The 50490-nt window shown below is 38.7% G+C and carries 42 protein-coding genes and 1 riboswitch; all 42 genes read left to right on the top strand.

All coding sequences use genetic code 11. The features are described from left to right. Positions 1 to 2272 (top strand): BTAD domain-containing putative transcriptional regulator (locus tag ACFQ3N_RS01615; RefSeq protein ID WP_390358930.1); only part of this gene is annotated, 2272 nt, incomplete at its 5' end. Between the two features lie 395 nt (positions 2273 to 2667). Then, a complete protein-coding gene (locus tag ACFQ3N_RS01610; RefSeq protein WP_390358928.1) occupies positions 2668 to 3936 on the top strand; it encodes a substrate-binding domain-containing protein in 1269 nt (422 codons plus the stop codon). 80 nt (positions 3937 to 4016) lie between these two features. Continuing rightward, entirely contained in the window at positions 4017 to 4784 is a 768-nt protein-coding gene (locus ACFQ3N_RS01605) for an ABC transporter ATP-binding protein (RefSeq protein WP_390358927.1), read from the top strand. Next, on the top strand, positions 4768 to 5475 hold the full coding sequence (locus ACFQ3N_RS01600; protein ID WP_390358925.1) for an ABC transporter ATP-binding protein: 708 nt from the start codon (positions 4768 to 4770) through the stop codon (positions 5473 to 5475). The genes ACFQ3N_RS01605 and ACFQ3N_RS01600 overlap by 17 nt, the downstream gene beginning before the upstream one ends. 14 nt (positions 5476 to 5489) lie before the next feature. Then, the gene (locus ACFQ3N_RS01595; protein ID WP_390358923.1) at positions 5490 to 6350 is read left to right on the top strand and encodes a branched-chain amino acid ABC transporter permease; all 861 of its coding nucleotides are present in this window, start codon (positions 5490 to 5492) and stop codon (positions 6348 to 6350) included. Between the two features lie 5 nt (positions 6351 to 6355). Continuing rightward, on the top strand, positions 6356 to 7345 hold the full coding sequence (locus ACFQ3N_RS01590; protein WP_390358921.1) for a branched-chain amino acid ABC transporter permease: 990 nt from the start codon (positions 6356 to 6358) through the stop codon (positions 7343 to 7345). A gap of 15 nt (positions 7346 to 7360) precedes the next feature. Then, positions 7361 to 8386: a 3-oxoacyl-ACP synthase gene (locus ACFQ3N_RS01585; RefSeq protein WP_390358919.1), complete on the top strand. Its 1026-nt coding sequence runs from the start codon at positions 7361 to 7363 to the stop codon at positions 8384 to 8386. A gap of 2 nt (positions 8387 to 8388) precedes the next feature. Beyond that, entirely contained in the window at positions 8389 to 9285 is an 897-nt protein-coding gene (gene phaZ, locus ACFQ3N_RS01580) for an intracellular short-chain-length polyhydroxyalkanoate depolymerase (protein ID WP_390358917.1), read from the top strand. A 22-nt stretch (positions 9286 to 9307) separates the two neighbouring features. Beyond that, positions 9308 to 10051, top strand: a complete 744-nt coding sequence (fabG, locus tag ACFQ3N_RS01575) for a 3-oxoacyl-ACP reductase FabG (protein ID WP_390358915.1) — start codon at positions 9308 to 9310, stop codon at positions 10049 to 10051. 376 nt (positions 10052 to 10427) lie between these two features. Further along, positions 10428 to 11933 carry an acyl-CoA synthetase gene (locus ACFQ3N_RS01570; RefSeq protein ID WP_390358913.1) on the top strand — a complete coding sequence of 502 codons (1506 nt, stop codon included), beginning with the start codon at positions 10428 to 10430 and terminating at the stop codon, positions 11931 to 11933. A gap of 896 nt (positions 11934 to 12829) precedes the next feature. Continuing rightward, positions 12830 to 12932: riboswitch (purine riboswitch) on the top strand. Between the two features lie 212 nt (positions 12933 to 13144). After that, positions 13145 to 13636, top strand: a complete 492-nt coding sequence (gene purE, locus ACFQ3N_RS01565) for a 5-(carboxyamino)imidazole ribonucleotide mutase (protein WP_390358911.1) — start codon at positions 13145 to 13147, stop codon at positions 13634 to 13636. Continuing rightward, positions 13623 to 14765: a 5-(carboxyamino)imidazole ribonucleotide synthase gene (gene purK, locus ACFQ3N_RS01560; protein ID WP_390358909.1), complete on the top strand. Its 1143-nt coding sequence runs from the start codon at positions 13623 to 13625 to the stop codon at positions 14763 to 14765. Before purE ends, purK begins: the two co-directional genes overlap by 14 nt. Further along, on the top strand, positions 14762 to 16057 hold the full coding sequence (gene purB, locus ACFQ3N_RS01555) for an adenylosuccinate lyase (RefSeq protein WP_390358907.1): 1296 nt from the start codon (positions 14762 to 14764) through the stop codon (positions 16055 to 16057). The genes purK and purB overlap by 4 nt, the downstream gene beginning before the upstream one ends. A 10-nt stretch (positions 16058 to 16067) precedes the next feature. Next, positions 16068 to 16781 (top strand): phosphoribosylaminoimidazolesuccinocarboxamide synthase, encoded by a 714-nt coding sequence (gene purC, locus ACFQ3N_RS01550; protein WP_390358906.1) that lies wholly within the window; start codon positions 16068 to 16070, stop codon positions 16779 to 16781. Beyond that, a complete protein-coding gene (purS, locus tag ACFQ3N_RS01545) occupies positions 16778 to 17029 on the top strand; it encodes a phosphoribosylformylglycinamidine synthase subunit PurS (protein WP_390358904.1) in 252 nt (83 codons plus the stop codon). Before purC ends, purS begins: the two co-directional genes overlap by 4 nt. After that, positions 17026 to 17709 carry a phosphoribosylformylglycinamidine synthase subunit PurQ gene (gene purQ, locus ACFQ3N_RS01540; RefSeq protein WP_390358902.1) on the top strand — a complete coding sequence of 228 codons (684 nt, stop codon included), beginning with the start codon at positions 17026 to 17028 and terminating at the stop codon, positions 17707 to 17709. Before purS ends, purQ begins: the two co-directional genes overlap by 4 nt. Beyond that, positions 17693 to 19921, top strand: coding sequence for a phosphoribosylformylglycinamidine synthase subunit PurL (gene purL / locus ACFQ3N_RS01535; RefSeq protein ID WP_390358900.1), 2229 nt, complete (start codon positions 17693 to 17695; stop codon positions 19919 to 19921). The genes purQ and purL overlap by 17 nt, the downstream gene beginning before the upstream one ends. Continuing rightward, on the top strand, positions 19897 to 21306 hold the full coding sequence (purF, locus tag ACFQ3N_RS01530; protein WP_390358898.1) for an amidophosphoribosyltransferase: 1410 nt from the start codon (positions 19897 to 19899) through the stop codon (positions 21304 to 21306). Before purL ends, purF begins: the two co-directional genes overlap by 25 nt. 19 nt (positions 21307 to 21325) lie before the next feature. Further along, the gene (gene purM, locus ACFQ3N_RS01525) at positions 21326 to 22345 is read left to right on the top strand and encodes a phosphoribosylformylglycinamidine cyclo-ligase (RefSeq protein ID WP_390358897.1); all 1020 of its coding nucleotides are present in this window, start codon (positions 21326 to 21328) and stop codon (positions 22343 to 22345) included. Continuing rightward, positions 22342 to 22908 (top strand): phosphoribosylglycinamide formyltransferase, encoded by a 567-nt coding sequence (purN, locus tag ACFQ3N_RS01520; RefSeq protein WP_390358895.1) that lies wholly within the window; start codon positions 22342 to 22344, stop codon positions 22906 to 22908. The genes purM and purN overlap by 4 nt, the downstream gene beginning before the upstream one ends. 14 nt (positions 22909 to 22922) lie before the next feature. After that, on the top strand, positions 22923 to 24455 hold the full coding sequence (purH, locus tag ACFQ3N_RS01515; RefSeq protein WP_390358893.1) for a bifunctional phosphoribosylaminoimidazolecarboxamide formyltransferase/IMP cyclohydrolase: 1533 nt from the start codon (positions 22923 to 22925) through the stop codon (positions 24453 to 24455). Between the two features lie 33 nt (positions 24456 to 24488). Continuing rightward, complete coding sequence (purD, locus tag ACFQ3N_RS01510; protein ID WP_390358891.1) at positions 24489 to 25733, top strand: phosphoribosylamine--glycine ligase; 1245 nt, start codon at positions 24489 to 24491, stop codon at positions 25731 to 25733. Between the two features lie 326 nt (positions 25734 to 26059). After that, a complete protein-coding gene (locus ACFQ3N_RS01505; RefSeq protein ID WP_390358889.1) occupies positions 26060 to 27802 on the top strand; it encodes an adenine deaminase C-terminal domain-containing protein in 1743 nt (580 codons plus the stop codon). A 42-nt stretch (positions 27803 to 27844) separates the two neighbouring features. After that, positions 27845 to 28918: a DUF3048 domain-containing protein gene (locus ACFQ3N_RS01500; protein WP_390358887.1), complete on the top strand. Its 1074-nt coding sequence runs from the start codon at positions 27845 to 27847 to the stop codon at positions 28916 to 28918. Positions 28919 to 28936: 18 nt separating this feature from the next. Next, the gene (locus tag ACFQ3N_RS01495; RefSeq protein WP_390358885.1) at positions 28937 to 29245 is read left to right on the top strand and encodes a YerC/YecD family TrpR-related protein; all 309 of its coding nucleotides are present in this window, start codon (positions 28937 to 28939) and stop codon (positions 29243 to 29245) included. A 521-nt stretch (positions 29246 to 29766) separates the two neighbouring features. Then, positions 29767 to 30447 (top strand): heptaprenylglyceryl phosphate synthase, encoded by a 681-nt coding sequence (locus tag ACFQ3N_RS01490; protein ID WP_390358936.1) that lies wholly within the window; start codon positions 29767 to 29769, stop codon positions 30445 to 30447. Between the two features lie 33 nt (positions 30448 to 30480). Next, positions 30481 to 32685, top strand: coding sequence for a DNA helicase PcrA (gene pcrA, locus ACFQ3N_RS01485; RefSeq protein WP_390358934.1), 2205 nt, complete (start codon positions 30481 to 30483; stop codon positions 32683 to 32685). Between the two features lie 15 nt (positions 32686 to 32700). Next, complete coding sequence (gene ligA / locus ACFQ3N_RS01480) at positions 32701 to 34704, top strand: NAD-dependent DNA ligase LigA (protein ID WP_390358883.1); 2004 nt, start codon at positions 32701 to 32703, stop codon at positions 34702 to 34704. 13 nt (positions 34705 to 34717) lie between these two features. Next, entirely contained in the window at positions 34718 to 35827 is a 1110-nt protein-coding gene (locus ACFQ3N_RS01475) for a CamS family sex pheromone protein (RefSeq protein ID WP_390358881.1), read from the top strand. A gap of 131 nt (positions 35828 to 35958) precedes the next feature. Beyond that, the gene (gene pruA, locus ACFQ3N_RS01470; protein WP_390358879.1) at positions 35959 to 37506 is read left to right on the top strand and encodes an L-glutamate gamma-semialdehyde dehydrogenase; all 1548 of its coding nucleotides are present in this window, start codon (positions 35959 to 35961) and stop codon (positions 37504 to 37506) included. Between the two features lie 196 nt (positions 37507 to 37702). Beyond that, on the top strand, positions 37703 to 38968 hold the full coding sequence (locus tag ACFQ3N_RS01465; protein ID WP_390358877.1) for a helix-turn-helix domain-containing protein: 1266 nt from the start codon (positions 37703 to 37705) through the stop codon (positions 38966 to 38968). Positions 38969 to 38981: 13 nt separating this feature from the next. Beyond that, complete coding sequence (locus ACFQ3N_RS01460) at positions 38982 to 39125, top strand: hypothetical protein (protein WP_390358875.1); 144 nt, start codon at positions 38982 to 38984, stop codon at positions 39123 to 39125. Between the two features lie 214 nt (positions 39126 to 39339). Continuing rightward, complete coding sequence (gene gatC, locus ACFQ3N_RS01455) at positions 39340 to 39630, top strand: Asp-tRNA(Asn)/Glu-tRNA(Gln) amidotransferase subunit GatC (RefSeq protein ID WP_390358873.1); 291 nt, start codon at positions 39340 to 39342, stop codon at positions 39628 to 39630. 12 nt (positions 39631 to 39642) lie between these two features. After that, entirely contained in the window at positions 39643 to 41112 is a 1470-nt protein-coding gene (gatA, locus tag ACFQ3N_RS01450) for an Asp-tRNA(Asn)/Glu-tRNA(Gln) amidotransferase subunit GatA (RefSeq protein ID WP_390358871.1), read from the top strand. Further along, positions 41112 to 42542 (top strand): Asp-tRNA(Asn)/Glu-tRNA(Gln) amidotransferase subunit GatB, encoded by a 1431-nt coding sequence (gene gatB, locus ACFQ3N_RS01445; RefSeq protein WP_390358869.1) that lies wholly within the window; start codon positions 41112 to 41114, stop codon positions 42540 to 42542. Before gatA ends, gatB begins: the two co-directional genes overlap by 1 nt. 140 nt (positions 42543 to 42682) lie before the next feature. Beyond that, the gene (locus ACFQ3N_RS01440) at positions 42683 to 43588 is read left to right on the top strand and encodes a diacylglycerol kinase (protein WP_390358868.1); all 906 of its coding nucleotides are present in this window, start codon (positions 42683 to 42685) and stop codon (positions 43586 to 43588) included. A gap of 34 nt (positions 43589 to 43622) precedes the next feature. Further along, positions 43623 to 43838 carry an NAD(P)-binding domain-containing protein gene (locus ACFQ3N_RS01435; protein WP_390358932.1) on the top strand — a complete coding sequence of 72 codons (216 nt, stop codon included), beginning with the start codon at positions 43623 to 43625 and terminating at the stop codon, positions 43836 to 43838. Between the two features lie 322 nt (positions 43839 to 44160). Then, entirely contained in the window at positions 44161 to 44967 is an 807-nt protein-coding gene (locus ACFQ3N_RS01430) for a DUF3100 domain-containing protein (RefSeq protein ID WP_390358866.1), read from the top strand. A gap of 15 nt (positions 44968 to 44982) precedes the next feature. Continuing rightward, positions 44983 to 45438: a hypothetical protein gene (locus ACFQ3N_RS01425; RefSeq protein ID WP_390358864.1), complete on the top strand. Its 456-nt coding sequence runs from the start codon at positions 44983 to 44985 to the stop codon at positions 45436 to 45438. 192 nt (positions 45439 to 45630) lie between these two features. Further along, positions 45631 to 47010 carry a 23S rRNA (uracil(1939)-C(5))-methyltransferase RlmD gene (gene rlmD, locus ACFQ3N_RS01420; protein WP_390358862.1) on the top strand — a complete coding sequence of 460 codons (1380 nt, stop codon included), beginning with the start codon at positions 45631 to 45633 and terminating at the stop codon, positions 47008 to 47010. Between the two features lie 221 nt (positions 47011 to 47231). Then, positions 47232 to 48716, top strand: coding sequence for a protein adenylyltransferase SelO (locus ACFQ3N_RS01415; protein ID WP_390358860.1), 1485 nt, complete (start codon positions 47232 to 47234; stop codon positions 48714 to 48716). Between the two features lie 228 nt (positions 48717 to 48944). Continuing rightward, on the top strand, positions 48945 to 50333 hold the full coding sequence (locus ACFQ3N_RS01410; protein WP_390358859.1) for a hypothetical protein: 1389 nt from the start codon (positions 48945 to 48947) through the stop codon (positions 50331 to 50333). The last annotated feature ends 157 nt before the right edge of the window (positions 50334 to 50490 follow it).

Below are 50490 nucleotides of genomic sequence, written 5' to 3'. Positions count from 1 at the left end.
TAGAGTGCCTTTTCTTTTTTGGCTAGGAATTAATATCAAATTCCCCCGAGAACTATTTTACACATACTTGCATATGCGAGTGGCAACTTATTATGAAAAGAAAAAGGATATAGAAACAACCCTTTACCATTATCAGAAAGTAAAGGAATACAAGTCAATAGCGCACTTACTGCAAAAAAATGGTTTAGAAATGCTTCGATCTGGACGACTTCAAACTTTATATGACTTATTAGCTGATTTGCCAAATGACTTTAAACTGGTCTATCCTGTTCTATATTTTTACCAAGGGGAAATTGAGCGGTATCGATCTTTATATGAACAAGCAGAACAAAACTATGAAAACATAATAAAATTAATACCAAAAGATGATCAGGATCATTATTACCTTGCAGGATTAGCGTTTGAAGGGAAAGCACGTATTTATCTTGACACAATCCAACCGGATAAAGCCGAGCGATATGTAAATCAAGCTATTCATATGCGGGAAAAGGCAAAAGCCCCAAAAGAAGAGATGGCACAATTATATATGCTAATGGCAGAGAATTTATTGAACGCCGGACAAGCAGTAAAAGCAGAAAATTGGTTTGATCGCGCAAATTTATTAAATTTACCCTTAGAAGAAAGCAATTTACAAGCGAGAATCTGCCTTCGTACTGGTAAATTAAGAAAAGCAAAAGAAATATTAGTACAACGAAAGAAAAACACGTTAGCAACGAATACAAAACATTTGCCGCAGTCACATAGAGAAACGGATATACTATTATCCATTATTGAAGCATTTATGGGTAATGCGGAGGAAAGTAAAAAACTAGCATCTGAGGGTATTCAATTAGGTTTAACTGTTCAAGCTCCATTTGTAGAGGCGTGTGGGTGGATGCGCATGGGTCATGCTGTCCAATTACTGGATAATTATAATACAGAGCTGGCTGTTCAATGTTATGAAACAGCACTTGAGATTATGGAGAGAATTAATATTTCCAGAGGGAAGGCTGAACCTTACATGGGTCTTTCCATTCTATATGGCAAAAAACTTGAATATGAACGAGCAATAGAAAATGCCAATCAAGGGTTAAAAGAAACTGAAAAAGTAAATGACCGCTGGTTAAGTGCTCTCATAAAACTGAGCCTATGCATAACCGAGGTATATAACCATCAGTATGATCAAGCTACGGAAACTATTAATCAAGTACGTTCTGATATGATTTCCTGTGGGGATCGGTATGGAATTATGGTAACAGGATTTTGGGGAGCGTATATTTCACTAGAAAAAGAAGACATGGAAACATTTAAACATGAAATGGGAATTTTCCTTCAAGAGGTTGAAACAGAAGAATATGACTTTTTCTTAAAAAGTATAACAACTTTTGGGCCAACAGATTTGAAAAACATTGCGCCAATGTTGTTAAAGGCAAAACAACTGGGGATATCACCGCAATTAGTGAGCCGGTTAATGTATGAACTAGGGTATGATGAAGGTCTAAGTAGCCACCCAGGTTATACATTAGTTATTTCCACACTTGGACAATTAAAAGTGTGGCTTGGAACAAAAAAGATTGAACCTCATGATTGGCAACGTGAAAAGGCGAAAGAGCTTTTTGAGTTATTTATAACGAATAGAAATAAGATGTTATTAAAAGAAGAAATCTTTCAATATCTCTGGCCAGACGAGGAAAAGAAAACAGCAAACAAAAAGTTTAAAGTTACACTTAATGCATTGTTAAAAGCTATAGAACCACAAAGGAAGGCAAGAGAAGAATCCTTCTTTATTGCACGTAATGGCGGTGCGTATGGGTTAAATCCAAATACTGGGTATAAGATAGATATTCTTCATTTTGAGGAACAGATCAATAGAGGTTTGGAAGAAAAAGACCCTAAACGAGCAAAGGAATTAATTGGTAAGGGTTTAAAGTTGTATCAAGGCGAGTATTTAGCAGACCTTCGCTATGTTAATTGGTGTTCTTCTGAGAGAGAACGCCTTCAGTTACTATACTTACGTGGTGCAGAAAAAATGGCGCAAATAGCTGTTAGACTGTTTGATTTTAATTTATGTATCGATTGGTGTGAACGTATTTTAGCTATAGACAACACATGGGAAGAAGCTTATCGACTGACAATGTATAGTTACTATCAACATAACAATCGTCCTCAAGCTATTAGATGGTACGAAAGGTGCTGTGAGGTACTAGAGGATGAACTTGGTGTAGAACCAATGGAACCGACTAAAGAAATGTATCATTTGATTATTGAGTCGGAGAATTTAAATACGTATTGAAAAACTATCTCAGGTTTCCCAACTGTAACTAGAGATAGTTTTTTAACCTTTATGGCTATTGTTAGCTATGAATCTCGTTAACAAATAGACTGTTTTCGTAAGGTTTGTTGCTTTTGAGAGAATAGATATAAACTGCGACGCAACTTGAAAACACGATCAGTACTCTGCTACCGCTGCGGAAAATACTACGCTTTCCGCGGGCTCGCGCTGAGCCTCCTCGATCGCAAAGACCGCTCCTTGTGGGGGCTTTACTCGGCAATGTGACCTACCCGCGATGCGTGGGCGCAGTCCATACGGTGCTTACCAGATGCTTGCGCTTTTGTTTTTGTAACTTCCTTGTAACTACTTCCATTTATGATTAGTCACAAGTAAAAATTTAAAGGGGGAATCATGTAATGAAAGTAATGCGAAAATTTAGTTTGCTAATCATATTGTTAAGTACTCTACTTATTGTAACTGCGTGTGGGGATGAAGAAGAAACCTCTGGAGCACCAGAGGATACAGAAGAAACAACAGATGAGACAACTGAGGAAACAGAAGGAACAGAGGAACCAATGGAAACAGTAAAAATTGGTGTGCTGGCTTCTTTAACTGGAGCATTGGAAGCGTATGGTAAACAAACACAAAAAGGTTTTGAATTAGGACTTGATTACGCAACTGATGGAACAATGGAAATTGAAGGCAAGAAAATTGAAGTAATTTTTGAAGATACGGAAACAGATGCAACTGTAGCACGTCAAAAGGCAATTGGCTTGCTTGAGGATGATGAAGTTGATTTTCTCGTAGGTTCATCCAGTTCAGGAGATACACTAGCAGTAACACCTCTGGCTGAGGAATACGAGAGGATTATGGTTGTCGAGCCAGCAGTAGCGGATAGTATTACCGGCTCAGAATATAATGATTATATTTTCAGAACAGGCAGAAGCTCATCACAGGATGCAGTAGCAGCTGCAGCAGCAATTGCTGGAGAAGGTGTGGAAATTGCAACACTAGCCCCAGACTATTCGTTTGGTCATGATGGTGTTTCTGCATTTGTAACTGCTGCAGAGGATTTAGGTGCTGATATCGTTCATGAAGAATATGCTGACCAAGCTGCAACAGATTTCACAGCAAATATACAAAAAATAATAGAAGCAGATCCAGATTATCTATTCGTTGTCTGGGCAGGAGCCAATTCACCATGGAATCAGATTGCAGATATGAAATTACAAGAACAAGGAATTAAGATAACAACTGGTGCACCTGACATTGCTGCCCTTGCCACAATGAATGATTTGGTAGGCATGGAAGGATTCACTGTTTATTACCATACACTACCCGATAATGAAATAAATGATTGGCTTGTTGAAGAACATACGAGTCGCTATGATGGTGACGTTCCAGATTTATTTACACCAGGTGGAATGAGTGCAGCTCTATCTATTGTAGAAGCACTTAAACAAACTGGTGGGGATACGAATGCTGATACATTAATTGAAACAATGGAAGGAATGAGCTTTGAAACACCTAAAGGTACGATGACATTCCGCCCAGAGGATCATCAGGCGCTACAATCATTGTATTCCATCACATTGGAAGAAAGTGATGAACATGATTATCCAATTCCGGTATTAAACCGTGTGTTAACGCCTGAAGAAACGGCTCCGCCAATCATGAATCAATAAAAAATGGTTAATAATAGAACACTCCCTTGCCATAAGTGTGGTAGGGGTTTGTTCTACCTAAGTCAGGAAGGGGGAGAAACATGACAGCAATTTTAGAAACAAAAGACTTAACAATTGCCTTTGGAGGACATATAGCTGTTGATTCTGTTTCCGTGCAAATACCAGAAAAAATGTTCACCTCGATTATTGGCCCGAATGGTGCAGGTAAAACTACTTTCTTCAACCTACTAAGTGGGCAATTAACTCCAACAAAAGGTTCGATATATTTTAAAGGAAACGATATTACTAAGGTCTCTACAACGGAACGAACTAGATTGGGGATTGGCAGATCATTTCAGATCACTAATGTTTTTCCGAATCTGACAGTATTAGAGAATGTCCGTCTTGCCGTGCAATCAGAAGCGAAAGTTCGTTACCAAATGATTGCGCACTTTCTTCACTATAAACAATTTCAAAACAAGGCATATGAGTTATTGGAAAAAGTTTTCCTAGAAGAAAAGAAAAATCATCTAGCGGTTAACCTGTCTCATGGAGAAAAAAGAAAGCTCGAAATAGCAATGCTGCTTGCATTGGATACGGAAGTATTACTGTTAGATGAACCCACAGCTGGCATGTCACTAGAAGAAGTCCCTGCAATCATAGAGGTTATAAAAAATATTAAAGAGCAAAAAGAACGGACAATCGTACTGATCGAGCATAAAATGAATATGATCATGGACATGTCAGATGAAGTACTTGTTTTATTTAATGGTGAATTATTGGCAAGAGGGACACCCAATGAAATCATCGAAAATGAAGCCGTTCAATCTGCCTATTTAGGAGGCGAATATGATGAGCAGCTTACTTAAATTAAATCAGGTAGAAGCATTTATACAAAAATTTCATATTTTACATGATATTTCTTTTGAAGTCCCTAAGGGTGGAGCTACCGTGCTACTTGGAAGAAATGGTGCAGGTAAAACGACTACATTACGTACGATTATGGGTCTGAATCAAGTGACAAAAGGATCCGTAACGTATAAGGACACTAATATAGGAAATTTACATACACATCATATAGCCAATAAAGGAATAGGATATGTGCCTGAAGGTCAAGGGATTTTCGGTGGCCTAACAGTTGGTGAAAATATGAGAGTTGCTATGAAGAAAGAAGATGAAACAACGACAAAACGAATGGAATGGATACTTGAACTATTCCCGGATTTGAAAAAGTTCTGGAATAAACCTGGCGGACAACTAAGTGGTGGACAAAAGCAAATGCTTGCAATTGCTAGAGCATATGTAAATGAAAATGATCTGTTGTTGATCGATGAACCAAGTAAAGGACTGGCGCCAATTATTGTCGATAAGGTAACGGAGTCCATCCAACAAATGAAAGAACAAACAACGATATTGTTAGTTGAACAAAACTTTGTAATGGCAAGTAAAATAGCTGATCAGTTCCATATTATTGATAATGGTCAAACAGTACACAGTGGTCAAATGGAAGACCTGAAAAATGATAAAGTAATCATGAAAAAATACCTTGGTATTTCGTAGGAGGGGTATCTTGTATGGACTTAATTTTTAGTTTATTTATCAATGGCCTTGCGACAGGTATGCTCATATTCCTCCTTGCTGCAGGATTGACACTTATATTTGGATTAATGCATGTATTGAATTTTGCCCATGGTGGTTTATTCATATGGGGAGCATTTGCTGGTGTATGGAGTTATCATTTAAGCAATAGTTTTGTACTGGGTATTGGAGTTGCTATTGTTACCGGGGTATTACTTGGTCTTATCACAGAGAAGTTAATTATAAGACCTGTATATGGAAATACAATACAGCAAATCTTGATTACGTTAGGATTTATGCTAGTTTTACAGGAAATGATAAAAGTAGTATTTGGACCCGATCAAAAAGCGGTATCACCACCTGAATATTTACAGAGTAGTTTTATGCTTGGTGATGTTATTTTAATAAAATACAGACTATTTATTATAGCCGTTGGGATTCTTATTTTTCTGATTGCAACTTTCATTTTAAAACGTACTCGAATTGGATTAATTGTTCGTGCGGGTGTAATGGATCAGGAAATGGTTCAATCCTTAGGTATTAATATAAAGCTTGTATTTATGAGTGTATTTATGGTTGGTTCAGCATTAGCAGCACTTAGTGGTATGCTGCACGCCCCGTATTCTGGTGTAATCTATGCGGAGATGGGCTTGGAGTTTTCCATACTGGCTTTTATAGTGGTTGTTATTGGTGGAATGGGCAGCTTTACTGGATCCTTACTTGCAGCAATATTAGTAGGTTTAGCACAAGCATTTATGGCATATTATGTACCTTCACTATCCCTGGCTGTAAATATGCTATTGATGGTAGTCGTTCTCATTTTCAGACCACAAGGCTTGTTTAAGGTAAAGGAGTGAGAAGAATGAATTTACGTAACGTTGATAAAATTACTTGGATATATGTAGCCATTTCTTTACTGTTATTTATTGTTCCATTTATAGTAACGGGACGGAGTATGCAATTTATTATTATACAGATTTTTATTTTTGGTATTTTTGCCATGAGTTATGATATATTACTAGGTTTTACGGGAATAATTTCATTTGGTCATGTCATGTTTTTTGGGATTGGTTCATATTCCACTGCTATTGTAATGGATCGTTTAGAACCCTCGATAGGTTCTTTGTTAGTAGCTATCGTAATAGCAGTTACTCTAGCAGCTATTGTCAGTTTCATTGTGGGCGTATTAACTCTGCGATTAAAAAGTCATTTTTATGCGATGCTAACCTTGGCATTAGCTGGGCTATTTCTAGTGGCTGCAGAGAAATGGAGATCTGTTTCAGGAGGGAATGATGGATTTACATTTGGTGTACCAGAATTTCTCCGTGATTCACAAAACTTATACTTTGTAGGCTTGACTGCTATGGTTCTTATTTTCTTTGGGCTAAGACGTCTAACGAGTTCGCCCTTTGGGAAGGTATTGATGGCAATTCGTGAAAATGAAAATCGAATTGAATCATTAGGTTATAAAGTATTGCATTATAAAGTGATCGCCAGCATCGTATCAGGAGTGGTAGCTAGTTTATCTGGTGTTTTATATATGCTTTCCCTTCGTTTTGTGGATACCAGTGTTTTCGCTACAGATATTACGATCGATGTATTACTTATGACGATAATCGGAGGAGTTGGAACTTTAATTGGTCCGATTGTTGGTGCAGGTTTAGTTGAATTTGCTCATCATTGGCTATCAGGGTTATCAGATGTACATTGGATATTTGAGCGTTGGATCATTCTTTATGGAACCGTCTATATATTAGTGGTTATATTCTTTCCCCTAGGTATTGTAGGTACAATACAGTCAAAGTTATCTACGATAGGATTAAAAAATAATGGCCCACGAGCGAAGAAATAAAAGGAGGTCCTGTTCATGGAATCTGCTGGAATTGTAAGTACCGGTATTTATATACCTCAACAACGGATGACTTCAAAGGAATTGTCAGATCAATCAGGGCTTCCTTTAGAAGTGATCGAACAAAAAATGGGTATAAAAGAAAAGCCAATACCAGGTAACGATGATCATACAGGTGAAATGGGGGTCCGAGCTGCAAAGAAAGCTTTGGAAAAGGCTGCGATTGATCCCAGAACTATTGATCTCGTTATCTATATAGGAGAAGAACATAAAGAATACCCGTTGTGGACTGCTGGCATAAAACTGCAATATGATATTGGTGCAGTGAATGCCTGGGCATTTGATACTGCACTACGATGCGGAACTACTATTATGGCATTAAAACTGGCAAAGGATATGATGAAAGCTGACGATGACATCAACACAGTACTTCTAGCTGGTGGTTACCGTAACGTTGATTTTATAAACTATAAAAATGACCGTACCCGCTTTATGTTTAATCTTGCAGCAGGTGGAGGTGCTATAATTTTACAGAAGGGTTATGAGAGAAACCACTTATTGGGAACCCACTTAATAACGGATGGAGCCTTCTCTGATGATGTAGTAGTAACAGCAGGCGGTACAAAAAATCCTATTACAAAAGAGTCCTTAGATGCAGGTCAGTATCAACTGGATGTATTAGACCCACCTGGAATGAAACAACGTTTAGATCAAAAATCAATGGATAACTTTTTGAAATGCATCGAAAAAGCATTATACAAAAGTGGATATACAGAAGAGGATATCGATTATGTCGCGATGCTTCATATGAAGCGATCTGCGCATACATATATTTTAGATAAACTTGGTGTGGATTATGATAAATCTATTTATCTGGAAAACTATGGTCATATCGGGCAGATCGACCAAATCCTATCACTGGAATTGGCAGAACAACAAGGTAAACTAAAAGATGGAGATATTGTTGTATTAGTATCTGCGGGTATTGGCTATGCATGGGGAGCTAATGTTATTCAATGGGGTAAATATAAGGAGGCTATCTAATAATGGAAAATGTACATTTGAAAAAAGTAGCTTTATCCAATGGAGAGGAAATAGCATATCGTGAACGTGAAGGAGGTCAGGATGTTGTAGTCCTGGTACACGGGAACATGACATCATCTGTTCACTGGGACCTAGTAATCGGAAATTTGTCTCCAAACTATAAAGTATACGCCATTGACTTACGTGGGTTTGGTGAATCAAGTTATCATCATCCGATTTCGTCGATTAAAGATTTCGCTAATGATTTGAAATTATTTGTTGATAATATCGGCTTAGATGACTTTGCTCTGGTTGGCTGGTCACTTGGTGGCGCAACTTGTCAGCAATTCTGCGCTGATTACCCAGGCTATTGTAATCGCTTATTTTTACTCGCTTCGGCATCTTCCAGAGGATATGCTTATTATTCTACTGGTGAGGATGGACTGCCGGATGTTGCGAACCGAATAGAAACGTTAGCCGAAATGTTTGAAGATGACAAGAGGAAGATCGTACAAACTGCATACGATACACTGAACTATGAGTTTTTACAGCAAATGTGGGACATGGTCATTTATAATAACAACAAAAAGCCAGATCCAAAAAGGTATAAAAAATATTTAGCAGATATGACTACGCAAAGAAACCTGGCAGAGTGTTATCAGGCGCTTAATATATTTAACATAAGTAATGTTCACAATGGTCTTGTACCAGGTGAAGGTAAGATTAATAATATCAACATTCCCGTCATGATTGCGTCTGGAGAAAACGATATGGTAGTAACAAAACAAATGACCGAAGAATTAATAGAAGACTATGGTGAAAAAGCAATTAAAAAAGAATTTAAAGGATGTGGCCATTCTCCAATTATTGATGATTTGGATCAATTAATAGAGTCTATGGAAGGCTTTTTAAGTGATTGAAAAGATAAAGGAGTTTTTATAGATGAATAGATTACAGAATAAGGTAGCAATAATTACGGGGGCTGCAAATGGAATTGGATTTCAAGCTGCTGAAACGTTTGCAACTGAAGGTGCCAAAGTGATCATTGCAGATTTTGATGAAGCAAAAGGATTAGAAAGTGAAAAGGAATTATTAGCTAAAGGTTTTGAATGTAAATTTGTCCAAGTAAATGTAGCAGACAGGCAAACCGTAGATGCAATGGTGGAAACGGTAGTTAATGAATATGGAAAAATAGATATCCTAATAAATAATGCTGGAATCACCCGAGACGCAATGCTTTCCAAAATGACGACGGAGCAGTTTAAGCAGGTTATTGATGTTAATTTAACTGGAGTGTTTAATTGTACGCAGGCTGTTCTACCTTTCATGGTTAATCAAGGAAAAGGTAAGATTATAAGTACATCTTCTGTTACTGGGGTATATGGCAATGTTGGTCAAACGAATTATGCTGCAGCAAAAGCAGGGATTATAGGAATGACAAAGACTTGGGCCAAGGAGCTTGCTCGTAAAGGTATTAATGTAAACGCAGTTGTACCGGGTTTTACTGAAACAAGTATGGTGGAGGAAGTCCCAGATAGCGTAATCGAAAAAATGAAAGCACAAATTCCAATGCAACGGCTTGGAAAACCTGAGGATATAGCAAACGCGTATTTGTACTTGTCTTCGGATGAATCGGATTATGTGAATGGGCATGTACTTCACGTAGATGGTGGAATAATGATGTAAGAAGTCCCTGCTTCCCTATTTAATAGGGAAGCAGGGACTTTTGTTTTGATTGTGCTTGATGAAGTTTGAACTTTGGCTTTTGAATTGTGAACTTTGGCCGCTTACACTAAAACTTTGGCCACTTTGGCAAAAACTTCGGCCATTTCACTCTAAACTTTGGCTTTTACCCCAAATATGCTCTGCTAACCCCGGTAAATAAGACCCAGACTGTTCCAAACAGCTTTTGACCATGTAATAGCTCTTTATCCATCGCGCCAATTGCTATTGCGCTTTTGTTTTTATTGGATTACTGGTCTTAATGTAACTACTATGTAACTCTTCTTGTTTACACTTTACTTATAGACAGAAATGGTTGATGGATAGAGGAGTGTTATGTATGCAAAGTGATATAAATTGGTTTAAGAACCGTGTAAGTTTAACACCTGAAGATACAGCAGTTATTGATTCGAATTCAAATGATATATGGACATATGAACAGCTTCATCAACGTGCAAAGTACTTAGCGAATTATTTTGTAGCAAGTGGCGTTCAAAAGGGTGACCGAGTTGCGCTATTAGCGCCTAATCATATAAGCTATTTTGACTTTTTCTTTGCTTCTATGCAGATCGGTGCTATCTTTGTTCCACTAAACTGGAGATTGGCAGAAGCGGAACTAAATTATATCATTCATGATTGTAACCCGAAAATAATTGGAATCGATCCATTGTTTCAAGAAAAATTAAATTCGATCAAGATAAGTACTGATTTAATTATTATTGATAATAATCGTTATATGGATAATTTACCTTCAGATTACTTTTCATATGAAGTGATGATAAAAGAGGATGATCCACTTACCATTATTTATACGGGAGGGACGACAGGGAGACCTAAAGGAGCTGTGCTGTCCCATCGTTCGATATTATGGAATGCATTAAACACGATTACCAGCTGGAACTTGAACAATGATGATACCACATTAACCTGTTTACCGATGTTTCATACAGGAGGTTTGAATGTCTATACGTTGCCGTTATTGCTGATTGGCGGAAAGGTAGTAATTGCTTCTGAATTTAAAGCAGAAAAGGCAGTGGAGGATTTAATTAAATACAAATGCACCGTTGTATTATTTGTCCCAACTATGTATCACATGATGATTCAAACGGATGCATTTAAACAATCGACTTTCCCGGATATGAAGGTGTTTGTATCAGGGGGAGCGCCGTGTCCACATAAAATATACGATGCGTTTGCCGAAAAGGGAATTGCATTTAAGGAGGGATACGGGCTAACTGAGGCCGGTCCGAATAATTTTTACATCGACCCAAAAGATACTGTTTATAAATTGGGTTCTGTTGGAAAGCCAATGCTTTTCAATGATATTAAAATCATAACAGATGATGGTGAGACCGCAAAATCTGATGATGTTGGAGAGCTTTTGCTGCGTGGTAATCATGCATTTGAGTTCTATTGGAATAAACCAAAGCAAACGGAAGAAACAATTATTGATGGTTGGATTCACACTGGTGATCTTGCGAGGCAAGATAAAGATGGTTATGTGTATATTGTTGGCAGGAAGAAGGATATGATTATCACTGGAGGAGAAAATGTCTATCCATTAGAAGTGGAGCATTGGTTGGAGTCGGATTATGATATCGATGAAGCTGCAGTAATAGGGCTACCAGATGATAAATGGGGAGAGATCGTTGTAGCATTTGTTGTACTTAAAAAAGAGATGACAGAATCAGAGTTAAAAAGCTACTGCAAAAAAAAATTAACTCGGTATAAGGTGCCAAAGAAATTTTACTTTTTAAACGAATTGCCTAAAACGCATGTCGGCAAAATTAATAAACAGATATTAAAAGATAGAGGATTAGTTTATAAAGATAGCACGCTTTCCTAATGAGGAACGTGCTATTTTTAATGGCTGTTTCACACGCATTGTTGCTTTTTTCATCTTCATAGTTGATATATAATGCGACATAACTTTATGTGACGGTTAACCTACCGCTCCGGAAATACACTTCGCTTTCACCCATCCGGGTACAAGTGCGACATCTGCTTCGTTTCACTGCGCAGTGTCTTCTACCCGTGGGCGGCTGATGAGCCTCCTCGAGCTAACGCTCTGCGGGGTCTCAGGCTAGGAGGCTGTCCGATGGAATAATTTCTGTGAATATATATGCATTCACACTGAATTATTAATGTATAATCCACCATATTTTGAATAAATATTCGGCAACTTCACTTCGTCGGACAGCCTCCTAGGCCTCTGCTCCCACAGGACAAGGAAAGCTACATAGCTTGGCATCGCACGAAGAAAATGTGTTCTTTACATTTTCAAGGAGTCTACGTGTATTTCCTCCGCTGTTATTTCCGTTACTGTCGTGGGACTGTATCTGTATTGATAAAACACCTTACCAGTTTGGGTGAGCGGAGGGCGGTGACTCCTGCGGGAACAGCACGTGTCCGAAGACCCCGCAGAGTGGTTATCTCGAGGAGGCTGAGGCCGTGCCCGCGGAAAGCATCCGTCCGTAGCGAATCCCGGACGGCGGCAATAGAAGTAAGCCTCAAGTTATGTCGCATTTTATACCTATTCTCTCAAAAGCAACAAACTTTACGAAAACAGCCTTTAATTTTAATTTACCATTTTAGATTATTATTACAGCTAAAATAGGATAAGAGGGCTGGATTCAGGGTAAACAAAATAATAATCAAGCAAAATCCGAACATTAATAAAAAATAGTATTTTATCGTTCGATATTTTATTGACAAATAGATACTTGATTGTTATGATTTAATCAACAAATGAATATGGTTCCTCATATATCTTTGAGAATATGGCTCAAAAGTTTCTACCCGGCACCACTATAATTGCCGGACTATGAGGGAGGATGAATCGTTGCAAGGATGCAATGATCCGTTTTAAGGTGTAGTAATAAGTCTATTCATCTTCTCTCATACAGAGGAGAAGAATAGACTTTTTTGATATTTAGAAAATTATCGGAAATTATAAAATGAGGAGCCTGTGGATAATTTATTAATTTTTAAAGCCACGTCAAGCTCCAAAGCACTTTTGTTTTTATCAATATAAAACGTATTTGAAAGAGGGATATCATGGTACAAATTGGCATCATAATGGGGAGTATATCAGACTGGGAGACGATGGAGTATACTTGTAAGGTACTTGATGAGCTGGAAATTTCCTATGAAAAGGATGTTATTTCTGCGCACCGGACTCCAGATAAGATGGTTGCATATGCAAAATCTGCTCGCGATCGAGGGTTGAAAGTGATTATTGCTGGTGCTGGGGGTGCTGCGCATTTACCTGGGATGGTTGCGGCGCAAACAACATTACCAGTTATTGGTGTTCCAATAGAAACAAAATCCTTAAATGGTATAGATTCACTACTATCCATCGTCCAAATGCCTGGTGGTATTCCCACTGCAACAGTTGCGATTGGCAAGGCTGGTGCAACAAATGCTGGTATCTTAGCTGGACAAATAATTGGTGCTTTTGATGAGGAAGTTTCGAAAAAACTTGAAGCACATCGCGAAGGCTTGCAGGAAAAAGTAGCAGAAATGAGGGATGAACTTGCAGATAAATAATGAATCAACTAACGTAATTCTTCCTCCTAAAACGATTGGGATAATCGGAGGCGGACAGCTTGGTCGAATGATGGCAATTGCTGCACGCTATATGGGGTATAGGGTTGTTGTGCTAGATCCAACCGCCCATTCACCAGCTGCTCAGGTAGCAGATCAGCAAATTGTCGCTTCCTATGACAACATGGATGCAATTAAAGACCTCACTGATATTAGTGATGTGGTGACTTATGAATTTGAAAATGTTGATCTTAAAGCAGCAGCATATATTGAACAACAAGGAAAATTACCACAAGGTGCATATGCACTGGAGATTACTCAAAATCGCGAAAAAGAAAAGGAATTAATGAAGGAATTAGCTTTACCAGTACCTCGTTTTTCAATTGTGAAAAATAGTCAGGAATGTAAAAAAGCTTTAAAGACGATCTCATTTCCCGCTGTTATTAAAACATGTCGAGGAGGTTATGACGGTAAAGGACAAGTTAAACTAACAAGCGAAAAGGACATTCCACATGCGCTTGTGTTTGCAGAACAGAATGACCATTGCATTATCGAGCAATGGATCACGTTTGACAAAGAAATTTCAATCGTTTTTACACGTTCACAATCTGGAGATATAACATTCTTTCCGATTGCAGAGAATTATCATAAGGATCACATTCTTTTTCAAACAACCGTACCCGCTCTTGTTAGCGAGCATGTTTACAAAAAGGGAGTCGATGCAGCTGCAACTCTTGCAGAAAAGATGAATATCGTTGGTACATTTGCAATTGAAATGTTTGTCCAAGGTGATGAAATCTATTTGAATGAAATGGCTCCTCGTCCACATAACTCTGGTCATTATTCTATTGAAGCTTGTTCTGTTTCCCAATTCACACAACACATTAACGCTGTTTGCGGGTTACCATTAAAAGATGTAACTCTATTGCAGCAGGCAACCATGATTAATGTTTTAGGAGAAGATTTAGACGGTGTTTTAAAAGCTTTACCAACACTTGGAAACGGATTTGTTCACTTATATGGAAAAGATACAGTAAAGCCAAAACGTAAAATGGGTCATATCACATTTACAGCAGAAACGTTAGCAGAACTAATTGAATATACCAGTAGATTTAAGGAGGCAACACAATGATTGAACGCTATACACGAGAAGAAATGGGTGCCATTTGGACGGATGAAAATAGATTTAATGCATGGCTAGAGGTGGAAATATTGGCATGTGCTGCATGGAGTGAGCTAGGAATTATCCCTCTAGACGACGTTACACAACTTAGAAATAATGCATCATTTAATATGGATCGAATTTATGAAATTGAACAGGAGACAAGACATGATGTCGTGGCATTCACACGTGCAGTATCTGAAACACTTGGCGAGGAAAGGAAGTGGGTTCATTACGGACTTACATCAACAGACGTTGTTGATACGGCACTTTCTTATTTGTTAAAACAAGCTAATGATATTATTCGTAAAGATCTAACTGCTTTTATTGATATTTTAAAACACAAAGCTATCGAGCATAAACATACAGTCATGATGGGGCGTACCCATGGTGTCCATGCTGAGCCAACAACATTTGGATTGAAATTAGCCCTTTGGTATGAAGAGATGAAACGAAACTTGGAGCGCTTTGAACTAGCTGCAAAGAATGTGGAATTTGGTAAGTTGTCCGGCGCTGTAGGCACTTATGCGAACATCGACCCGTATGTTGAAGAGTATGTGTGTGAGAAACTTGGACTAACTCCGGCTCCAGTTTCTACCCAAACATTACAACGCGATCGACACGCTGCGTATGTTTCAGCACTTGCGTTAGTTGCTACATCCATTGAAAAGTTCGCGACGGAAATTCGCGGTTTACAAAAGACAGAAACCCGTGAAGTGGAGGAATTCTTTGCTAAAGGCCAAAAAGGTTCATCAGCAATGCCGCATAAACGTAATCCAATAGGCTCTGAGAATATGACCGGAATGGCGCGAGTGTTGCGTGGATATATGACAACGGCTTTTGAAAATGTTTCACTTTGGCATGAGCGTGACATTTCACATTCTTCAGCAGAACGTGTCATTTTACCTGATGCAACGATTGCGGTTAATTACATGTTAAATCGTTTTTCAAGCATCGTAAAAAATCTAACTGTATTTCCTGAAAATATGAAACGGAATATTGATAAAACACATGGGGTCATTTTTTCACAACGTGTACTGCTTAGCTTAATTGAGAAAGGGATGGCACGTGAAGAAGCCTATGATCTTGTACAGCCAAAAGCGATGCAAGCTTGGGAGACAAAAACACACTTCAAAAAACTTGTCGAAGCTGAAGAAAAGATTAGTTCCACACTGTCTCAGGCTGAAATTGATGAATGCTTTGATTACAAATATCATTTAAAAAATGTCGACCAAATTTTTAACCGAATTGGTCTGAACTGAGGTGGAATATATGAAGGCTGAACTATTATATGAAGGAAAAGCAAAGAAAGTATATAAGGTACAGAATAACCCAAACCAATTGATTTTGACTTATAAAAATGATGCAACAGCTTTCAATGGTGGGAAAAAAGCGAGTTTTCACGGTAAAGGGCGCTTGAATAATGAAATTTCCGCACATATTTTCCCGTACCTTCATGAAAACGGAATCCGTACTCATTTTATAGAGAAAATGAACGAGACAGAACAGCTTGTGTATCAGACGGAAATCATTCCATTAGAGGTCGTTGTTCGTAACCTGGCAACAGGGAGTATCACCAAGCGATTAGGAATAGAAGAAAAGACAGTTTTTGATGCACCAATCGTAGAACTCTTTTATAAAGATGATGCTTTAGGTGATCCGTTAATCAATGATGAACATGCCCTTTTTCTGAGCAATGTCACTGCTTCTGAATTACAGGAAATAAAAGAAAAAGCATTAATGATTAATAGAAAGTTAGGCGAATTATTTAGACAAGTAAATGTAAGGTTAGTGGATTTCAAGCTTGAATTCGGGCGATTGGCTGAAGGATGTATAGTACTCGCTGATGAAATATCGCCTGATACGTGCAGGCTATGGGACTTGAAAACAGATGAAAAAATGGATAAAGATGTTTTCAGACAAGGTACAGGTGATTTATTGGAAGTTTATGAAATGATACTACATCGACTGGAGGCAAGGTCATGAAAAAAGTTACCGTATATATCACGTTAAAACAGGGTGTCTTGGACCCTCAAGGAAAAGCAATTCAAGAATCACTAAATTCGCTTGGTTATAATGAGATACAGCAAGCACGTGTTGGTAAAACAATTGAACTGCTCGTGGAAGAAGGAGTGGACATCGACACACGTGTTAAGGAAGCATGTGAGAAGTTGTTAGCAAATCCAGTAATTGAAGATTATCACTTTGATGTGGAGGAGGCTGTTAAATCATGAAGTTAGCTGTAATTGTTTTTCCAGGATCAAATTGCGACAGGGATATGTATCATGCGGTAAAAGATGTTTTACAGGAAGAAGCAGACTTGGTTTGGTATGACAATTGTGATTTAGCAGACTATGACGGGGTTCTTTTACCTGGTGGGTTTTCATATGGGGACTATTTACGCTCAGGTGCCGTTGCTGCGACATCAAATGTAATGAAGCAAATAAAAAAGCAGGCTGAAATGGGCAAGCCAGTACTCGGTGTTTGTAATGGATTCCAGGTTTTGCTAGAAGCAGGTTTACTGCCGGGTGCGATGCTACGAAATAAAAATCTTAAGTTTATGTGTCATCAGGAGCCTTTACGAGTTGTTAACAACAAGACAATGTTCACTTCTGGATATGGGGAAAATGATACGGTCCGTTTCCCAATTGCACATGGAGAAGGTAACTATTTTTGTAATGATGAAACACTTGCTAGCTTAAGAGCCAACGATCAAATTGTCTTCACTTATCAGAACAACCCAAATGGATCAATTGCTGATATTGCAGGAATTGTCAATAATGAAGGAAACGTATTAGGTATGATGCCACATCCAGAGCGTGCAGTTGAAGCGTTGCTTGGAAGTGATGATGGGTTAAAACTATTTCAATCACTCGTTGAAAATTGGAGGGAATCCTATGTTATTAACGCGTAATATTAGTCCTGAACAAATCGAGCATGACAAGTTATATAAAGACATGGGGTTAAGTGACAAGGAATATGATATGGTTAAAAACATTCTCAAGCGTCGTCCAAATTTTACCGAGACAGGAATCTTTTCAGTCATGTGGTCGGAGCATTGCAGTTATAAAACGTCTAAACCATTACTTGGGAAATTTCCGACAAAAGCACCACACGTCCTTCAAGGACCAGGTGAAGGTGCTGGAGTAATTGATATAGGTGATAAACAGGCTGTTGTATTTAAAATCGAAAGTCACAATCATCCCTCAGCGGTGGAGCCATATCAAGGTGCTGCAACAGGCGTTGGTGGTATTATTCGTGATGTATTCTCCATGGGCGCTCGTCCCATCGCGTTAATGAATTCACTTCGGTTCGGAAATTTAACTTCAGAACGTGTTAAGTATCTTTTTTCTGAGGTTGTAAGTGGAATAGCTGGCTACGGAAACTGTGTGGGTGTACCAACAGTTGGTGGTGAAGTCCAGTTTGATGATAGCTATGAGGATAATCCACTCGTTAATGCAATGTGTGTTGGGTTAATCAATCATGATGATATTCAAAAGGGAATTGCAGCTGGTGTTGGTAATACAGTTATTTATGCAGGTGCACCGACTGGTCGTGATGGCATTCATGGTGCTACATTTGCCTCAGGCGACTTAGCGGAGGATTCGGATAAAGACCGACCTGCAGTTCAAGTTGGTGATCCATTTATGGAAAAATTACTAATCGAAGCTTGTATGGAAGTTATTCATTCAGATGCGTTAGTTGGTATGCAGGATATGGGAGCAGCAGGCCTTACTTCCTCAGCAAGTGAAATGGCAAGTAAAGCAGGAACAGGGATGGAAATGAATCTCGACAACGTTCCACAACGTGAAACCAACATGAATGCATATGAAATGATGCTATCGGAATCACAAGAGCGTATGTTACTTGTTGTTAAAAAAGGACGTGAACAAGAAATTATTGACGTCTTTGAAAAATATGGTCTTCAAGCAGTTGCTGTTGGTGAAGTTATTCAAGAAAAGGTATTTCGGATCAAACAACACGGGGAAGTGGAAGCAGATATCCCTGTTGATGCGCTGGCTGAGGAAGCGCCAGTTTATCATTTACCTTCAACAGAAGCAGCTTATTACAGAGCAAATCAACAATTGGAAGATACTGTTCCAAATGTAACGGATCATGCATCGACGCTAAAGCAGCTACTCCAGCAGCCAACCATTGCTAGTAAGGAATGGGTCTATGATCAATATGACTCCATGGTGCAAACCAATACGGTTGTAGCGCCTGGTTCAGACGCTGCTGTAATACGTATTAAAGAAAAAGACAAAGCGCTAGCGATTACTACGGATTGTAATTCACGTTATATTTATTTGGATCCTGAAACCGGTGGTAAGATTGCTGTTGCAGAAGCGGCACGTAATATTGTCTGTTCAGGAGCTCGTCCACTGGGATTAACAGATGGGCTGAATTTCGGTAATCCGACTAATCCCGAGGTATTTTGGCAAATGGAAAAAAGTGTTGAGGGCATGAGTGAGGCATGTAGCATCTTAGGAACGCCGGTTATTAGTGGGAATGTTTCGTTATATAACCAATCCAGAGGAAATTCGATTTTTCCAACCCCGGTGGTTGGGATGGTCGGACTGCATGAATCTTTAGATCACATAACACCAAACTATTTTCAATCAGCAGGTGACATCGTTTACTTGATCGGGGACACCAACCCTGAATTTGGTGGAAGTGAGCTACAGAATATAGTAGATGGATCCTATTCTGGTAAGACGCCTTCCATTGATTTGAAGCTAGAAACAATTCGTCAGAAACAGCTTTTAAATGCAATTCAACAAGGTGTTGTCGAATCAGCCCACGACTTAGCTGAGGGTGGTTTAGGTGTTGCATTGGCAGAAAGCGTTTTTAATGATTCAGGTTTAGGTGTTGAGGTTGAATTGTCTGGAGATCCTACTGTTGCTTTATTTAGTGAATCCCAATCCCGATTTATAGTAACAGTTAAAGCTCATAAAAAAGATCAACTTGAGCAATTAATTGATGGGTTACAACAAATTGGTACTGTTACCGGTGAAGGGAAAATGACGGTGAAGTCAACTAATACAAATGTTATCCAGGAAGAGGTTGATCAACTACGTGACCTTTGGAAAGGGGCTATACCATGCTTACTGAAATCAAAGGCTTAAATGAAGAATGTGGTGTATTTGGAATCTGGGGTCACGAAAAAGCAGCGGAAATTACGTACTATGGTTTACATGCTCTTCAGCACCGTGGTCAAGAAGGAGCTGGAGTTGTTACAAGTGATGGTGAAACATTAAAGGTTCATAAAGGTCTTGGTTTAGTAAATGATGTTTTTAAACAAGCAGAGTTTTCTGATTTAAGTGGACATGCAGCGGTTGGCCATGTTCGCTATCCCACCCAAGGTGACGGTGGAATCGATAATGTTCAGCCATTACTCTTTCGTTCTCAGACGGGGAGTATGGCATTGGCACATAACGGTAATATTATGAATGCCTATAAACTTCGCGGGGAGCTAGAGCGTGAGGGTAGTATTTTACAAACCACATCTGATACAGAAGTATTAGCCCATTTAATTAAACGAAACAGAAAAACGTCAACGGTTGAATCGATGAAGGATGCCTTACAGGAAATTATCGGAGCATATGCATTTGCGATCTTAAAGGAAGATAAAATGTACGTTGCACTGGATCCACGAGGATTGCGCCCGCTATCTATTGGGAAGTTGGGCGATGCTTATGTTGTCTCTTCAGAAACATGCGCATTTGACATTATCGGGGCAACCTTTGAACGAGAAGTGTTACCGGGTGAGTTAATTACAATCAGTGATGACGGTATTGAAACGACACGCTTTGCTTTACGTGAGCCACGTAACATGTGTGCGATGGAATATGTGTATTTCTCAAGACCGGATAGCGATTTGAATCATGTAAATGTCCATGCATCACGGAAAAGGATGGGTATTGAGTTAGCGAAGGAATCCCCTGTTGAGGCTGATGTCGTAACTGGTGTACCAGATTCTAGTATTTCGGCGGCAATAGGTTATGCCGAACAAAGTGGAATTCCATATGAACTGGGATTAATTAAAAATAGATATGTTGGCCGAACATTTATTCAGCCTTCTCAGGAATTACGTGAACAAGGTGTGAAAATGAAACTATCACCAGTTCGCGGAATTGTGGATGGAAAACGTGTTGTCATGATAGATGATTCGATCGTACGGGGAACAACGAGTAAGCGAATTGTACGGATGTTAAAAGAAGCTGGTGCTAAAGAGGTACACGTTCGTATTGCCTCACCGCCGATTGAAAACCCTTGCTACTACGGGATTGATATATCAACAAGAGAAGAGTTAATAGCAGCAAATAACTCGGTTGATGAAATATGTGACTTGATTGGAGCAGATAGTGTAGCGTATTTGTCAACAGACGGGTTGGAAAACGCTATTGTTAAAGATAAAACGATTAACCAAGGGATATGTAACGCATGTTTTACAGGGAACTATCCTGTTTCAGAAGATAAGCAAGCGAGTATATCTTATACCAGAAGCTAAAAAAAGGCGGTGTATCCATATGTCAAATGTGTATAAAGATGCTGGAGTAGACGTAGAGAAAGGCTATGAAGCTGTTGAACGTATGAAAAAGCATATTGCCAAAACAACTCGCCCCGAAGTTTTAGGGGGAATTGGTGCCTTTGCAGGTTTATTCGAATTAACGTCATTCAACTATCAAGAGCCGGTTCTTGTTTCTGGTACAGATGGTGTCGGCACAAAGCTGAAACTTGCCTTCCAATTAGATAAACACGATACAGTTGGAATTGATTTAGTTGCCATGTGTGTTAATGATATTGTTGCTCAAGGTGCACAACCATTATTTTTCCTTGATTATATCGCTTGTGGGAAAAATGACCCGGAAATGTTGGAGCAAATCGTTTCAGGGATAACTTCAGGTTGTTCAGATGCCGGTGCTGCCTTGATTGGCGGAGAAACAGCAGAAATGCCTGGTATGTATGAGGAAAATGAATATGACTTGGCTGGGTTTACGGTTGGGATTGCTGAAAAATCCCGTTTAATTACAGGGGAGTCTATTACTGCCGGTGACGTTGTGATTGGGTTACCATCAAGTGGTATTCATTCAAATGGATATTCACTTGTGCGAAAAATTGTAGCAGGTCTGGACTTTCATAAAGTAGTTGATGGATTATCTAAACCACTCGGAGAAGCGCTCATGACACCGACGAAGATTTATGCAAAGCAAGTCTCAGCTGTGATGGAAAGTCTTACAGTTAAAGGTGCCTCTCATATTACTGGTGGTGGATTTTATGAAAATTTCCCTCGGATGCTGCCACAAGGTTTAGGTGTTGAACTAGATGAAACAAGCTGGGAGAAGCCTGGTATATTTTCATTCCTTCAACAGCAAGGAGAGATATCCGACCGAGAGATGTTTGGAGTATTTAACATGGGTATTGGCTTGGCTATGGTCGTCGCACCTAAAGAGGTTGACCAGGCGTTAACTATTTTACATGCACAAGGTGAGAAGGCCACGGTAATTGGCACCGTAACAGATTCTGCGGGCGTCCATTTTCGATCATGACTTCTTTAAAAGCTGCCGTATTTGCATCAGGCACAGGAAGCAACTTTCAAGCAATCATGGAGAGCGACGACCTAATGTGTGATATAGTGTTGCTTGTTTGTGATAAACCAGATGCAAGTGTAATTGATAAAGCAAACCACTATGGTGTACCAACTTATGTTTTTAATCCAAAGGAATATGCTACAAAAGCAAATTATGAAGAACAACTTGTTAGGAGACTCCATGATGCAGAGGTGTCGTGGATTTTTCTAGCGGGTTATATGCGAATTGCCGGAACAACACTATTGGAGGCGTTTGTGGGGAAGATCATTAACATACATCCTTCTTACCTACCTGCTTTTCCAGGAAAAGATGCGATTGGCCAGGCATTTCGAGCAGGTGTAGAAAAAACAGGTGTTACGGTTCATTATATTGACGAAGGAATTGATACTGGACCAATTATTGAACAAGTTACCGTTCCTATATTTCCAGAGGATACCGAAGAAATGTTGAAACAACGTATTCAACGAATAGAGCACCAATTATATCCTAAAGTTATTAATCAACTAATTCAGGTCAAGTAAGAGAGGGATAGTTCATGAAAAAACAAGCATTGATAAGTGTTTCTGATAAAGAAAATATAACTGAACTTGCCAAGGGGTTAATCGAGTTGGATTATGATGTTATTTCAACTGGTGGTACGTTGCGCGTGTTACAGGAGGCAGGAATACCAGCCAAAGCTGTAGATGAAATAACAGGATTTCCGGAAATTTTAGACGGCCGAGTTAAGACATTACACCCCGTGATTCATGGTGGATTACTTGCTAAGCGAGAAGAGCCAACTCATCAAAAACAACTAGAAGATAATAATATCTCCTTAATTGATGTGGTTGTTGTGAATTTGTATCCATTTAAAAAGACGCTTCATAAACAAGGCGTTTCAGAAAATGATATTATTGAAAACATTGATATCGGTGGTCCAACTATGCTTCGAGCAGCTGCGAAAAACTTCACAGATGTTACCGTAGTTGTCGATCCAGATGATTATAGCGATGTACTAGATGCTATTCAAAAAGACACGTTGAATAAGCAAAAACGTAAACAATTAGCTGCGAAAGTTTTCCGTCATACAGCACATTATGATGCGATGATTGCACGTTACTTTACCGAAGATACGAAAGAAGAATTCCCAGAGAATTATACCGTAACATATGAAAAAATACAGACATTACGCTATGGAGAAAATCCACATCAGAAGGCTGCTTTTTATAAGGATTCTACAAATACAGCGTTAAGTTTAGCGACATCCAAACAGTTACATGGTAAGGAGCTTTCATTTAATAATATTCAAGATGCAAATGCTGCACTGGAAATTTTGTCTGAATATAAAAACCCTACAGCAGTGGCTGTGAAACATATGAATCCATGTGGAATAGGGATGGCAGATAATCTAGCAGAAGCATTTCAAAGAGCATATCAAGCAGATCCTATTTCTATTTTCGGTGGAATCGTTGCGTGTAATCGAGAAATTGATCAATCAACAGCAGAGCAGTTAAGTGAAATTTTCTTAGAAATAGTAATAGCTCCTAGCTATACACCAGAAGCATTAGAGACATTAACCATGAAAAAAAACATCCGTTTGCTAGAGCTACCGATGAATAGCCAGAAACAAGCTTATCATAAGCTAACAACTGTCAAAGGCGGAATGCTGATACAGGACAGTGATCATAAAGAGTTAACTAAAGATCAGTTAGCATTTCCTACGAAGAATCAACCATCAGAGCAGGAACTATCTGATTTATTGTTCGCCTGGAAAGCAGTGAAGCATGTGAAGTCAAATGCTATCGTGCTAGCAAAAGATAATCAAACAGTTGGCATTGGCGCCGGACAAATGAATCGTATTGGATCCGCTACTATTGCTATCGAGCAAGCAGGTGAAAATACAAAAGGAGCAGTCTTAGCTTCTGATGCATTTTTCCCAATGCCTGATACAGTGGAAGCAGCCGCTACAGCAGGGGTAACTGCAATCATCCAGCCTGGAGGTTCCAAGCGAGACCAGGAATCAATTGATGTATGTGACGAGAATGGAATCGCAATGGTATTTACGGGCATGCGACATTTTAAACATTAAGAATAGATATCTCCCACAGAGAGGAATGGTTTGATGAATATATTAGTCGTCGGACGCGGTGGGCGTGAGCACAGCATGATAATGTCTCTTGCTTTGAGTGAAACAATAGAATCTCTTTACGCTGCCCCTGGTAATGGTGGAATAGCTAGTCAGGCAAATTGTGTTCCTATAAGTGAAACTGATATAGATGGTCTATTAGCATTCGCCAAAGAAAAAGCGATTGACTTAACGATAATTGGCCCTGAAAATCCATTGCTGTTAGGGATTGCAAATCGATTTCAGGATGAAAACCTAGCTATTTTTGCACCAACGAAAGAAGCTGCACTTTTGGAAGGAAGTAAAAGTTATGCCAAAGCATTTATGCAAAAACATGGCATCCCGACCGCTGACTATGCATCTTTTACAAATGCGGACCAAGCGAAAAAATATATCGAAAAAAAAGGTGCGCCAATTGTCGTGAAAGCTGATGGGCTCGCTTCCGGGAAAGGCGTTATTGTAGCAGAAACGAAAGTAGAAGCGTTATCTGCTATCGATGATATGCTTGTTACCAAGACATTTGATGAAGCTGGTACCACCATTGTTATCGAAGAATTCCTTGCAGGCAAAGAGTTTTCCTTGATGGCTTTTGTGCATGAAAACAATGTTTATCCAATGGTTCCAGCCAGGGACCATAAGCGGGCGTATGATAATGATGAGGGACCCAACACCGGTGGAATGGGAGCATTCGCACCAGTACCTGACGTTACAGAAGACTTGTTAGCATTTGCAACAACCGAGATACTCCAAAAGACAGCTGATGGTTTAATGAAAGAAGGACGTCCATTTACAGGTATTTTATATGCAGGCCTTATGATGACTGATGACGGACCTAGGGTAATTGAATTTAATACTCGGTTCGGTGATCCTGAAACACAAGTAGTACTACCATTGTTAAAAAACGATCTATTACAAGTGTTCATCGATGTTATGGAGGGAGTTAACCCGAAGCTGCAATGGGAAGATAGCGCCTGTGTGGGTGTTGTTGTTGCATCAATTGGTTATCCAGCCGGATATCAAAAAGGCGTAGAGATACCAGAACTAAAACCTGAAGGAAGCTCGTTTACGGTACATGCGGGAACAAAGAAACTCAGAACAGCTCTCGTATCGGATGGCGGACGTGTTTTATTAGTTGGAGCGAAAGGCTCCTCGTTAGGAGAAGCAACTAATTTAGCATATCGAACCTTATTACCAATGAAAGATAGCCAAGCGTTTTTTTACAGGAAAGATATTGGGGAGTAATCATGCAGAGACTGGCCTGGAAGTTTAAGCTTTTGGTGTCAGTTTTTTGCTGTGGAATTGGAAATGTGCTTATACAATGTGAACGCCGTATGTTAGCTTTTAAACGCCAAATTGCTAAATCACCAACTACCGATTTGGTGGAAGCTTTGCTTGTCCCTACATCTGCAAGCATATTCAGGGGAGTTCAGTGCTTCGGGACTACTCGAACCATACTCGGTAGAAGCTTTGCTTGTCACAAATTTTTCACTTTAATTAACGAAAACTTTACTGTGCGAAAGCGCTTTATATGGTACGATAGAGAAAATTGGAAATTGGAGAGTTGTATTATGATCGAGAAGGGACATTATTGGAGAAATCGTGAGCTTAGAAATCATGTTGGTATTATTGATGATACAGTGGCTCCTACCCTACTTTTAAAAGATAGTACTTATTTAAATATATATACTAAACAATGGTTACACGCGCATATTTGGATTTACCATGACCGCATTGTGTACGTAGGGGAGAAATTGCCTAAAAACCTTGATAATGTCGAAGTAGTAGATTGTAAAGACAAGTATCTTGTTCCTGGTTATATGGAACCGCATGCACATCCGTATCAATTATATAATCCAGAAGAGTTGGCACGCCATGCAGCTAAAACGGGAACAACTACATTGGTAAATGATAATCAAATGTGGAATTTTTTACTGGATAAAAAGAAAGCGTTTACTTTACTGGATGAGTTTAATACATTACCGATATCTATGTATTGGTGGGCGAGATTTGATTCACAAACAGCAATCCAGGATGAAGAACGACTATATAATACTAGAAATATTATGGATTGGTTATCCCATCCGTCTGTTGCACAAGGCGGGGAGTTGACATCTTGGCCAAGACTGTTAGATGGAGACGATAGATTACTTTTCTGGATTCAGGAAGCGAAACGTCAAGGGAAACCTGTGGAAGGACATTTGCCTGGAGCTTCAGAAAAGACACTAACTAAAATGAAGTTGTTAGGAATTGCAGCAGATCATGAATCGATGACTGGAGCAGACGTAATTAAACGTTTAGAACTAGGTTATCATGTGGGATTAAGAAACTCATCCATTCGCCCGGATTTGTCGAAACTAGTAGAAGAAATTTTGGCAGAAGGGTTAACGGAGTTTGATAACTTAACGATGACAACGGATGGTTCGACACCTGCATTCTATGAAAAGGGTATAATCAATGTATGTATTGAAATAGCAATTGACAAAGGTATTCCTATAGAAGATGCATATCGAATGGCAACATATAATGTAGCGAGGCATTTCGGTTTGCATGAACAACTGGGAAGCATTACACCAGGTCGAATTGCACATATTAATATACTAGATTCTAAGAGTAATCCGCATCCAACCAGCGTTCTAGCTAAAGGACAGTGGATTCTTAAAGATGGAATAGAACAAGCAATTCCACAAAAAATAGAGTGGGAGAAATATGGTATTTCTCCTATTTCGTTTGATTGGGAACTACAAATAAGTGACCTGCAATTTTCAGTTCCAATTGGACTAGAGCTAGTGAATGATGTAATCATAAAACCGTATGCTATTGAAACAGACATTACCCCAGATGAATTGCCAGATAATAGAGATGATGCGTTCCTTTTATTAATTGATAGAAATGGAGAATGGCGGGTAAATACAACCATTAAAGGGTTTACCAAAAATTTGGGAGGTATTGCTAGCTCATACTCTGCTACTGGTGATATCGTGATTATGGGTAAGAACAAACACGATATGCTCCGGGCCTGGAAACGGATGAAGGATATTGGCGGAGGAATTGTAGTAGTCGACAAAGGTGAAGTTAAATTTGAATTACCCCTTCAGCTTGGAGGAATCATGTTTAAAGGTAACATGGTAGAATTAATTAAAAATGAAAAAGAATTAAAAAAACTGTTGAAGGATTATGGTTACCCATTTGAAGATCCGATTTATAGTATTTTATTTCTATCATCCACTCATTTACCATATATTCGAATAACACAACAGGGAATTATTGATGTGAAAAAGCATGAAGTGCTCTTTCCAGCAATCATGAGATAACGTATAATACACTATATATTCTTAAGTGAAGGTGTTGGAGTAATGAAAAGGTTTCTTTGTTTTATAGTAGTATTGATCGTTCTTCTTGTCTCATGTTCTGAGGACGAGAAGGAAACAGCAAAAGATAATGAAACAAAAGAAAATGAAGTAGAAGAAAAAACAGATTCACCAGAAGAGGTGGTCGAAGAAGAATTTGAACATGTTTATCCGTTAACAGGTGTTGGAACAAATAAAGACACAGATAACCGAATTGTAAGTATCATGGTAAATAATCATCAAAAAGCAAGGCCACAAACAGGTCTATCACAGGCTGATATTGTATTCGAAATTTTAGCAGAGGGCAAAATCACTCGGTTATTAGCAATGTTTCAAAGTGAATCACCAGAAGTTGTAGGTCCCGTTCGAAGTGCCCGAGAATATTACTTTGATTTAGCTGAACGTTATAATGCTCTTTATATATACCATGGTGCAGCCGGTTTTATAGATGATATGATCGTAAATCGTGGAATTCATTTCCTGAATGGTGCGATATATGATAACGATGGGAATTTATTTAAACGTGAATCATTTAGAAGAGCTCCACATAATTCGTATTTACAATTTGGAGCAGTTTACGATGTAGCAGAGACGAAAGGCTATAATGTAACACAATCTTATGAGCCGTTACCATTTTTAAATGAAGAGGAATTAGGAGAGATACCAGGTGAGGATGCAGGGCATGTCGAAATTGTATATTCAGACAATCCTACAACAATGAACATCGTTGAATTTGACTATGATAAAACAAATGAAAAATATACACGGTATAGTGATGGCGAGAAAACGGTAGAACTTAATACCGAAGAGCCGATACAGGTAGATAATGTGTTTATTGTTGAAGCAACTCATCAAGTTGTCGATGATGCTGGACGCCGTGCCATCGATCTAGAAACTGGGGGAGAGGCATATCTTATTCAAAATGGAAAAGTACAACAACTCCAGTGGGAAAATCAAGACGGTAAAATTATTCCTGTTAGGGATGGTCAGCCAGTTGGATTTGCACCAGGAAAAACATGGGTGAATGTCATGCCATCAAGCCCAGGTATCGGGCAATCTGTTACGGTAACAAATGAATAAAATTAAGGAGGGTTTGTTTTGCAAATTGATAAATTACGTGGTGAGCAATTAGACCAATTTTTTGATGCTATACTATCGCTGAATGATCGTGAAGAGTGCTATAAATTTTTTGATGATATTGCAACAATGTCAGAAATTCATTCCATTGCCCAACGCTTACAAGTTGCCAAGATGCTGACAGAAGGGCATACGTATACAGTTATTGAAAAAGAAACAAACGCTTCAACTGCAACAATATCACGAGTGCGCCGCTGTATTAATTTTGGCAGTGATGGCTATCAACTGGTATTGGATCGGATTTTAGATAAACAAGAAAATGAGGATTAGTAAAAATGTCGTCGCCTTTCCTTAGGTTACGGCATTTTTTTGTTAAAGCTGCTTTTGTTAGTTTGTTGCTTTTGAGAGAATAGATATAAAATGCGTCATAACTTGAGATGACGGTTAACCTACCGCTACGGAAATACACTTCGCTGTTATTTCCGTTACTGTCGTGGGACTGTATCTGTATTGATAAAACACCTTACCAGTTTGGGTGAGCGGAGGGCGGTGACTCCTGCGGGAACAGCACATGTCCGAAGACCCCGCAGAGTGGTTTTCTCGAGGAGGCTGAGGCCGTGCCCGCGGAAAGCATCCGTCCGTAGCGATCCCGGACGGCGGCAATAGAAGTAAGCCTAAAGTTATGTCGCAGTCTATATCAACTATGAAGATATGAAGATAAAAAAGCAACAATGCTTGCGAAAACAGCCTTTGTTAAAAAACTTCAGGTTTATCCTAATTTCCTAGGACGATTTTTGGTATAATGAACTAATGGATTATGATATTGGAGGACTAGACTGTTGAATTATTCGATGAATGAATGGAAGCATATATTTAAGCTGGATCCTGCTAAAGAAATCTCAGAAGAACAACTGGAAATGATTTGTGAATCAGGTACAGATGCTATTATAGTTGGTGGAACAGATAATATAACATTAGATGGTGTGTTGGAATTGTTATCACGGATTCGTCGATTTACTGTACCATGTATACTTGAAGTTTCAACCATGGATGCGATCACACCAGGTTTTGACTATTATTACATTCCAATGGTAATGAACAGTACCGAAAAGAAGTGGATGATGGATATTCAGCATCAAGCTATTAAAGCGTATAAGGATATCATGGATTGGAATGAAATCTTTGTTGAAGGATATTGCATTTTAAATAAGGATTCTAAAGTCTTCAAACACACAAACAGTGTCATTCCTGATGATGAGGATGTGATTGCATATGCTCATATGGCCGAACATGTTTTTCACTTACCTATTTTTTACATAGAATATAGCGGTAAATATGGGGATACCGAACTCGTCAAGAAGGTTAAAGACCAGTTAAACAATACGTTGCTTTTTTATGGTGGAGGGATAGAGAACAATTTCCAAGCACGTGAGATGAAGGAGCATTCGGATATTATTGTTGTTGGAAACAGTCTATACAAAGATTTTAAAAAGGCATTAAAAACTGTTAAAGCAGTTAAAGATATGGAATAACTCAGTTAAGGTGGTGTCGTTGTGAGTCAAACAATGGATGACTTACTCAAAGGATTGAATAAAGAACAGCAAGAGGCTGTTAAACATACAGAAGGACCGTTATTAATTATGGCAGGTGCAGGCAGTGGTAAAACACGTGTATTAACTCATCGAATCGCCTATCTGCTTGGTGAAAAAGAAGTATCGCCCAGAAACGTATTAGCTATTACATTTACCAATAAAGCGGCACGCGAGATGAGGGAGCGTGTTAAAAAATTAGTGGGTATGGGTAGTGACCAAATATGGGTTTCCACGTTTCACTCTATGTGTGTACGTATACTAAGACGGGATATCGATCGAATTGGATATAGTCGTAATTTTACAATTTTAGATAGTAGTGATCAGCTATCCGCTATAAAACAAATACTAAAGAATCTCAACATTGATCCGAAAAAATTTGAGCCACGTGCCATGCTTGGTTCCATAAGTTCAGCGAAAAATGAGTTGATTACACCAGAAGAATATAGCAAAAATGTTGGAGACTTCTTTGAGCGTCAGGTAGCACAAGTCTATGAAAAATATCAAAAAATGCTACATAAAAATCAGTCACTCGATTTTGATGACCTGATTATGCAAACAATTCACCTCTTCAAACGAATTCCTGAGGTGTTGGAGTATTATCAGCGCAGATTCCAATATATTCACGTGGACGAGTACCAAGATACAAACCATGCTCAATACTATCTTGTAAAACAATTAGCTAGTCGCTTTCAAAACCTCTGTGTTGTAGGTGATTCTGATCAGTCGATTTACGGTTGGCGTGGTGCAGACATTTCCAACATTTTATCGTTTGAAAAGGACTATCCGTCATCTAGAACTGTATTTTTAGAGCAGAACTATCGGTCAACTAAGTCAATTCTTGCAGCAGCAAATAAGGTAATTGAAAAAAATACAGGTCGTAAGCCCAAAAACCTATGGACTGAAAACGAGGACGGGAAAAATCTACATTATTTCCAAGGAGGAACAGAGCAGGAAGAGGCACTGTTCGTCATTAATAAAATCCAGGAACTAACAAATGAATCTAAATTCTCACCAAATGACATTGCGATTTTATATCGGACAAACGCTCAGTCACGTGCGATAGAGGATTCGCTAATGAAATCGACAATTGCCTATCAAATGGTAGGTGGCACAAAGTTCTACGATCGCAAAGAAATCAAGGACATGGTAGCTTATTTACGGTTAATTACAAATCCAGATGATGATTTGAGCTTTGAACGAGTTGTCAATGTTCCAAAACGAGGAATAGGAAAGACATCGGTTGACCGGTTGCGTGCACATGCTACAGAGCATGACATCTCCTTTTATGAAGCCGTAAAAGAAGTTGATTTTACAGGTGTGTCTAAAAAGGCGGCCAACACATTAGCGGAATTTGGAAATCTAATCAAAACGTTAACACAGCAACAAGAGTTTTTAACTGCAACCGATATGGTTGAAGCGATTCTTCAAAGAACTGGATATGAAACAATGCTGAAAAATGAACGGTCCATTGAGTCACAGAGCCGATTAGAGAATTTGGAAGAGTTCATGACTGTAACGAAGGAATTTGAAAAGACGAGTGAAGATAAGACCCTTATCTCCTTCTTAACCGACCTTGCGTTAATCGCAGACATTGATCGTGTAGATGAAGAAGATACGGAAAATGAGGAAAAAATAACGCTTATGACATTGCATGCAGCTAAAGGGCTGGAGTTCCCTGTTGTGTTCCTCATTGGTATGGAAGAAAATGTTTTTCCGCATAGTCGTTCCATGTTTGATAATGATGAAATGGAAGAAGAGCGTAGGCTTGCATATGTGGGGATAACACGTGCTGAACAAGAGCTCTACTTAACGCACGCAAAAATGCGTACCCTATATGGTCGAACAAATATGAACCCAATCAGTCGATTTATAAATGAAATACCTGAGGAATTAGTAGATGGTATTGAGCAAGCGAAAATGTCTATGTATGGCTCAGTTGGACAATCTAGTGAAAGGCGAGCTCCTATGAAACGAAAGGCAGAGAAGATGCAAAAGACTACTGGAGCTGAAAGTGAATCATGGGGTCCTGGTGATAAGGCAAGCCATAAAAAATGGGGTGTTGGTACCGTTGTAAAAGTACAAGGTGAAGGTGAATCCATGGAATTAGATATTGCCTTCCCTGCCCCAACTGGTATAAAACGTGTACTTGCAAAGTTCGCACCGATTACGAAACAATAAGGAGATGCTGGGGCTATGGATGAACAACAAGCACAAGAAAAAATTAACATACTTAGTGACAAGTTACGTCAATATAACTATGAATATCACGTTTTAGATCATCCTAGTGTATCTGATGCTGTGTACGATCAGAAAATGCAGGAGCTTCGTGAACTAGAAGAACAGTTTCCTGAACTTATTATGACTGACTCACCTACCCAGCGAGTCGGTGGTGAACCTTTGGAAGCCTTTCAAAAAGTACAGCATAATGTACCAATGTTGAGCCTGGGAAATGCATTTAATGAACAAGATCTACGTGATTTCACAAGACGAGCTAGCCAACATACAGGTAAGCCTATTTCTTATGTTTGTGAATTGAAAATAGACGGTCTTGCGATATCACTCACATATGAAGATGGCCGATTTGTCCGTGGAGCAACACGAGGTGACGGTACCGTTGGCGAAGATATTACAAGTAACCTGAAAACAATTCGCAGTATCCCTTTAAAAATTAAAGATACCGAGAAAATAGAAGTCCGCGGGGAAGCATTTATGCCACATAAATCTTTCCTTGCGTTAAATGAAGCACGGGAAAAAAACGAAGAAGAACCTTTTGCTAACCCACGAAATGCAGCAGCTGGATCCCTACGTCAATTAGATCCAAAAATCGCAGCTAAACGCAATTTAGATATATTTTTATATGGTGTGGGAGAATGGGAGACCGGAACATTAGCTTCTCATAGTGAACGATTGGAATATCTCCAAGAGTTAGGGTTTAAAACAAATCCGGAATGGAAAAGGTGCGACACTATCGAGGAAGTGATTGAGTTTGTTGAATATTGGACAAGAGAACGCCCTCAGTTAAATTATGAAATTGACGGGATTGTTATTAAAATTGATGATTTACAACAGCAGGAAGAGCTAGGTTTCACCGCTAAAAGTCCTCGCTGGGCAATTGCATATAAATTTCCTGCAGAAGAAGCGGTAACCGAACTTCTTGATATAGAACTAAGTGTTGGTAGGACAGGTGTTGTGACGCCAACAGCTATATTAACCCCAGTGAAGGTTGCTGGCACAACCGTACAACGTGCTTCATTACATAATGAAGACTTAATCCGGGCGAAGGATATTCGTATCGGTGACACCGTAATCATTAAAAAAGCTGGAGATATTATTCCAGAAGTTGTAAGAGTGGTAGATGAACAGCGAACAGGTAAACAATTAGAATTCCAAATGCCTGATGAATGTCCAGCATGTGGTAGTGAATTGGTTCGGCTTGAAGAGGAAGTAGCACTGCGGTGTATTAACCCAAACTGTCCTGCCCAGTTAAAGGAAGGGCTTATTCATTTTGTGTCACGAAACGCTATGAATATAGATGGGTTAGGTGAAAAAGTAATTATACAACTTTTTCAAGAGGAATTAATTCAAACGATGGCAGACTTATATCGACTAAATCGCGAGAAATTGCTGAATCTTGAACGTATGGGTGAAAAGTCTGTTGATAACTTGCTTAGTGCAATTGAAGTTTCCAAACAAAACTCATTAGAGAACTTACTATTCGGCCTAGGGATTCGCTTTATTGGATCCAAAGCAGCCAAAACGTTGGCCGTTCAATTTGAAACAATGGAGAACCTGCAAAACACAACCTATGAGGAGCTCATCGCAGTGAATGAGATCGGAGATAAAATGGCTGATTCCATTGTACAGTATTTTTCCGAACAAAAGGTGATTGATCTTATTCAGGATTTGAAGTCATTAGGCGTTAATATGCAATATACAGGACCTAAACAATCCACTGAAAATAACGATTCTGTTTTTGCTGGTAAAACAGTTGTGCTGACAGGCAAAATGGAAAGTTTAAGTCGCCCTGAAGCAAAGGAAATGATCGAATCAATGGGAGGATCTGTCACCGGAAGTGTTAGTAAAAATACAGATATACTCATTGCAGGAGAGGATGCAGGTTCTAAGTATGATAAAGCTCTACAATTAGGTGTTACTGTTTGGGATGAGCAGCAGCTAAAAGATGTCATAGAAAGGTAGGGAGTGGGGAAATATGAAAAAGGTAAGCATTTGGTTAATAGGTACCCTCCTATTCATAACGAGCTGTGCACCAAGTATTAATGAAGATGAAGTTGTTCAGGAAAATGAAGAAACAAGAGAAGAAACCTCTATTGTGCCTAGCTATCAATTATCAGAAGAGAATTATAAGATGATCCTTCCTTTCAAGCCGAGTGCAGCTAGAGGAGTAATAACAGATCAGTTAGGAAATCGTGTGGACATTGATGAAGTCGAAGAAGGATTAAGACGTCATTCTAAAGCAGAGTTTGATCCAGAAAAGTATTTTTATCAGGAAGGTCAGTATTTAACCGAAGATATGGTTATTGATTGGATTGATGGATTAAACCCAGTAGTTGAAGATGATGAGGAGGAAGAAGTTTATCGTGAAAATCCACGATATTTATCCCATGTACTAGAACAAAACTATTTACGAAAAAAAGAAGATAATACTGTAGAGCTAGTCGGTATCTCAATAGGTATCGCAATGAAATCAGTTTACCGGTTTCAGACTGAACCTGGAGGCCCGTATTATTACGAAGATATATCCCAAAGAGAAATGATGGAACAAGCCAATGAAATGGCGCAAACAATGTTGGAACGTGTTCGTCAAATGGATGAATTAAACGGGGTGCCTATCATGTTCGCTATATATAGAGAAGCTGACCAGGGCTCTCCTATACCTGGAAACTTCGTTGCAAAAACAAATATAGCAGGTAGTGATATGTCACTTAATGATTGGGAAACGATTGATGAGGAGTATGTACTTTTTCCATCAGATGAGGCAGAGGAAAAATACTATGATGATTCCCAGCTAATAAATAGCTTTGGTAATGAGATAGCTCAATATTTTCCGAACTATGTAGGCTCTATTGGCGAAGGTTTTTATGTAAATGATGATTTGAAGAAATTAACGATTGAGGTACCACTTGAGTTTTATGGAAAGGGCGAAGTAGTAGGCTTTACACAGTATGCATATGGCGTCCTTAAAGAAATTTTTCCAAATTATTATGATTTAGAAGTTAAAATTATGTCAGATGAAAAAATGGAAAGTCTCATTTACCGGGAAGCTGGCGCGGAGGATCCTACAGTGCATATTTTCCATTAATGGGTTCAATTCGTTGAACTGTTAGCACAATTCGGTTAAAATAATGAATGGAAGACTTCATTCGGTTGTCTGTGTAAACGCAATCATGTGAATGGAAGTGTTATTGTTAATTTTTAAAAGGAGGTTTTTTCATGGTAGTACCGTACACACACGAACCTTTTACAGACTTTACTGTAGAAGAAAATAAAAAGGAAATGCTAGAAGCCCTTAAGAAGGTGGAAGCAGATCTAGGGAAAGAATATCCGCTAATTATTGGTGGAGAACGTATAACAACAGAAGATAAAATTGTTTCTTTAAATCCGGCTAATAAAGATGAAGTTGTCGGTTATGTTTCAAAAGCAAATAAAGAATTAGCTGAGCAAGCAATGAAAGTTGCAGACGAAACATTCCAGTGGTGGAGAAAATCCGACCCTAAGTTTCGTGCTGATATACTATTCCGTGCTGCAGCAATTGTTCGCCGACGCAAGCATGAATTCACAGCACACCTAGTTAAAGAAGGCGGAAAACCATGGAAAGAGGCTGATGCGGATACCGCAGAAGCGATTGATTTCCTTGAATATTACGGCCGTCAAATGCTTGAATTCAAAGACGGTGTAAAAATTAACAGTAGACCTATCGAATATAATCAATATAACTATATTCCACTAGGAGTGGGTGTGGTAATCTCACCTTGGAACTTCCTATTTGCCATCATGGCAGGAACAACAACAGCAGCAATGGTTTCAGGTAATACAGTATTACTTAAACCAGCAAGCTCAACACCTGTAATTGCTTATAAATTAATGGAAGTCCTTGAAGAAGCAGGATTACCAGCAGGAGTTATTAACTATATTCCAGGGCCTGGTAGTGAGGTTGGGGACTATCTAGTAGATCACCCACGTACTCGCTTTGTAAGCTTTACAGGTTCTCGTGACGTTGGTACACGTATTTTTGAACGTGCAGCAAAGGTACAAAAAGGCCAAAAGTGGCTTAAACGTACAATTATTGAAATGGGTGGTAAAGACACCATCGTTGTCGATAATGAGGCTGATTTAGAACTAGCAGCACAATCGATTGTTCAATCTGCATTTGGGTTCTCAGGACAAAAGTGTTCTGCATGTTCACGTGCTGTAATCCATGAAGATGTATACGATCAAGTGAAAGATCGTGTTGCTCAATTAACAAAAGAATTATCAGCAGGTGACCCACATGATAATTCTTACTTTATGGGACCTGTAATTGATCAAGGTGCATACGATAAAATTATGAGCTACATTGAAATTGGTAAGAAAGAAGCGGAACTTATTGCTGGTGGTACTGGAGACGACAGTAAAGGTTGGTTCATTAATCCAACTGTTTTCGCAGATGCTGATCCAGAATCACGTATTATGCAAGAAGAGATCTTTGGTCCTGTTGTAGGATTAACCAAAGCAAAAGATTTTGATCATGCAATTGAAATTGCTAACAATACTGATTATGGTTTAACTGGTGCGGTAATTACAAATAACCGTACACATCAAGAAAAAGCACGTACTGACTTCCATGTCGGTAACTTGTACTTCAACCGTGGATGTACAGCAGCTATTGTTGGTTACCAACCATTCGGTGGATTCAATATGTCAGGTACCGATTCAAAAGCTGGTGGACCAGATTACCTAATCCATCATATGCAAGGAAAAACAACTTCTGAAATGTTCTAAGTAAATAGTCATGATAAAAAGAACTCCTTTTTTGCTCTTTTTTGCAGAAAGGAGTTCTTTTTCATCGTTTTAGGAAAGTTGGAAAGTTTTTAAGGTGATAATCGACATATTCACCCATCAACTTTCCCAATATGAATATTTTGAATTTATGTTATTATATAAATACAGACAACTTGTTGTTAAGGTGGGTATATAGATGGAGATAGGGCCCTTTATAAAATTGCATCGAATTAAACAAGAAATGACGCAGGAACAGTTAGCAGAAGGTATCGTATCTATGTCCTACTTATCAAAGATTGAAAATCAAAAGACGGACGCTAGCCCAGATGTGATCAGTCTGTTATGTACGCGTCTAGGAATCCAACTGGATAATGAAATAGATACAACCATCAAAGAGAAGTGTCAAAATTGGTATAATCTACTTTTTGAAGTAAATGACAAACAAGAAATTATAGCTGCATACGAAGAATTAGAAGGATTAATGGAGTCCGCTCATTCTGATAGTCTAGTAATGTTTGAGATTCATAAGGTTCGGTACTACTTAGTTTTAGGTAAACTTGAGGAAGCATTAGCTGAAATAAATAGATTAGCTGAAATTTCCAGCACCTTAGATAGTTTACACCAGTATTATTGGTATAAGTTTAAAGGGAATTATGCAACTTTAACTTCTGAGATTAATCAGGCTATGCGTATGTATAAGCTATCAGAAGAAAAACTGAATCAGCTTGAGTTACCAGAAGAGGAAGTTGCTGATCTTCAATATACTATTGGAGTAACACATAGTAAATTACGTAATACACTTGAAGCGATAGATTACGCTGATAAAGCTATAGACGTTTTCAGAAAACAGTATAATTTTATTCGCTGTGCACAATGTCATATTGTGCTTGGTATATCATATCGTCGAATTAGAATGTGGGATAAATCGATAAAAAACCATAATCTTGCCAAGCATTTAGGTGAATTGAATAAAAATCAACAAATCATTCAATTATCCAATCAGAATCTAGGTTTCCTCCATGCAACAAAAGGAGATACTAAAGAAGCAATTCATTATTATGAAGAGGTATATAATGATGTTGAAGTTGACCTTAATGCAAAGTTAACAGCAGTGACATCTTTAATTAAAGAATATTACTCAATTTATGATCTTGATAATACTAAAAAGATGATAGAAAAAGGAACTGAACTATTGGATGGTAAAACAGATAATGAACTATTTAAAATTCATTATTATGTAATCAGCACTTATAATTTAGTGTTAAATCAGGAATATGCTAAATTTGAATCTTTAGTTATCAAGGAATTTATACCATATCTACAGAAACATAAAGATTATGCGAATATAGTAGTTTACGCTAATATGCTAGGTAAACATTATGAGTATCTATGTAAGTATAAAGACGCGGTTAAGTATTATAAACTAGCCAATATATCTTATGAGGAATTAATTATACTGTAAAGGAGGGGATAATATGAAAAAAGTATTTACTACTATAACATTAGGAACTCTTCTTGTTGCTGGATTTTTATTTGCGCAGGATAAGCAACCATTGGATACAGCATCTGATTTAGAACCTAGTGTTCTTTCAATTGGTAATTATGAATTCAATGCCTAAATTAATGACCCTTTTAAGTAATTTTTTTACCCTATTACTATATGATATTATTTGCCTGAAATAGTGTGGAAGCTATTTCAGGTCTTTTTTTACTCAAATTGAATTTCCCTTTAAAGTTGCTAATTAGCGTCAAATTCTGCTATTATCAATAGTATTGCAAGAGTTTTTCAGGAAGTTTTACCCTAATTTAAAAACCTTTATGGAGGTGTATATATTGTCAGATATATCAAAGGATCAAGTAAAGCATGTTGCGCATTTGGCAAGATTAGCAGTGACTGATCATGAAGTGGAACAGCTAACGAAAGATTTAAGCGCAATTATTGATTATGCAGATCAATTAACTGAATTGAATACAGAGGGTATTGAACCAACAACACATGACCAAAATGTGAAGAATGTACTACGAAAAGATGAACCAAGAAAATGGATTACGAAAGAAGAAGCTTTGAAGAACGCTCCCGACAAAGAAGCCGGTCAATTCAGAGTGCCATCGATTTTGGAGTAAGGAGGGAAAACAATGTCATTATTTGACCATAGTATTAAAGAGATAGAAGAAAAATTACATAATAAAGAAATTACTGTTGAAGACTTGGTTAACACGTCATATGATCGGATTAAAGAAGTTGATGACCAAGTACAAGCATTTTTAACCCTGGATGAAGAAAATGCACGCAACCAGGCAAAAGAACTTGATAGCACAACCGACACGGAAAATTATCGTTTATTTGGTATACCTACTGGAATCAAAGATAATATGGTAACAAAAGGGTTGCGCACGACATGTGGAAGTCAGTTTTTACGAAACTTTGATGATCCATTGTATAACGCAACTGTTGTGAGCAAGTTAGATAGAGAAAAAGCAATTACAATTGGTAAATTGAACATGGATGAATTTGCAATGGGTTCATCAAATGAAAATTCAAGCTATGCACCAACTCGAAATCCTTGGAATACTGACTACGTACCAGGTGGTTCGAGTGGTGGTTCTGCTGCAGCAGTAGCAGCTGGTGAAGTTCTGTTTTCATTAGGCTCAGACACGGGTGGCTCCATTCGACAGCCTGCAGCATTTTGTGGTGTGGTCGGAATGAAGCCTACATATGGACGTGTATCTCGATTTGGCTTAGTAGCATTTGCTTCCTCACTTGATCAAATAGGACCGGTTACGAGAAATGTGGAAGATAATGCACGTGTTCTTGAAGTGATCTCGGGTCATGATGAAATGGATTCGACGAGTGTGGATATCGAGGTTCCTTCATTTACGAGTTCCCTAACAGGCGATGTGAAGGGTTTGAAAATTGCTGTACCAAAAGAGTATCTTGCTGAGGGTGTAGCACCAGAAGTTAAAGAATCTGTCTTGAATGCATTGAAAACATACGAATCACTCGGGGCTGAATGGGAAGAGGTTTCCTTGCCACACTCCAAATATGCAGTTGCTACCTATTATTTACTAGCATCCTCAGAAGCATCAGCCAACCTTGCCAGATTTGATGGCGTGCGCTATGGTGTTCGTTCTGAAAAAGCGACAAATATGCTGGATATGTTTAAGATGTCACGTAGCGAAGGCTTTGGTGACGAAGTAAAACGTCGTATCATGCTGGGGACTTTTGCATTAAGTTCAGGATATTATGATGCTTACTATAAAAAAGCACAGCAGGTTCGCACGTTAATTAAAAATGATTTTGATAGCATTTTTGAACAGTATGATGTAGTTATTGGACCAACAACACCGACGCCTGCATTTAAAGTCGGGGAGAAAGTGGATGACCCATTAACGATGTATGCGAATGATATTCTAACGATTCCTGTTAATTTAGCAGGGGTACCAGGAATTTCAATACCATGTGGTTTCTCTGAAAAAGGATTACCACTTGGCTTACAAATTATTGGAAAGCATTTTGATGAACAGACGATCTATCGCACAGCACATGCGTTTGAACAAGCAACCGATTATCATACGAAACGACCTCAATTAGGAGGTGGCAAATAATGAATTTTGAAACTATCATTGGTCTAGAAGTACACGTGGAACTAAAAACAAATTCAAAAATATTCAGCCCGAGTCCAAATGCATTTGGTTCGGAGCCAAACTCGAACGTTAACCCAATCGACCTTGGATATCCAGGTGTTCTACCTGTATTAAATGAGGAAGTCGTTAACTTTGCGATGAAGGCTGGAATGGCATTAAATTGTGAAATTGCTTCCGACACTAAATTTGATCGTAAAAATTACTTTTACCCAGATAATCCGAAAGCATATCAAATCTCGCAATTCGATAAGCCAATTGCTGAAAATGGCTGGATTGAAATCGAAGTTAATGGAGAGAAAAAACGCATTGGAATTACGCGTTTACACATTGAAGAAGACGCTGGTAAATTAACACACCAGGATGACGGTTATTCGTTGGTTGACTTCAACCGTCAAGGAACACCATTAATTGAAATTGTTTCCGAACCAGATATGCGATCACCTGAAGAGGCGTATGCTTACTTGGAAAAATTGAAAAATATCATCCAATACACAGGAGTATCCGATTGTAAAATGGAAGAGGGTTCACTTCGTTGTGATGCCAACCTTTCGATACGACCTATCGGCCAAGATGAATTTGGAACAAAAACAGAGTTAAAAAACCTTAATTCATTTTCTTTTGTACAAAAAGGACTTGAATTTGAAGAGAAACGTCAGGAAAAAGAGTTATTAACAGGTGGAGAAATTCTACAAGAAACACGCCGTTATGATGAAAAGACAAAAGAAACCATATTGATGCGGGTTAAAGAGGGTTCTGATGATTATCGATACTTCCCTGAACCAGATTTATTGCCGTTATATATTGATGAAGCATGGAAGGAACGAATTCGTAACGAAATTCCTGAATTGCCAGATGTACGAAAAAAACGATATATGGACGAGTTAGGTTTATCCGAGTATGATGCTGCGGTTCTAACAAATTCTAAAGAAATGTCTGATTTCTTTGAAGAGACCACCCAACATGGTGCAGCTATCAAACAGGCATCTAACTGGCTGATGGGCGAAGTTTCTGCATACATGAATAAACATCAGAAAGAACTTAATCAACTGGCAGTAACGCCAGAATCCTTAGCGAAAATGATTCAATTAATTGAAGATGGAACCATTTCATCGAAAATGGCGAAGAAAGTATTTGCTGAACTAGTTGATAACGGTGGAGAGCCTGAAAAAATCATTAAGGAAAAAGGACTTGTTCAAATTTCTGATGAAGGACAGTTAACAGAAATCATCACGAAAATATTAGATGAGAATGAGCAATCCATCATTGACTATAAAGACGGGAAAGATAAAGCACAGAAATATTTAGTTGGACAGGTAATGAAGGCTACTAAAGGCCAGGCAAATCCTCCAATGGTTAACAAAATACTTTCTGCAGAATTAGCTAAAAGATAATACTATTACGATATCAAGACTACTACCAATTATGGTAGTAGTCTGAATTTGTCATAGTCCTTTTCAAAAGATGAAAAAAAGTCTATGATAATGATTGATGATCATGAAAGTAATGACTGAAAAAATGGGGTGGGGACATGTTGAAACGGGCCCGAATCATTTATAATCCGACATCAGGTCGTGAAGTATTCAAACGAGAGTTAGCTCATGTACTAGAGCGTTTTGAAAAAGCCGGGTATGAAACTTCCGCACATGCAACTACCAGTGAAGGCGATGCGATTAAAGCAGCTGAAACTGCAGTAGAACGTAAGTATGATGTAGTTGTTGCTGCTGGTGGAGATGGAACTATTAATGAGGTAATAAATGGATTAGCAGAAAAGGACTTTCGTCCAAAGTTAGGGATCATCCCGACTGGAACAACGAATGACTTTGCAAGAGCACTATCTATTCCAAGAGATATAAAGAAAGCATTAGATATCATCTTAGCAGATCAAACTATGCCACTTGATATTGGCAGAGTTAATGACCATTACTTTATGAATATAGCTGGTGGTGGGAAACTAACTGAACTTACCTATGAAGTACCAAGTAAGCTAAAGACTATGATAGGACAGTTAGCATATTATATGAAAGGGATTGAAATGCTTCCATCTCTTAAACCAATACGTGCAAAAATAGAGTATGACGGCAATATAATTGACGACGAGATTATGTTATTTTTAGTAGCAAACACTAACTCTGTCGGTGGTTTTGAAAAGCTTGCACCAAATGCTAAATTAAACGACGGTTATTTCGATTTAATCATATTGCGTAAAACAAACCTAGCTGAATTTATTCGTATAGCATCACTGGCAACAAGAGGAGCTCATTTAGATGACGGTAATGTTATTTATGCACGAGCAAGAAATGTGAAAGTAGATACAGATGAAAAAATGCAACTGAATATTGACGGAGAATTTGGTGGTATGCTGCCAGGTGAATTCGTAAATCTCCAAGAGCATATCGAATTTTTTGTGCCGGATGTGTTTGTGGAGAAGGAAGAATAATAAGACTTAACCCCTTAGAGTTGGTGTTGTAGAAATAATCAATTGTCCTTTAAGTGGTGGCCCAGCTGGAGTGGAGGATGGAACACTTACAATTAGGATAGGTGGAAATGAAAAAGCGCTTACAGGTATAACATCCAGCTTGAAATCTGTGGGAGATCATATAGAATATATTGAACCTAGTGGTGCAGGCCAAACGCTTAAGCTATGTGACAATATGATTGTAGGAGGAGTATTAACATTACTAAGTTAGGCAATGTTAACTGGGGAAAGACCAGGTGTTTTGAAAAAAATTGCTTCCATACTACAGAAGTGTTCAGCACATACAAGGGTAATGGGTGTGTTTGGCCCTAATACCCTAAATGATACGTTGCTGATGTTAAGTTTTCGCTAGCCAATAAAAGTAAAGATATTTATTTATATCGTAACCTGGTAGAAAAAATCATATTGCTACTCTTGCAAGTCAGAATATATATCAATTTTTTCAAATTGGTGATCACAACGGAAAAGGTAAACTAGCCTCTGGGTAAGGTCTTACCTTGCAATAACATTCAAATTTCGAAGGAGAATTTATAATGAGTAGTGAAGTTTTACCAGGACTTTGGAAAGACTGGCGTCTACATGCACTGGTTTTATTGACTGTAGTTGTAACAGAATTAATTGGAACGTTCAGTTTTTCAATTGGTCCAGGTGTCGTTTTACTGTTACCAATGTTATACGCACTAATCATCGGGCTTGTCCTATATTTCACCCCAGTGGTAAAAGAAAAACAGTCTAAAAATGCAGAACCAATTATCGTTTTGGGGGTTGCACTACTACTTGCAAAAATTGGGGTTATTATTGGACCGTCTATGCCGGAGTTAATTGCCGCAGGACCTGCACTTCTACTTCAGGAATTAGGCAATTTAGGTACAATTCTTATAGCATTACCAGTAGCTGTATGGTTAGGTTTAAAGCGTGAATCAATTGGAATGACACACTCTGTAGCTCGCGAACCAAACGTAGGATTAATTATGGATAAATACGGTATTAGCTCTGCTGAGGGACGGGGAGTCATGGCGGTTTACATTTTTGGTACTGTATTTGGTGCAGTCTTTATGGGGCTCATTGCTGGATTCTTGGCAACCTTAACTCCATTACACCCTCTATCATTTGCAATGGCATCAGGAATTGGTAGTGGAAGTATGATGGCTGCAGCGAGTGGATCATTAATTGAAGCATTTCCTGCCATGGAAAATCAAATTGTTGCCTTTGCTGGGGCAAGTAACTTGTTATCATTATCAACGGGACTTTATGTAAGTATATTTATTGCTTTACCATTAACCGAAAAACTGTATAAATTTATGACAAATCGTCGCGAGGAGAAAAAGAATGTTACATAATAAGGAGGGAATTCCATGTTATTAAAAAACATACAAGAATGGTCGTTTTTGTTATTAATATTTGGATTCACCGCATTATTAGGTAACTGGGCAGGCTATGATATTATGCCATTAACAGCAGTTCCCGGGATGATTATTCTCATTCTTATTTGTTTAGCGGGATTTATTTTAAATCAAATATTACCTGTGAATTTTCCGAGTGTGGCATATATCGCAATTATTGGCGTTATTGTGTCAATGCCATGGATGCCTGGATCAGAATTTGTTGTCGCATGGACAACTGAGGTACAACTGCTTGCATTAGCAACACCAATTTTAGCATATGCAGGCATTGCGATCGGACGATCTTGGACTGATTTTATGAAGCTTGGCTGGAAAACACTTGTTGTTGCAAGTTTAGTACTTTTGGGTACATTTATTGGTTCCGCCCTTATTGCGGAATTGGTGTTACGGTTACAAGGAATCATTTAAATGTTATGTTTGACAACTATACGTACTCCTTTTAGTTCGTGTAATAATACCATTAAGTTTAAATGGTTATTACACAGTGCTTGAAGGAGTATTTTATTATTTATGAAATTTCTCCTGATGTTTTCTATAGAAATTTGAACAAGATATGATAAGATAAAGACCACACAAACAAGCACGTAAAGGAAGGTAACAATGGCCAAGCAAACAGCTCCTGTAAAAAAGAATGAAACGATTACCCTTAGTTTCGAAGATCTTACCCATGAAGGAAATGGCGTTGGTAAAGTAAATGGTTATCCATTGTTTGTACCATACGCATTACCAGGTGAGGAAGCTACTGTTAAAGTGATAAAAGTCAATAAAAATTTTGGCTTTGGAAAATTAATTGATGTAAAAAATCCAAGTCCAGAACGGGTCGAGCCTCCTTGTAATGTTTTTTATAAATGTGGGGGCTGTCAAATTCAACATATGAGTTATGATATGCAGCTTGAAATGAAGCAAAATCAGGTCAAAAGTGTCATGCGGAAGGTGGCCCATCTTGATCATGTCCCAGTTCATTCAACAATTGGAATGGAGGACCCATGGCGCTACCGAAATAAAGTACAAATCCCAGTTGGGGAAAAAGATGGTGAGCTAATTACCGGATTTTATCAAAAACGAAGCCATCATATTATTGAAGATCAAGAAACGTGTGTCATTCAGGATGAATTAAATGACCGGGCTGTTGAAGCAGTCCGACGATTAGCAACTCGGCTTGGAATATCGGCATATGATGAGAAGACTGATCGGGGTACATTACGTCATATTATGGTACGTACAGGTAGAGAAACCAAAGATACGATGATTGTGATCGTAACACGTACGGATAAATTACCGCATAAAGAGGAGTTAGTGAAGGAGTTAACAGAGACATACCCACACGTGAAGTCGATTATACACAACATTAATAACAAACGTACAAACGTTGTTTTAGGGAATAAGACTAACGTTCTTTGGGGAGATGAATACATTTACGATACGATCGGTGATATTCGATTTGCTATTTCTGCGAAGTCTTTTTATCAAGTGAATCCGCCACAAACGAAAACTCTGTATGACAAAGCATTGGAATATGCTGATATCACTAGTGATGATGTGGTAATTGATGCTTACTGTGGAATCGGCACAATTTCATTATTTTTAGCCGAAAAAGCTAAGCAGGTTTATGGAGTGGAAATTGTGCCAGAAGCAATTAGTGATGCCAAAAATAATGCAAAACTTAACGGCATCACAAATGTTGACTTCGTCGTTGGTGAAGCAGAAAAAGTAATGCCATGGTGGAAAGCCCAAGGATTACGACCAGACGTTATTATTGTCGATCCACCACGTAAAGGCTGTGACGAAGAGCTGTTGAAGGCAATGACTGACATGCAGCCAAAGCGGATCGTTTATGTTTCATGTAATCCATCGACGCTTGCGCGGGATTTGCGCGTGTTGGAAGATGGCGGGTATGAGACGAAGGAAGTGCAACCAGTTGATATGTTTCCACAGACGAATCACGTTGAGTGCGTGGTGCGGGTTGAGTTAAAATCTTGATAAGAGCCTAATAACATGCGTATTTATGTTTTCTCGGCCTGATGGTTTGGGGGAGCTTTTTGTAAAGTGGTCTATTGTGCGCGGTTTATATGGAGGGTGACTATATACAATACATAGCCATTTACGAATATGTAAAAGGGTATAACATATTTGTATAAGTAGAGACTATAAGCGCTACCTTGTGTTTAATTTAAGAATAATAAAGTTAAATATATGAATAAATGACAAAGAAAAAAGGAGATCCAATGACACATAAAACAGGATGGAATTTGGACAACAGTTATGCGCGTCTTCCAAAATTATTTTTTAGCAGCATCGATCCAAACCCTGTACAAACACCTGATATAGCCATTTTAAATGATACTTTGGCAATATCCCTGGGGTTGAACGTACAGGCGTTACAAAGCGAGGATGGTAAAGCGGTGCTTGCTGGTAACGAGATTCCTGAAGGCTCTTTATTTCTTGCTCAAGCATACGCAGGGCATCAATTTGGGCGTTTTACGAAGTTAGGAGACGGGCGAGCGCTTTTAATTGGTGAGCAGATTACTCCTGAAGGTGAGCGGGTTGATATTCAGCTAAAGGGTTCTGGTAGAACGCCATACTCCCGGAGGGGCGATGGGCGGGCGACACTGGGGCCGATGCTGCGGGAATACATCATTAGTGAAGCTATGAATGCCCTTGGTATTCCTACCACTCGTAGTCTGGCCGTGGTAACTACAGGTGAAAAAGTTATGCGTGAAACGGACTCACCAGGTGCGATCTTAACCAGAGTTGCAACTAGTCATCTGCGCGTTGGTACCTTTGAATATGCGGCAAAGTGGGGTAGTGCTGATGAACTTCGGGAACTGGCTGATTATGCCATTAAACGCCATTTTCCAGAGTTAGATGCTAATCAGGACCGATACCTCGCTCTACTTCAGAAAGTGATCGAACGTCAGGCAGCACTAATTGCCAAATGGCAGCTAGTTGGTTTTGTTCACGGTGTGATGAACACCGACAACATGACTATTAGTGGGGAGACGATTGATTATGGCCCTTGCGCCTTTATGGATACGTATGATCCGAAAACGGTATTCAGTTCCATTGATAGAGAAGGGCGCTATGCCTATGGTAATCAACCATATATGGCCTTGTGGAATCTCTCTCGCTTTGCTGAAACACTTTTGACGCTGATACACGATGATCCCGAAGAGGCTAGTGAACTGGCTAAGGAGGAGCTTGCAAAATTTAAGGATCTGTACCTATTTAATTGGCATGCGGGAATGAGAGCCAAACTAGGAATATTTAATGAAGAGGCGGAGGATGAATCACTAGTTGAAGGTCTCCTTACTATGATGCAGAAATATAGTGCGGACTATACCAATACCTTCCGCGCTTTAACTTTTGACAAGTCTCGAGATGCGGTTCTGTTTGAGACGCCGGAATTTGCTCAGTGGTATGAGCAGTGGCAAGCAAGACTAGGCAGGCAGGAGGAATCCAAAAACGCCTCGCGTGAGTTGATGCAGAACAACAATCCTGCTGTAATCCCTCGAAACCACCGCGTAGAGGAGGCCTTAGAAGCTGCAGTTAACCAAGGAGACTTCAGCGTGATGCAACGGTTTCTTGATGTTCTTTCAAGCCCATACACGCACTCGCCCGAAAAGGCTGACTACACCACATTGCCTGCGGGTTCAACTCGTCCTTACCGAACCTTTTGCGGTACATGATGAATTAGCTGAATGGTATATAGGGCAAATTGAAAAGTATTACTGGAGTGTGTTTGATATGTGTGATGGTTAACCGTTAACCATCACACACTACTTCTTTTTAGTCCCATATTTTTGCTCGAATCGATGTGGTACTTCTTCGTATTTAGGTTACAATTCGTTCTCCCTAAAATCGAGATTCATTCTATTATATGTTATAGTTGTATAAAATGACATGGGGGTTCCAATATGAGCGATAAACAATTTGTACTATATGATCATCAAAAACCGATTCAATTACAAGCAGAAAGAGTTTCTTTATACATGCAAAGTGAAATTATCGAAGCGGTCAGTGAAAATCATGACATGTATTATTTGTTTTTCTATAAATCCCACTACCTTACTGCTGTAAAAGCAAAAAAAGTCCGACGCCAGTCATATGTCGAATTCGCTTTTAAAAAAGGCATGGTATATAACGCCCCACATCCGTTTATCCATGTATTGTTATCTTCAAACAATCCATGCAAGATCGTTAGCTATAAACCATTATTGAAAAAATTGGACTCCAATTACACTCCGCAGGAAAAGGCGTTTATTCTGACCTTCTTTGAATCATTTATTCCGAAAAAACATCTGTTTAATGAAATTAAATCTATCTTCTACGTATATCGTCGAAACGGACAGAGCTTCTTAGGTTATCAGATCCTTCGCATTTTAATGGATTTCGCACCAAATCATAGTTTGGTCAAACAACTTCCTAAGGACTCCATTTTTGACAAATATGCCATTCTCTACAATGATAAGTCTGAGGAAATTTTTACCAAAGACTCCATTTATGCCGAAAAGATACTATATAATCAAAAAGAAGATGATCACTGTTTTCAGCAGCTTGTAGCACGCTTAGAGAAAGAATCCCGCTGGATTGACCTGATTGCCTTATATAGTTACAAATTAACGGCAACTCCTTCTAATGAGTATTACCATTCATTACTAACATTATTGGAACAGTATGCAAAAGAAAACGATATGGTAAACATATTAGAAGTAATAAATTCGCAAATACCTACCTTCCCTCCACTGAAACAGGATTTATTTAACAAATATGTAGAAACCCATAATACCGAAAAAGTTGTTCACATGCTGAATAACCAAGACCTCCAACTTACGGAATCTCAGGTCCAAACCATTGGTGATATGCTGGACGATACAAAAGCGTATTCCATACACCCAGAAATGCTTCCTACCTTATTAAGTCCTGTTATGGATGAGTTTCCTGACAAAGCCCAAAAATTTCTTCATAAATATGTAATTTTGTTAATGAGAACACAAGAACTAAAGCATATAAAAGCTATACTTAATCCTTTTAAAGGAAACCATAAAACCCATCAGTTATATAGAAAAATTGACACCATGCATAAACTTACCGATGATTTAGATCAAATGCAGAGACTAGGTGAATTATATTATGAATTTAGACAGATGGAGAGTGCAATAGAGTGTTTTAGCTGGGAAATGGAATTAAAGCCAAATGATCCAAAGCCCTTGCAATGGTTATCCAAAACCTATCGTGAAATGGGAATGAAGCACGAGTCAGACGCCTATCAACAGTTGTGTGTTAACTTGCAGAAACGGGCTTGATAATATGGACAATGAATACATGAGGTGTGTTTGGAGTTTGACGGATTACTCCGTATTTTTAAGCAGATAAGAAAGTATAAATCTTTCTTAATCTGCATAAGTGCAACTAAGGCTTCCGGAGCGACCGAGCATAGGTCGTGTAATTTAGCAGGTGCGA

It is taken from the genome of Virgibacillus byunsanensis, assembly GCF_042675965.1.
Classification (GTDB): domain Bacteria; phylum Bacillota; class Bacilli; order Bacillales; family Amphibacillaceae; genus Virgibacillus_R; species Virgibacillus_R byunsanensis.
Note: the sequence above shows the minus strand (reverse complement) of the source record. Positions and strands in the feature narration are given on the sequence as shown.

What these genes read in the sequence shown, in the direction of transcription:
- ACFQ3N_RS01595 (WP_390358923.1), top strand. Translation starts at nt 5,490, where the DNA reads ATGGACTTAATTTTTAGTTTATTTATCAATGGCCTTGCGACAGGTATG.
- purQ (WP_390358902.1), top strand. Translation starts at nt 17,026, where the DNA reads ATGAAGTTAGCTGTAATTGTTTTTCCAGGATCAAATTGCGACAGGGAT.
- pruA (WP_390358879.1), top strand. Translation starts at nt 35,959, where the DNA reads ATGGTAGTACCGTACACACACGAACCTTTTACAGACTTTACTGTAGAA.
- purH (WP_390358893.1), top strand. Translation starts at nt 22,923, where the DNA reads ATGAAAAAACAAGCATTGATAAGTGTTTCTGATAAAGAAAATATAACT.
- pcrA (WP_390358934.1), top strand. Translation starts at nt 30,481, where the DNA reads ATGGATGACTTACTCAAAGGATTGAATAAAGAACAGCAAGAGGCTGTT.
- ACFQ3N_RS01505 (WP_390358889.1), top strand. Translation starts at nt 26,060, where the DNA reads ATGATCGAGAAGGGACATTATTGGAGAAATCGTGAGCTTAGAAATCAT.
- purN (WP_390358895.1), top strand. Translation starts at nt 22,342, where the DNA reads ATGACTTCTTTAAAAGCTGCCGTATTTGCATCAGGCACAGGAAGCAAC.
- purD (WP_390358891.1), top strand. Translation starts at nt 24,489, where the DNA reads ATGAATATATTAGTCGTCGGACGCGGTGGGCGTGAGCACAGCATGATA.
- purF (WP_390358898.1), top strand. Translation starts at nt 19,897, where the DNA reads ATGCTTACTGAAATCAAAGGCTTAAATGAAGAATGTGGTGTATTTGGA.
- ACFQ3N_RS01590 (WP_390358921.1), top strand. Translation starts at nt 6,356, where the DNA reads ATGAATTTACGTAACGTTGATAAAATTACTTGGATATATGTAGCCATT.
- ACFQ3N_RS01460 (WP_390358875.1), top strand. Translation starts at nt 38,982, where the DNA reads ATGAAAAAAGTATTTACTACTATAACATTAGGAACTCTTCTTGTTGCT.
- purB (WP_390358907.1), top strand. Translation starts at nt 14,762, where the DNA reads ATGATTGAACGCTATACACGAGAAGAAATGGGTGCCATTTGGACGGAT.
- ACFQ3N_RS01415 (WP_390358860.1), top strand. Translation starts at nt 47,232, where the DNA reads ATGACAAAGAAAAAAGGAGATCCAATGACACATAAAACAGGATGGAAT.
- ligA (WP_390358883.1), top strand. Translation starts at nt 32,701, where the DNA reads ATGGATGAACAACAAGCACAAGAAAAAATTAACATACTTAGTGACAAG.
- ACFQ3N_RS01600 (WP_390358925.1), top strand. Translation starts at nt 4,768, where the DNA reads ATGAGCAGCTTACTTAAATTAAATCAGGTAGAAGCATTTATACAAAAA.
- ACFQ3N_RS01410 (WP_390358859.1), top strand. Translation starts at nt 48,945, where the DNA reads ATGAGCGATAAACAATTTGTACTATATGATCATCAAAAACCGATTCAA.
- fabG (WP_390358915.1), top strand. Translation starts at nt 9,308, where the DNA reads ATGAATAGATTACAGAATAAGGTAGCAATAATTACGGGGGCTGCAAAT.
- purL (WP_390358900.1), top strand. Translation starts at nt 17,693, where the DNA reads ATGTTATTAACGCGTAATATTAGTCCTGAACAAATCGAGCATGACAAG.
- ACFQ3N_RS01610 (WP_390358928.1), top strand. Translation starts at nt 2,668, where the DNA reads ATGAAAGTAATGCGAAAATTTAGTTTGCTAATCATATTGTTAAGTACT.
- rlmD (WP_390358862.1), top strand. Translation starts at nt 45,631, where the DNA reads ATGGCCAAGCAAACAGCTCCTGTAAAAAAGAATGAAACGATTACCCTT.
- purM (WP_390358897.1), top strand. Translation starts at nt 21,326, where the DNA reads ATGTCAAATGTGTATAAAGATGCTGGAGTAGACGTAGAGAAAGGCTAT.
- ACFQ3N_RS01490 (WP_390358936.1), top strand. Translation starts at nt 29,767, where the DNA reads ATGAATGAATGGAAGCATATATTTAAGCTGGATCCTGCTAAAGAAATC.
- ACFQ3N_RS01475 (WP_390358881.1), top strand. Translation starts at nt 34,718, where the DNA reads ATGAAAAAGGTAAGCATTTGGTTAATAGGTACCCTCCTATTCATAACG.
- ACFQ3N_RS01425 (WP_390358864.1), top strand. Translation starts at nt 44,983, where the DNA reads ATGTTATTAAAAAACATACAAGAATGGTCGTTTTTGTTATTAATATTT.
- purC (WP_390358906.1), top strand. Translation starts at nt 16,068, where the DNA reads ATGAAGGCTGAACTATTATATGAAGGAAAAGCAAAGAAAGTATATAAG.
- ACFQ3N_RS01500 (WP_390358887.1), top strand. Translation starts at nt 27,845, where the DNA reads ATGAAAAGGTTTCTTTGTTTTATAGTAGTATTGATCGTTCTTCTTGTC.
- gatB (WP_390358869.1), top strand. Translation starts at nt 41,112, where the DNA reads ATGAATTTTGAAACTATCATTGGTCTAGAAGTACACGTGGAACTAAAA.
- phaZ (WP_390358917.1), top strand. Translation starts at nt 8,389, where the DNA reads ATGGAAAATGTACATTTGAAAAAAGTAGCTTTATCCAATGGAGAGGAA.
- purS (WP_390358904.1), top strand. Translation starts at nt 16,778, where the DNA reads ATGAAAAAAGTTACCGTATATATCACGTTAAAACAGGGTGTCTTGGAC.
- ACFQ3N_RS01570 (WP_390358913.1), top strand. Translation starts at nt 10,428, where the DNA reads ATGCAAAGTGATATAAATTGGTTTAAGAACCGTGTAAGTTTAACACCT.
- ACFQ3N_RS01585 (WP_390358919.1), top strand. Translation starts at nt 7,361, where the DNA reads ATGGAATCTGCTGGAATTGTAAGTACCGGTATTTATATACCTCAACAA.
- purE (WP_390358911.1), top strand. Translation starts at nt 13,145, where the DNA reads ATGGTACAAATTGGCATCATAATGGGGAGTATATCAGACTGGGAGACG.
- ACFQ3N_RS01430 (WP_390358866.1), top strand. Translation starts at nt 44,161, where the DNA reads ATGAGTAGTGAAGTTTTACCAGGACTTTGGAAAGACTGGCGTCTACAT.
- gatA (WP_390358871.1), top strand. Translation starts at nt 39,643, where the DNA reads ATGTCATTATTTGACCATAGTATTAAAGAGATAGAAGAAAAATTACAT.
- ACFQ3N_RS01465 (WP_390358877.1), top strand. Translation starts at nt 37,703, where the DNA reads ATGGAGATAGGGCCCTTTATAAAATTGCATCGAATTAAACAAGAAATG.
- ACFQ3N_RS01605 (WP_390358927.1), top strand. Translation starts at nt 4,017, where the DNA reads ATGACAGCAATTTTAGAAACAAAAGACTTAACAATTGCCTTTGGAGGA.